A 56,692-nucleotide genomic window follows, 5' to 3' on the forward strand; every position below is an offset into this window, starting at 1 on the left:
GACAACCTCCGTCGGGTCCACCGAGACCGACGGATCGATCTCACCCGCACCCGGCGTCACCGTCAGCGGGGTCTCCGCCGACGTCCCGGTGGTGTCGTCCGTACCGACGATCGTGTACTCAGCCGGCTCGGTGTCCTCCATGATCGCGGCGGGGAGCACGAAGCTGCCCGTCTCGTCCGTGGCCACGGTCACCGGTTCACCCACGGGGTTGCCGTCGGCGTCGAGCATCTCGACGGTCACCGTGCTGTCGGGCGTGTACCCGTCACCGATGATGTCCGTGGTGTCCCCCTGCGCCACCACGGCCGGGTCGGCGACGATGGTCGGGTCGATCTCACCCGGCGTCACCGTCAGCGGGGCCTCCGCCGGGGTGTCCGTCGTGTCGTCGGTGGCGATCACCGTGTAGTCACCCGGCTCAGCATCCTCCGGAACATCCAGCGGCGTGGTGAACATGCCGTCCGCGTCCGTCGGAACGCCCTCGACCGGGTCGCCCACCGGGTTACCGTCCGAGTCCACCAGCTGCACCGTCACCGTCGAGTCAGGCGTGTAACCCTCACCGGTCACGTCCGTGGTCTCCCCCGGAGCAACCTCCGTCGGGTCCACCGAGACCGACGGATCGATCTCACCCGGCGTCACCGTCAACGGAGCCTCCGCCGGGGTGTCCGTCGCGTCGTCGGTGGCGACCACCGTGTAGTCACCCGGCTCAGCATCCTCCGGAACATCCAGCGGCGTGGTGAACATGCCGTCCGCGTCCGTCGGAACGCCCTCGACCGGGTCACCCACCGGGTTACCGTCCGAGTCCACCAGCTGCACCGTCACCGTCGAGTCAGGCGTGTAACCCTCACCGGTCACGTCCGTGGTCTCCCCCGGAGCAACCTCCGTCGGGTCCACCGAGACCGACGGATCGATCTCACCCGGCGTCACCGTCAACGGAGCCTCCGCCGGGGTGTCCGTCGCGTCATCCGTACCGATCACCGTGTAGTCACCCGGCTCAGCATCCTCCGGAACACACAGGTCCACCGTGAACGCACCCACGTCGTCGGTGTCAGCCACGACCGGGTCACCCACCGGGTTACCGTCAGCATCCGTCAGCTGCACCGTCACCGTCGAGTCAGGCGTGTAACCCTCACCCGACACCACCGTGCACTCACCCGGAGCAACCTCCGTCGGGTCGACGGAGATCGTCGGCTCGATCGGCGCCGGGAGGATGGTGACGGGAACCTCACCCGGGGTTCCCGTCTCGTCGTCGGTCCCGACGACCGTGTAGTCGCCTGGCGGCGTGTCCGGCGTCGAGCAGACGTCCGTGGTGAACGCCCCGTTCTCGTCCGTGTCGACGACGATCGGGTCGCCCACCGGGTTGCCGTCCGCGTCCGTCAGCTGGACCGTCGCCGTCGAGTCGGGCGTGTAGCCCTCACCCGTCACCACGGTGCAGTCGCCGGCCGGGAACTCCGGCGGGTCGGCCGTGAGGACCGGTTCGATGGCGGCGAGGTTGCAGGCGTCGAACCGGACACCGGAGTTACCCAGTCCGATGCTGCCCAGGTCGCCCTGCGCCAGGCCGAGCCAGAGCGCCGAGACCTCGAGGGAGTCGACGGCCTCACCGGCGTCGCCGGTGCACGTCGTCGTCTCCTGGTGGTTGATCTGGAGCGAGACGAACTGCGTGAGTACGTCGAACACCGGCGACAGCGCGGTGCCGATGGTCTCCGTGATCAGACCCGTCTTGACATCGGTGATCAGCAGCTCGAACACCTCGGCGCCCTCGTCACTGATGAGGAAGTCGTAGATGGTCGCGAAGATCGGAGTCAGCGCACCGCCCGCGGTGTTGATCGTCGTGGCCAGCGCCGTGCAGACGAGGCTCGCGGCCGCACCGGAGCAGTTCTCCTCGACCGGCGGGAAGTCCCCGCTGGCGGCGTCCGCCAGGTTGACCGTCCACGACACGTCGATGACGTTGCCGGGGAGCGGACCTTCCTGGTACCAGTTGCAGCTGATCGAGACGGCGTTCAGCGACTCGTTGATGGCGGTCGCCATGATCTGGACGGCCTCCTCCATCAGCTCGTGCACGCCCTCGGCGATCTGCGGATATGTCTGGTCGTCAATGACCTCGTAGTTCGGCGCGAGACCGTTCATGCCCGCGTCGTCGCCACCGGCCCACGGATCGTTGCCCTCGACCAGATGCTCCAGGTGGATCTCTGCCTCACCGGTGGAGAAGTCGATGGTGACGAGCTGGTTCGCCGACGTGAGCGGCTCACCCACCACGGCATTGACGATCGTGTCCTGCATGTCGGAGTCGACCGAGCAGTCCGGAGCAGGAAGCCCCGGCACCGGCAGGGCACCCACCAGGTCGGAGACGTCGAAGAGTCCGTTGACCGTGTCCTCGACCGCCGTGTCGACCTGACCGCCGAGATCATAGATCTCCGCGGCGGCGTCCTCGATCAGGGGCGAGTGCATCAGCAGCGACGCGTCACCCAGGACGTACTGCCCCGGGCCGGTCACCCCGCCGTCCGGGTCCAGGACCACGCCGTCCTCGGCGATCACCTCGGAGCCCAGCGCACCGAGCTCGAGGTCGAGCTGGTCGACGGCCAGGTCGGTGATCCCGCCCACGCCGGCAGTGTCCGCGAGTGCCAGGAGGTCGAGCGACGTCGTCCCCCAGTCACCCTCGGCGGTCCCGTCGATCGTGACCCCGCCGTCGGGACCGATCACGCCGGTGGCGGCGTGGCCGTCGAGCGGCGACGTGGTCTCGCTGGTGCTGGCGAGCGCCCCCAGCTGTCCGAGGTCCATGAGCTGGTCCACGGGGATCTCGACGTCACCGAGCTGTAGCACCTGGGCCCCGAGCAGGTCGACGTCCAGGTTCTCGGTGTTGGGGCCCGGGTCGGTGTCCCAGCCAGCCATCGACGTCGCCGCGCCGGCGAGCTCCTGCTCCATGAGCTCGGACATCAGCACGCTGGCCCCGGCCTCCGCGGGGTCGTCGGGGTAGTTGTCGAGCGCCGCCTGCGCGGGCATGCTCATCCCGGCGACGCAGAGCGCGGCACCGGCCCCGATCGCGACCGGGCGGTGCCACCCGGCACGCCTTCGCATTCGGTGTGGTTGGGAAGACGACTGTGTTCGCCTCAAAGGAACTCACTCCTCACAGGTTGCGCCGTCTGGGCGGCGTGGGGAACGGCGACGGGACACACGAAACTCACAGGCCCCACGGTCAGCGAACACAACGCGCCACTCATATGCATGCTCTGTCATCAGATATGCCCCGACGCAGGGCAGCGCAGTCCAACGCACACAGAGCACGCAATAGCAATTCAGCCGCAGCCAATCCGGAACATTCCGACCTTTCATCGGACATCCGGGAAAGGGACGCAGATCTGAACGCCGCTCATTCACCCGAATGATCACGCAACGGGTATACCCGCTCGCCGGGCCGCCGGCATCACCCTGCTGGACGCCTTGCGCCCCCGCGCGACGTGTGTCGGGCGGGGCGCAGCGGCGAGGCACCGCAACGACGCGAGTCGGCCTCTCAGCCCTCGGCCGCCGCCCACTGGGGCGGGCACTCCTCCGCGAGCCGGATGAGGTCCCGGCGGTCGCGGATGCCGAGGCGGTGGTAGACCTGCCGCAGACGGTTCACGACGGTGCGCTCGGACACGAACACCGACTCCGCGATCTTCGAGTTCGTCGCGCCCTTCAGGGCGAGCCGCACCATGGTCCGCTCGTCCCGGCGCAGCCCGTCCCACCGGTTGCTCGCCACCGCGCCGCCCGACGCCGTCTGCGCCGTGTCGATGCCCCGCGTCCAGCCGGCCAGCCCGGCGAGCTGCGCCAGCGTCCGGGCCCGGTCGAACGCGGCCACCGCGAGGCCCGCGTCGCCCCGGGCGGCGCGGAACCGGCCGTAGGCCACGAGCGTCCGCACGTGCTGGCGGATCGAGGCCGGTGGCGTGGAAGCGCGAACCGCCTCGTCGAAGGCCGCCAGCGCCCGGTCCCCGTCCGCCACCAGCGCGGAACCCCGCGCAGCCGCGGCACGCAGGTCCGCGGACACCGCACCGCACTCGCTCACCGCCGTGTCCCCGGCGGCCGCGGGCAGCACCTGCACATCACCCGCGGACACCGCGGCGTCCACCAGGTCCGCCCGGACCATGACCGGGCACTGGTACGGCCACCGGCACTGCTCCGTGGACACCGCCAGCAGCGATACCGCCTCCCGCGGACGCCCGAGCAGCAGGTGCGCGGCACCGACGTCGGCCGCGAACTCGGCCGCCGCGCGCGCCGACCAGTTCCCCAGGGCGTCAGGCACCCCCACGTCGGGGACCCGGCCGTCGATCGCGGCGTCGGCGAGCGCCGTCAGCCCGCGCAGCACCAGCCAGCCGTCGCACCCGGGGCGCAGCCGGCGGACCGCGTCGAGGTGCCGCCGCACGTCGTGGAACTGCCCCTCGACCGCTCCGACCATCGCCGCGGTGAAGCTGCGCGCCACCTGCTCGGCCGCGCCCACGACGTCGTCGTCCACGTGCGCCGCCACGAGTGCGCGGGCGCCGGGCACGTCGCCGAGCATGAGCCGCATCCGGGTCTGCACGTGCAGCCCGAGCCAGTGCTGCCCGGGCGTCTCGCCCACCGTGTCCAGGTCCGCACGGACCTGGTCCGGGTCGTGCACCACTCCCTCGGCCTCGACCGCGAGCGCCGCGGCCGCGAGCCGCCGCGCCGCCGTGCGGACCGGCCCGTCGTGCCCGCCGGGCGTACGCCACCAGACGTGCTCGGCCCACTCGCCGACGTCGGGCGTGGCACCCCCGCGCGGCACGCCCCACGTCTGCCCGGTCAGCACCGACACCGTGAACGCCAGCGCACGGTTCTTCGGGCAGGCCACGGACAGCCGGCCGACGCGCAGCACCGGGTTGAGCTCCTGCATGTGCAGACCCCGGAGCATGGCCTCGCCGAGGCGTTCGGCCGACGGCGCGGAGGGGCGGACGGCGCCGCTCCGCTCCGCGCAGTGGGCGGCGACGAGAGGATGGCGCACGAACCAGCTTCCGTCACGGTGCTCGGCGAGGCCGAGCTCGGCGAGGCGGGCGAGCGAAGGGTCCTCCCCGAGCCCGGCCGCGCCGTCCCACGGCTCCTCGCCGAGGCTCGAGCCGGGCTGGCGCAGCACGAAGGACGCGAGGAGGTCGGCGTCGGCGCTGTCGAGCTGCTCGATCAGGTGCCGGTAGGTGCGCTGGGCGGCGGGGCCGACGTCGTCGGGCCCGTGCCACAGCGCCCCGCCCCGCAGCTGTGCCACGGAGAGCTCCTGGGCCAGGTCGAGGGCGAGCCGCGGGTTCCCCTCGCTCCACCACGTGAGGCGCTCGACGACGTCGGAGGCGATGGCGAGACCGAGCGCGTCGGTGAGGAAGCGGCGCAGCGCCGGCGCGTCGAGCGGGCCGAGGCGGAGCACGTCCAGCTCGTCCGGCAGCGCGCCGGGCACGAGCTCCTCCGCGGCCACGACGACCCGGCAGTCGAGCACGAGGGCCTCGTCGGACAGCCGCTGCAGCCAGGAGAGGCGCTCCTCGGTCAGCACGCCGGCGTCGTCGACGAACACGACGTGCGGCAGCTTGCCGCCGAGGTGCTCGGTCACGCTCTCGAAGAATCCGGTCGTGGGGCCGGGGTCTGCGTCACCGGCACCGGCGGCCAGCGCCGAGAGGTCGGCGCGGTCCTTGTCGCCGAGGAAGCGCGCGTGCGCGCGCCGGGACCAGATCCGGGCCACGCGGAGCACCGGGACGTCCGGGCCGAGACCGCGGAGCGCATTCATGACGGTGGCGGTCTTCCCGGAACCGCTCAGGCCCACCACCATCAGCGTCCGAGGATCGATCTCGGCCGCCACGCCGGCGATCGTCCGCATCTCGCGGTCCCGGCCGTGAAGTGCCATCTCGCGCACATTCTCGGCAGCCATGACGAAAGACTGTCGAGGCTCAGCATCAAGCACCCGACGCGATATCGTCCGTGTCCTCACGCGCACCCACCCCCTCATTTGTGGCAACGGCTACTTTCCCGGGGGCGCGATGCGAGTGTATGACGAAAATATGATCTTGCTTGGTTTGTACAGGTGATGCGCGCGAAACTAATGGCCGCTTGCCGGAATTGTTCTTGACGTTCACCCACCCGAGACGAGCGTCAGCTGGACCGAGACGGGCACCAGGCGCGATGCCTCGGGAAGCCAACCGCACCAGTACCGGCTCAGTGCGAGCGGCGGCTGCGGCCCGGGGACGAGGCGGTGCCGGGTGACCAGCCGTTTCGCGGCGCGTTCATCGCTGAGCGTCACGTGGACCGTGAGCCCGTCGATCCGTGTCGGCTCGGCGTCGCCGTTCTCCGCGGCGATCTCCACCGCTTCCGCCTGGACCCGGAGGGCAAGGCTGTCCAGGCGGGCAAAGCTGTCGATGATCTCGTGGAACTGGAACTCCGCGTCGATGCTCATGCACACAAGACGCGCGAACCACACGGATGTCACAGCACTTCGCGAAGTTTCCTGACGCGACTTCCAGCAAGGCACTCGCGCGCGGGTCGTTCCGCGCCGTGGGCGGCGTCGCCAGGCCCGGACGGCGCGCGGGCCCGGCGACGGGTCCGAGCGGGTCAGTCCGCCAGGATCTCCGCGATCACCTGCGGCACGGCATCCGCCACGTCCGACGCCGATACCGGCCCTCCGCCGCTGGCCAGCGCCGCCGCCCGCCCGTGCAGCACGACGGCGGCCGCGGCGATCCGGCTCGTCAGCGCGGGGTCCGCGAGCACGTCGTCGGCTCGCGAGGCGAGCAGGGTCCCCAGCACCCCGGCAAGGACGTCGCCCGCGCCCGCGGTGGCGAGCCAGGCCGGCGCGTCCGCCTGCGTGTAGGTCGCCCCGGACCCCGCGACGACGGTGACGGCCCCCTTGAGCAGCACCGTCGCACCCGTCGCGCGCTGCGCCGCGCGCGCCCACCGCACCGGCTCGGCCTCGATGTCGGCCCGGTCGACCTCGTGCCCCAGCCCGCGCATCAGTTCCACCAGCTCCCCGGCGTGCGGCGTGAGGACAGCGATCTCGGGGAGCCGGTGCTCCAGCAGCGCCATGGCGCCGGCGTCGATGACGGCGGGCACGACGCCACCGGTCACCTCCACGTCCAGCACCCCGGTCACCGCCGCCAGGGCGCCGTAGACCCGCCGGTCCTGACCGGCGTCGGACCCGTCGGACGGGATGCCCGGGCCGAGGACCCAGGACTGCACGCGCCCACCGACGGTGACCACCTCGGGATGCCGCATCATGATCCGGTCGGTCACGTTCACGGGGCCGAGCGCACGCACCATGCCCGCGCCGGCCCGGACCGCGCCCGCGGTGGCGAGCACACCGGCCCCGGGGAACTTCTCCGTCCCGGCCACGACGCCTACCACGCCGCGCGTGTACTTGTGGTCGCGCGGGGTGGGGACGCGCAGCACGGCGGCGACGTCGGCGCCCTCCATGCGGAGCGTGCTCGACAGCTCCTGACCCTGCGCGGGCCCGAGCCCGACGTCGGCCACCTCGACGACCCCGGCGAGAGCGGCGGCCGGCGGCAGGAGCAGCCCCGGCTTGTACGCACCGAACGTGACCGTCCGGTCGGCGGGGAGGACCGGACCGGGCACGGACCCGTCGTCGACCCCGATACCGCTGGGGACGTCGACGGCGACCACCCACGGCCACCGGGTCCCGGCCGCCTCGGCGGCAGCCCGCGACTCCACGAGCGCGCGGACGATGCCGCCGGCCGGCGGCCGCAGGGCGCCGCGCGCGCCGACACCGACGAGCCCGTCGACGACGACGTCGGCGGCCTCCACCTGCTCGACGACGGCAGGGACCCGGAGCTCGGAGCGCGCGACCACCTCGGCGCCGGTCTCCTCGAGCGCGGCGAGCCCCTCGGCGTGCACGGTGGTGGCGACGAGCACCGCGGTGACCCGCATGCCGGACCGCGCCAGGTGGGCGCCCGCGAAGAGGGCGTCGCCGCCGTTGTTCCCGGCTCCGACGAGCAGCACCGCACGCGCACCGAGCGCCCCGCTCCGCCCGCCGGCGCGCCGGCGGGCCGGGCGGACGCGTCCAGGACCCGCGAGCCCGTCGGACCCGAGGGCGCCCCCGAGCCGGGGGCGCGGCGCGGCCTCGCCGGCGGAGCGCCGCCCGGCGACGTCCGCGAGCGCCGCTCGGGCGAGCGCGCGGGCCGCCCGTCCCATGAGCGGAGTTCCCGCGTCGAGCAGCGGCTTCTCCGCCGCACGAATCTCATCTGCCGTCCATGCCTCGATCACGGGCCCCATGATGCCTGTTGATTATCACGATTGGGTAAGGCATCCGGGTAAGGCATCGACCCGGATGCGGGAACGCCCCGCGGGCCCTGTGGACAGCGGGCGACACCTGCCCTCACGACCTCCTAGGCTCAGGGGCATGCGATTCGGACTCTTCATCCCGCAGGGCTGGCGGCTCGACCTGGTGGACATCGCCCCCGAGGACCAGTGGTCGACGATGCTGTCGCTGCTGCACCGGGCCGAGAACCAGGCGGCAGGCGAGGCCGTGCCCGGCGGCGACTTCGCGTGGACCTCGGCCTGGGTCTACGACCACTTCCACACCGTCCCGGAACCCACCGAGGAGGCCACGCACGAGGCGTGGTCGCTCATGGCGGCCTTCGCGGCGGCGTCCCAGCGGGTGCGACTGGGGCAGATGTGCACGTGCATGGCCTACCGCGAGCCCACCTACCTCGCCAAGACGGCCTCCACGGTCGACGCCGTCTCCGGCGGCCGCGTCGAGATGGGTATCGGCGCCGGCTGGTACGAGCACGAGTGGCGCGCCTACGGCTACGGCTTCCCGTCGGCGGGCGAGCGGCTGCGGGCCCTGGACGAGGGGGTCCAGATCATGGCGAACATGTGGCGTACCGGATCGTCCGGCACGTTCGAGGGCACGCGGTACCAGGTCGACGGCGCCCGCTGCTACCCGCAGCCCCTGCAGCGGCTCGCGGTGGGCGACGGCGGCGCCGAGGTGCCGAGCATCCCGCTGTGGATCGCCGGCGGCGGTGAGAAGAAGACCCTGCGCATCGCCGCGCAGCACGCGCAGTACACGAACTTCGTGGGCGCCCCGGAGGGATTCGCGCACAAGTCCTCGGTGCTGCGGGGGCACTGCGACGCCCTGGGCCGCGACTTCGGCGAGATCACGCGGTCGGCCAACTACAACACGGTGATCGGCGAGACCGAGCGGGAGGTCGAGGACAAGCTCCGCTGGATCGAGGACCATCTGCGCCGGTGGGCGCCCACGCGCGCCGACCACGAGATCGGTGTGTGGCGGGACGGCTACCTGACCGGCACCCCCGAGCAGATCGTCGAGAAGCTGCGGACGGTCGAAGGGCTCGGCATGACGTACGCGATCACGTACTTCCTCGAGGCCGCCTACGACCAGTCGGGCATCGAGCTGTTCGAGAAGCAGGTCATCCCGGAGCTGCAGTGATCGTCGGGGTGGGGATCGACGTCGTCGGCGTCGACCGGTTCATGGCAACGCTGGAGCGCACGCCACGGCTCCGGGAGAAGCTGTTCACCCCGGCCGAGCGGGACCTGCCGGCGTCGTCCCTCGCGGCACGGTTCGCCGCGAAGGAGGCGATCGCCAAGGCGCTCGGCGCCCCCGGGGGCCTGCGCTGGCACGACGCGACCGTGCACCGGGTGGTCGGCGGGCCGCCGGAGGTCGAGCTCAGCGGCACGGTCGCGGCCCGCGCGGCCGAGCTGGGCGTGCGCCACTGGCACCTCACCATCTCGCACGACGCGGGCATCAGCTCGGCGATGGTCATCGCGGAAGGCTGAGAGGGCGGAAGGCGGCCACACCGCCTTCCGCTCACTCCACCGTGACCGACTTCGCGAGGTTGCGGGGCTGGTCGACGTCCAGGCCCTTGGCAGTGGCCAGGGCCATCGCGAAGATCTGCAAGGGGACGACGGCGAGCAGCGGCTGCAGCAGGGTCGGCGCCTTCGGGATCCAGAAGATCTCGTCCGCGTACTTGCGCACCTCGTCGTCGCCGTCCTCCGCGATGACCAGCGTGCGCGCGCCGCGCGCCCGGATCTCCTGGATGTTGGAGACCACCTTCGAGTGCAGGGAGTCCCGCCCGCGCGGCGACGGGACGACGACGAACACCGGCTGTCCCTCGTCGATCAGCGCGATCGGGCCGTGCTTCAGCTCGCCCGCCGCGAAGCCCTCCGCGTGGATGTACGCCAGCTCCTTGAGCTTGAGCGCGCCCTCCAGCGCCACCGGGAAGCCGACGTGCCGGCCGAGGAACAGCACCTTGTCGCTGGCGCTCATCGAGCGGGCCGTGGCGCGTACGTACTCGCCGCGCTCGATGACGGTCTGGATCTTGCGCGGCATCGCACGCAGATCGTCCAGGAGCGAGGCGATCTCGTCGGGGAACTTGTTCCCGCGCAGCTGGGACAGGTACAGCCCGAGCAGGTAGGCGGCGGTGATCTGTGCCAGGAACGCCTTGGTGGAGGCGACGGCGATCTCCGGCCCGGCGTGCGTGTACAGCACGGCGTCCGACTCGCGCGGGATCGTCGAGCCGTGGGTGTTGACGATCGAGACGACCTTCGCACCCTGCTCGCGTGCGTGCCGCACCGCCATGAGCGTGTCCATGGTCTCGCCGGACTGCGTCACGGCGACCACGAGCGTCTTCTCGTCCACGATCGGGTCCCGGTACCGGAACTCGTGGGCGAGCTCCACCTCGACCGGGATGCGGCACCAGTGCTCGATCGCGTACTTCGCCACGTGCCCCGAGTAGGCGGCGGTCCCGCACGCGATCACGATGATCTTGTTCACCGTGCGCAGCACCGACTCCTCGATCCGCAGGTCGTCCAGGACGAGGTTCCCGGCCGCGTCGGTCCGGCCGCGCAGCGTGTCCGCCACGGCCTCCGGCTGGTCGTGGATCTCCTTGTCCATGAAGGAGTCGAAGCCGCCCTTCTCTGCGGCGGCCGCGTCCCAGTCCACCGTGTAGCGCTTGGCCTCGACCGGGTTCCCCGCGAAGTCGGTCACGGCGACCGACGTCGGCGTGATGGTCACCACCTGGTCCTGGCCGAGCTCCATCGCCTCCTTCGTCTGCGCGATGAACGCCGCCACGTCCGAGCCGAGGAAGTTCTCGCCGTCGCCGAGCCCGACCACCAGCGGCGAGTCGTGCCGCGCGCCGACCACCTGCTCCGGCTCGTCCGCGTGCACGGCGAGCAGGGTGAAGGTGCCCTTGAGGCGCCGCGCGGCGCTCGCCATGGCACGCGTGAGGTCGCCGGTCGCGTGGTACTCCCGGGCCACCAGGTGCGCGGCGACCTCGGTGTCCGTCTCGGAGCGGAACTCCGCGCCGTCGCCGGCGAGCTCGGCGCGCAGCTCGCTGAAGTTCTCGATGATGCCGTTGTGGATCACGGCCAGCCGGTCGCCGTCGGCGAGGTGCGGGTGGGCGTTCGCGTCCGTCGGTCCGCCGTGCGTCGCCCAGCGCGTGTGACCGATCGCCGACGTCGCCTCCGGGAGCGGACGCAGGTCCAGCTCCTCCACGAGATTGGCGAGCTTTCCGGCCTTCTTCGCGGCGGCCACGCCGTCGATCCCCGGACCGACCAGGGCGACACCCGCCGAGTCGTAGCCGCGGTACTCGAGCCGGCGCAGCCCTTCCAGGGCGACCGCCAGCGGCGACGTCGACCCGGCCGCGTCCCCGTCCCCGCCGCCACCGCTCCGCCGGCCCGCTCCGCCGTCCTTCAGCCCCGTGTATCCGACGATTCCACACATGGCCGCGAGTCTAGCCCGGAGCCGTGACACCCCTGCGCGGGTGCACGGGCACCCGGCTCCGTGGTGCAGAATCGTGCGGTGGCACACCAGTCTTCGACCACGATTCACGAGCACCTGCTGTCGCCGGTGCCCGCGTCACCGTACGTGGACCTCGACCGAGCAGCATGGAGCCGGCTCTCCGCCTCCACCCCGCTCCCCCTGACCGACGCCGACGTCGATCGCCTGCGCGGGCTCGGCGACCCGATCGACCTCGACGAGGTCGACGCCGTCTACCGCCCGCTGTCACGGCTGCTGAACCTCTACGTCAACGCGGTGACCGGGCTGCACGGCGCCACGGCGGCGTTCCTGCACGAGCAGCCGCCGCGCACCCCGTACGTGATCGGTGTCGCCGGCTCGGTCGCCGTGGGGAAGTCGACCACCGCGCGCATCCTGCGCGAGATGCTGGCGCGCTGGCCCTCCACGCCGCGCGTCGAGCTCATCACCACGGACGGCTTCCTGTACCCGAACGCCGAGCTGGAGCGGCGCGGCCTCATGGAGCGCAAGGGCTTCCCCGAGGCGTACGACCGGCGCGCCCTGATCCGCTTCCTGTCCCGCATCAAGGCCGGGCAGGAGGAGGTGCGCGCCCCGCTCTACTCGCACACGATCTACGACATCGTGGCCGGCGAGGAGGTGGTGATCCGGAAGCCGGACGTCCTCATCGTCGAGGGCCTCAACGTGCTCCAGCCGGCGCGCCCGTCCGCCGTCGACGAGTCGACGGTCGCCGTCAGCGACTTCTTCGACTTCTCCATCTACGTGGACGCCCGCACCCGGAACATCCGCCAGTGGTACGTAGACCGCTTCAAGCAGCTGCGGCGCACCGCGTTCCAGCGGCCGGAGTCCTACTTCCGCAAGTTCGCGGACCTGTCCGACGAGGACGCGGTCACGCGGGCCCTGACCATCTGGGAGTCCATCAACGCGCCGAACCTGGAGCAGAACATCCTGCCCACGCGCGGCCGCGCGACGCTGGTCCTCACGAAGGGTGCGGACCACAAGGTCCAGCGGGTCCGCCTCCGCAAGCTCTGACGGACGACCGCTCACACCACCTTCTGCGGAGCGGACGTCGTGGTGCCCGAGTCCTCGTGCGGATCGTCCGGGTCCAGGTGGCGCCGGTGGAACCACATCACGACCTTGTCGATGACGAAGCCCGCCGAGATCCCGAAGACGATCCCGATGCCGATCGCCAGCAGCGGCTCGTGCCCGAGCCACGTCGCCGCGAGGATCCCGATGCCCGCCGAGTACAGCGACCACATCACCGAGGCGATCCCCGCGATGGTCACGAACCGGCGCCACGGATAGCCCACGGCTCCCGCCGTCATGTTCACGGCGACGCGTCCGATCGGCACGTAGCGCGCCGCCAGGATGAACGACGCCCCGCGCCGTTCCAGCAACCGGTCCGCGCGGGCCACGGCCCGCCGCCCGCTCGCCGAGCGCAGGAACGGTATCCGTTCCGTGCCGATCACGCTGCCGATCCGGTAGGCGATCAGGTCCCCGCACCAGGCCCCCAGCGCGGCCACCACCAGCACCAGCGGCAGCCACGGGACCCCGATGCTGTGCGCCGAGATGGCCAGCGTGATGACGACGGACTCGCTGGGCAGCGGCGGGAAGAAACCGTCGATGGTCGCGAACCCGAACATGGCGGCGTACACCCAGGGCGACGCGGCCAGGTCGAGGACCCAGAGCTCCAGGGCTTCCAGGAAGGCGAAGATCGGTTCGAGCAGCACCAGCCAAGAGTACGCAGCGCGCCACCCTGACTGTCACCAGGGTCCGACCCTGATTCGGCCTCCCAGGGTGGCGGGAACCGCGTCCCGTCCGCGAGAACCGCGCCCGATCAGAGGGCGAGCGAGGCGCGGACCGTGGTGGCCAGCCGCTCCGCCTCCGAGTCCGCCTGCTCCTGGGTCCCGGCCTCCACCATGACGCGGACCACCGGTTCGGTACCGCTCGGGCGCAGGAGCACCCGGCCCGTGCCACCGAGGCGCTCCTCCGCGGCGGCGACGGCCGCCTTGACGGTGTCGTCGGTCCCGGCGCGCGTCTTGTCCACGTCCTTCACGTTCACGAGCGTCTGCGGCAGGCGGGAGATGTCCGCGCCCAGCTCGCCGAGCCGCCGGCCGACGGCCTTCACGCGCGCCGCGAGGTGCAGCGCGGCCAGCACGCCGTCGCCCGTCGTCGCATGGTCCGCGAGGATGATGTGACCGGACTGCTCGCCGCCCAGGCCGTACCCCCTGGCCCGCATCTCCTCGAGCACGTACCGGTCGCCGACGGCGGTCTGCACGGTGCTGATCCCTGCCTCCCGCATCGCGAGGATCAGGCCGAGGTTCGACATCACTGTCACGACCAGCGTGCTGCTCGGCAGCCTGCCCTCGTCCTTCAGGGCGGTCGCCAGGATGCCGAGGATCTGGTCGCCGTCGACGATCTCCCCCGTGTGGTCGACGGCGATGCAGCGGTCGGCGTCGCCGTCGAACGCCACGCCGAAGTCCGCCTCCGAGGCCACGACCACGGCCTGCAGCTGCTCCGGGTGCGTGGACCCGCACTTCTCGTTGATGTTCCGCCCGTCCGGGCTGGCGTTGATGACCACGACATCGGCCCCGGCGTCCCGCAGCGCCCGCGGCCCCACCTCGCTGGCCGCGCCGTTCGCGCAGTCCAGCGCGATCCGCAGCCCTTCGAGCGGGCGGTGCTCCAGCGTGGTCCCGATGCTCGCGGTGAGGTGCTTGACGTACTCCGCGGCGGCGAGCCCGGGGTCGAGCCGGATGCGGCCCACGCCGGCCCCGACGGGACGCTCCCACTGCTCGTCCAGCACGGCGGCGACGGCGTCCTCGACGGCGTCGTCCAGCTTGAGCCCGCCCCGCTGGAAGAACTTGATGCCGTTGTCCGGCATCGCGTTGTGCGATGCCGAGATCATGACGCCCAGATCCGCATCCAGCTCGCTGACCAGGTATGCCAGCGCCGGGGTCGGCAGCACGCCGAGGTCGATCACGTCGACCCCGGCCGAGGCCAGCCCCGCGGCGACGGCGTTCGTGAGCAGCTCACCGGACGCGCGCGGGTCGCGTCCCACCACCGCACGCGGGCGCGGGCCCAGGATCTCGCCCTGGGCAGTCAGCACCCGGGCCGCGGCACTCCCCAGCGAGAGCGCCAGCTCCGCCGTGATATCGCGGTTGGCGAGACCCCGCACGCCGTCGGTGCCGAACAGCCTGGCCATGTGTCATGTCCCCTCGTGCTGAAAGATGTGCGACCAAGGTTAGTGGTCGCAGGGGCAGGTGAGAAACGCAGCGGCCCCGCACGGCAGTGCCGTGCGGGGCCACCAGGAGCGTGACCGTGGTCAGCGCTTGCTGTACTGCGGTGCCTTGCGGGCCTTCTTGAGACCGGCCTTCTTGCGCTCGACCGCACGGTCGTCGCGCGTGAGGAAGCCGGCCTTCTTGAGGGCCGGGCGGTTCGACTCGGCGTCGATCGCGTTCAGCGCACGGGAGATGCCCAGGCGCAGCGCACCGGCCTGGCCGGAGCTGCCGCCGCCGTTGATGCGTGCGATCACGTCGAAACGGCCCTCGACCTCGACCAGCTTCAGCGGGTCGTTGACCAGCTGCTGGTGCACCTTGTTCGGGAAGTACTCCTCGAGGGTGCGGCCGTTGATCTTCCACTGGCCGGTGCCGGGCACGAGGCGCACGCGCGCCACGGCCTCCTTGCGGCGCCCGACGGCCTGGCCGGGGGCGGTGAGAGACGAGCCGCCCGTCGCCGCAGGGGCAACCGACTCGCTCGTGTAATTGCTGGGCGTCGTCTCGTCCAGCTCGGTGTCGACGGTGGTCTCAGCCACTGTGTGTTCCTCGCGTCCTTAGCGTTGCGATCCGGCAGCGGCCTCAGGCCTGCTGCGAAACCTGGGTCATCTCGAAAGGCTTCGGCTGCTGCGCCGCGTGCGGGTGCTCGGCACCCGCGTAGACCTTGAGCTTCTTGATCTGGTCGCGGCCGAGCGTCGTCTTCGGGATCATCCCGCGGACAGCCTTCTCGATCGCCTTGCGCGGGCTCTTCTCGATCAGCTCGCCGTACGGGGTGGCGGTCAGGCCGCCCGGGTAGCCGGAGTGGCGGTACGCCATCTTGTTCTCGCGCTTCTTGCCGCTGAGAGCAACCTTCTCCGCGTTGATGACGATGACGAAGTCACCGCCGTCGACGTGCGGAGCGAAGGTCGGCTTGTGCTTCCCGCGCAGCAGGGTGGCGACCTGGGAGGCCAGCCGGCCCAGGACGACGTCGGTCGCGTCGACGACGTGCCAGTCACGCTGGACGTCGCCGGGCTTGGGGGTGTACGTACGCACGGTTCGTAACCTTCTGTTCGGTGTCGTCGGGCGAGAAGCGGCGCCCGATGAGTCAGGGTCATTGTGCGCGGGAGCTCAGGTGACGTCCGGGCCAGACATCGGCACACGAGTGGGGCGCTGCCGGTGCAGGACGTCGGAGAAATAGCACAACGACGACCCAGAATACCCGGGCGTTCCGAGCAGGGTCAAAGCGAACCGGCCATCTGCCCGGAACGCGACACGTGGCGTTCGCCACCCCCTCGCCTGTGAGCGCCTGATGTGTCACCGTAGACGCATGAGTGGCGACACGACCGCCACGTCGCCGGATCCCGAGTACGGCGCCGAGGGCGACACAGATCAGTTGCAACAGGCCGACACGCTGGTCGACCGGGGGACCCCGGACGTCCTGGACGAGGGCTACTCCCCGCCGGACTTCCCCCGCAAGAACCACTGGGGCGAGACCGCGTGGGAGGAGTCCCAGGGGGAGCCCCTCGACCAGCGCCTCGCGGAGGAGGAGCCGGAGCACTGGGAGGGTGACCCGCTCACCCGCCCGGACTCGTCCCGCTCGGGCCGGCTCGTCGCCGACGACGACGCCGACCCCGGTGAGGACGGCCACCGCCAGAACGACCTCTACGGCGACGACGCCGGCATCGACGGCGCCGGCGCGAGCGCGGAGGAGGCCGCGGTCCACTGGGTCGAGGAGCCGTGAGGAGGGAGAGGAGGGGCTAGCCCAGCACCTCCTCGTCCATCCGCTTGGCGCGGACGCGCTCAGCGCGGTCGGCGAGCTCGCCGTCGCCCGGGTAGGCGACCTCTTCCAGGACGAGCCCCTGCGGCGGCACGACGGCGGCCCCCGCCTCCCGCTTCCGGCCGGCGAGCAGCGCGGCGGGCCACTCGACGGGACGCCGGCCCTCCCCCACGGCGATCGAGGCGCCGACGACGGCGCGGACCATGTTGTGGCAGAACGCGTCCGCGACGACGCGCGCCACCACGAGACCGTCGTCGCTCCCCGAGCCGGGGCGGTCCCAGCCGACGTCGAGCAGCTCGCGGATCGTCGTCGCGCCGGGGCGCGGCTTGCAGTAGGCCGCGAAGTCGTGCAGGCCGACGAGCGGGCGCACGGCCGCGTCCATGGCCTCGACGTCGAGCGGCTTGCGGCTGAACAGCACGTGGGTGCGGCGCAGGGGGTCGCGGTGGCCGGCGTCGTCGGCGATGCGGTACGTGTAGCGGCGGTGCAGGGCAGAGAACCGGGCGTCGAACCCGGCGGGCACGAGCGCTGCACCGTGCACGACGACGTCTGCGGGCAGCACGCCTGCCAGGCGCGCCACCATCGCGTCACCCGGGGAACGGTCGGAGCGTCCGGGCATCTGCTCCCACCGGCTCACCGGGACGTCCAGGTGAGCGACCTGGCCCCGCGCGTGCACGCCGGCGTCGGTACGGCCGGCGACGGTCAGGCGCGGCGCGGGGAGCCCCAGCGGCTCGGTCCGCAGGATCTGCGCGAGCCCGTCCTCAAGAACGCCCTGCACGGTGCGTTGCGTGGGCTGTCGCGCCCAGCCCGCGAACTTGGTGCCGTCGTAGGCGAGGTCGAGCCTGATCCGGATGCAGTCGTCCACGATGACATTGTCCCCTCCCGGCCAGACCGGCCCGCGGTCCCCAGCCGTGACCGTCCCGCTCGGGCGTAACGTTCGAGGCGTGAACGACGTTCTGACGCTCGCCGTGGACTGCGGCGGCAGCGGGATCAAGGCCGCCGTGCTCGACGCCGCCGGCACCGCCCACGCGCAACCGGTCCGCGTGCCGACGCCGTACCCGCTCGCCCCGGAGCTGCTGGTCGACGTGATCGCGAAGATCGCCGCCGACCTCCCCGGGGCACGGCGTACCACGGTGGGCATGCCGGGAATGGTCCGCAGCGGCGTCGTCGTCCACACGCCGCACTACGTCACGCGGTCCGGGCCGCGCTCCCGCGTCGACCCGGTGCTGGCCGCGGCCTGGGCGAACTTCGACATGCAGGCCGCCGTGGCGGACCGGCTCGGAATGCCGGCCCTCGTGCTGAACGACGCCGAGGTGCACGGTGCCGGCGTCGTCGCGGCCTCCGGGCTCGAGCTGGTGCTGACCCTCGGGACCGGCCTGGGGTCCGCGCACTTCCACGGCGGTCGGCTGGCTCCGCACCTCGAGTGGTCGCGCGCGCCGATCCGCCGCAGCCTCACGTACGACGAGTACGTCGGCGAGCCGGAACGCCGCCGGCTCGGGGACGGGCTCTGGTCGCGCCGCGTGGTGAACGTGGTCGAAGGGCTCCGGCCGGTGTTCCTCTGGGACCGGCTGTACCTTGGCGGGGGAAACTCGCGCAACATCACGCCGGCGGCACTGGCCCGGCTGGGCGACGACGTCGTCGTGGTGCCGAACTCGGCGGGCCTGGTCGGCGGCGCCCGCGCCTGGGACCTCCCGGAGACGTGACGCACGGGCCCGGCGACCGACGTCGAAGCCCCGCCACATCGGGGATGCGGCGGGGCTCCTGTGAGGGAGGAAGGGGGCTCAGGCCTCCTTCTTCTCCTCCGGCTCCTCAGCCGGGGCCTCGGTCGCCTCGGCGGTGGCCTCCGCGGCCGGAGCCTCCGGGGTCTCCTCGACCTCGGGCTCGGCCGGAGCGGCCTTCTCGGCGGCCTTCGTGGCCTCCTTGACGACGGCCTGCTTCGGGCTCACCGGCTCGGTGACGAGCTCGATGACGGCCATCGGCGCGTTGTCGCCCTTGCGGGCACCGATCTTCGTGATGCGCGTGTAGCCACCGTCACGCTCGGCCATGGTCGGCGCGATCTCGGTGAACAGCGTGTGCACCACGCCCTTGTCGCGGACGACGCGCAGGACCCGGCGACGCGCGTGCAGGTCACCCTTCTTCGCGAAGGTGATGAGACGCTCCGCCAGCGGGCGCAGGCGCTTCGCCTTGGTCTCGGTGGTCGTGATGCGGCCGTGCTCGAACAGCGCGGTGGACAGGTTCGCGAGGATCAGACGCTCGTGAGCCGGGCTACCGCCGAGACGCGCACCCTTGGTAGGGGTAGGCATTGCATGTGCTCCTTAGGGATGTACCGCCGCCGCGGCGCGTCCGGTCGCCCGGGACGCGCCTGCGGTGCGGGTGTCAGTACGACTGCTCGTCGCCGCCGCTGTAGCTGGGCGCCGCGTCGTCACCGCTGAAGTAGCTAGCCCCGGAGTCGAAGTCCAGGGGCGAGTCCTTCAGGCTCAGGTTCAGCTCCGCGAGCTTCTCCTTCACCTCGCTGATGGACTTGGCACCGAAGTTGCGGATGTCGAGCAGGTCCGCCTCGCTGCGCGCGACGAGCTCACCGACCTGGTGGATGCCCTCGCGCTTGAGGCAGTTGTACGACCGGATGGTGAGGTTGAGCTCCTCGATCGGGAGCGCCAGGTCCGCGGCGAGCGCGGTGTCCGTGGGCGACGGCCCGATCTCGATGCCCTCTGCCTCGACGTTCAGCTCACGGGCAAGGCCGAACAGCTCGACGAGTGTCTTGCCGGCCGAGGCGAGCGCGTCACGCGGCGCGATGGCCGACTTGCTCTCGACGTCGACGATGAGCTTGTCGAAGTCGGTGCGCTGCTCGACTCGGGTGGCCTCGACCTTGTACGTGACCTTGAGGACGGGCGAGTAGATCGAGTCGACCGGGATGCGGCCGATCTCCGCGTCGAACGACTTGTTCTGCGCGGCGGACACGTACCCACGGCCCCGCTCGACGGTCAGCTCGATCTCGAGCTTGCCCTTCTCGTTGAGCGTAGCGATGTGCAGGTCGGGGTTGTGGACCTCGACCCCCGCCGGCGGCACGATGTCCGCGGCGGTGACCACGCCGGTGCCCTGCTTGCGCAGGTACATCACGACGGGCTCGTCGTTCTCCGAGGAGACCACGAGGTTCTTGATGTTGAGGATGATCTCGGTGACGTCCTCCTTCACGCCCGCCACCGTGCTGAACTCGTGCAGCACGTTGTCGATGCGGATGGAGGTGACGGCCGCGCCCGGGATGGACGACAGCAGCGTACGGCGCAACGAGTTGCCGAGCGTGTAGCCGAAGCCGGGCTCGAGCGGCTCGATGGAGAACCGGGAACGGTACTCCGAGATGACCTCTTCGGTCAGCGTGGGTCGCTGTGCGATAAGCACTGTGGGTGTCCTTTCAGCGTGCGTCCGCTATATGACGCATCACGAATCGCGATCTCTCGCGGGCCCGGCAAGACTCTGTCCGCTCGCCGGGCGAAGGCGCTCACCCGTGGTGAGCGGTTGTCGCGGCTGCGGAGCACCCCGGCCCGGAGGCGGAGGCGCACCGCGCGCGACGAAGTCAGACGCGGCGACGCTTCGGGGGGCGGCAGCCGTTGTGCGCCTGCGGCGTCACGTCCTGGATCGAACCGACCTCGAGGCCGGTCGCCTGCAGGGAACGGATCGCGGTCTCCCGACCGGAGCCCGGGCCCTTGACGAAGACGTCGACCTTCTTCACGCCGTGCTCCTGGGCGCGACGGGCCGCCGACTCCGCGGCGAGCTGTGCCGCGTACGGGGTCGACTTGCGGGAGCCCTTGAAGCCGACGTGGCCGGCGGACGCCCACGAGACCACGGCACCGGACGGGTCCGTGATCGAGATGATGGTGTTGTTGAACGTGCTCTTGATGTGCGCCTGGCCGAGCGGGACGTTCTTCTTGTCCTTACGACGCGGCTTGCGAGTCTTGGGCGGCATGTGTTGCTCTCTATCTCCTGGTCTGGTCGGACCGGGGCGGGCGCTTCGCCGGACGGCGCTGCCCGCACCTCGGACTGCGTGTCAGCGGTTTCCTGGCTTCCGCGACGGCGATGCCTGCACCCTTGCGGGTGGGGGCACCACCGGTCAGCGGGCCTTCTTCTTGCCGGCGACGGTGCGCTTCGGACCCTTGCGGGTACGCGCGTTGGTCTTGGTGCGCTGACCGCGCACCGGCAGGCCGCGACGGTGACGCAGACCCTGGTAGGTACCGATCTCCACCTTGCGGCGGATGTCGGAAGCGACCTCACGGCGGAGGTCACCCTCGAGCTGGTAGCTGCCCTCGAGGTGGTCGCGGAGCGCGACGAGCTCGGCATCGCCGAGGTCCTTCACGCGGGTGTCGGGGTTGATCCCGGTCGCGGCAAGGGTCTCCTTGGCGCGGGTCCGGCCGACCCCGAAGATGTAGGTGAGCGCGATCTCGACCCGCTTTTCGCGAGGGAGGTCGACGCCGATAAGACGTGCCATGTGCCTGATGGCTCCTGTACTTCTCGTCCGGAGGTCTCCCGCACCGCCATCCCGCGAGGTCCGCGGGCCCCGGCCTCCGGGCCGAGGGTTCCCCCGCCGTGACGGCGGGTTCGAGGTGGTGCGCTGGTGGTGGCCGTGGCCACCGGTCCCGGGACAGGCCCGGGAGGTGATCAGCCCTGGCGCTGCTTGTGGCGCAGGTTGTCGCAGATCACCATGACGCGACCGTGCCGGCGAATCACCTTGCACTTGTCGCAGATCTTCTTGACGCTCGGCTTGACCTTCATGGTTTCCTCTGACTGTTTTGAAACGTGACGTCTCCCGAGTTCAGTGACCCGACTCCGCCCGTTTCGGCTGTTCTGAAACGCAGCGTTCACCCAGTTCAGCGATCGGGCTCCGCCCCGCTCCGGCTACTTGTAGCGGTAGACGATCCGGCCGCGGGACAGGTCGTACGGGCTGAGCTCAACCACGACCCGGTCCTCGGGAAGGATGCGGATGTAGTTCTGGCGCATCTTGCCCGAGATGTGGGCCAGCACCCTGTGACCGTTCTGCAACTCGACGCGGAACGTCGCGTTAGGCAGAGCCTCGATCACGCTGCCCTCGATCTCGATGACACCGTCCTTCTTACCCATATCCTCCGCTAACTCTCGTCGGCCAGTTCCTCGTGCCTGCCCTGAGGCGCGCGCAGAAGATACGCCGTCGTCAGAACGAGGATGTCGTTGGTGCAGCCGCAGATACCGGCCCGATGACGGAACCGCCACCCGGCCGAGACCGAGCCGCCAGTGTCCGACCAGCCGAAACGCAACCCGGGAGGTCGAACGTGCGGGGACTCTGCCCTTCTGCGTCGGAGCGCGGACTACACGCAACGACCCATCTTATCAGAGGTCGTACCTGGTCCCGGGAAGCCCGACCACCGTGTGCGGCAGCGCGCCCACGAAGAGGATCAGCATGGGCACCCAGCCCAGCAGGATGCCCGCGGACACGGCGAGCAGGCCCGGCCGGCCCTGGCGGCTCCAGAGCCACGCGCCCGCGATCCATCCCACGACAGCGAGCAGCAGCACCGACTCCCACATCCGCAGCGAGGTGCCGAACCCGGCCACGAGACCGGCCCAGAACCAGACGCTGAGGACCAGACGGCGGCCCCAGCGGCCGAGCCATCGCCCGAAGCGGGCGGACGCCGCCCCGGCGGCCGCTCCCGCACGCCGGCGCCAGGGCAGCCCGGTACCACGCGCTCCGGAACCCCCCGGCGCGGCGGCACCGCGGATCGAGGAGGCCGGCCGGAGGGCATGAGCGTCATCGGTCATGGCTCCGGAGCATAGCCAACTGACTCGAACTAAGTAAGGCTCGGGAGGGAACTCGTGACCCGATCGTGGCGCGTCAGCCGAGCGACAGCGCGTCGACACCGAGGTCACCCAGGCGGCCCGCTCCCCCGTCGTGCGCGGTCAGCACGCAGACCCCGTCGTCGAGGATCGCCACGCTGTGCTCCCAGTGCGCGGCATGCGACCCGTCGGTGGTCACCACCGTCCACCCGTCGTCGAGCACGTGGGTGTCCCCCGTGCCCAGCGTGACCATCGGCTCGACCGCGAGGCACATCCCGGGCCGCAGCCGCGGGCCCGGCTCCCGCACGCGATAGTTCACGACGTCCGGCGGCTGGTGCATGGCGGTCCCGATGCCGTGCCCGACGTACTCCTCGACGATCCCGTACTCGGCGCCGACGAGCTCACCCGCCAGGTCGACGCTCGCCTCGACGGCGCGCCCGACGTCGTTCAGCCTGCGCCCGCCGGCGAGCACCGCGATCCCGGCCCACATGGCCGCCTCCGTCGCCCGGACCAGCAGCGCGTCCGCCGTGGAGCCGCCCGCCGCCTCCACGGCGGCGTCGGAGGCGTCGAGTGGGAGCGCACCGCCGGACCCGAGCAGGAACGACGTCGCGGAGTCTCCGTGCCAGCCGTCCACGATCGCCCCGCAGTCCACGGAGACGACGTCGCCGACGCCGAGCACCCGCTCACCGGGGATCCCGTGGACGACCTCGTCACCCACGGAGACGCAGACCGTCGCGGGGAAGCCCTCGTATCCCAGGAACGACGGCGTCGCGCCGGCGTCACGGATGACTCTCGCCGCGACGGCGTCGAGGTCGGCGGTGCTCATCCCCGGGCGAGCGGCCTCGCGGACCGCGGCGAGCGCGTCAGCGACGACGAGGCCGGCGCGTCGCATGACGCGCATCTGCTCCGTCGTCTTGTACTCGATGCGCTCTCGTCCCAGCCCGAACACGGATCAGCGCCCCGGCGACGTTTCCGCGGGGTGGAGCGGAGGGCGAGGGCCGCACTCCGCGGCCCTCGCCCTCCGCTCACCCGCCGCCACGGTCATCCCAGCTGCGCGGCGAGCGAGGTCACGATCCGCGCGGTGACGTCCGGGATCTCTCCGACGCCGTCCACCTTGGCCAGCAGCCCTCGCTCGCCGTAGGCAGCGGTGAGCGGCGCGGTCTCGGCGTCGTAGATCGCGAGACGCTTCTCGATGGCCTCGGGAGTGTCGTCGGTGCGCCCCTCGTCCTCGGCCCGCTTCGCGAGACGGGCCAGCAGCTCGTCACGGTCCGCCGTCAGCTCGATGACGCCGTCCAGCTCCCAGCCGAGATCGGCGAGGATGTGGTCGAGCTCGGCCACCTGGGCCGCGTTGCGGGGGTAGCCGTCGAGCAGGAAGCCGTCGACGACGTCGGGCCGGCTGAGCCGGTCCCGCACCATCGCGTTCGTGACCTCGTCCGGGACGAGCTCGCCCCTCTCCGAATACGTCTTCGCGGTCCGGCCGAGCTCGGTCTCGCCCTTGATGTTCGCGCGGAAGATGTCGCCCGTGGAGATCGCCACGATGCCGAACGTCTCGGCGAGACGGGCGGCCTGCGTGCCCTTCCCAACGCCCTGGGGGCCCATGATGACGAGGCGCGTGACGCGCCCCTCGGGACCCTCGTGAACATGCACGTCGCTGCGAGAAGTGGTGGGAGTCTGACTCAACGGAGGAATCCTTCGTAGTGACGCTGCTGCAGCTGCGAGTCGATCTGCTTGACCGTCTCGAGACCGACCCCGACCACGATGAGGATCGAGCTGCCGCCGAACGGCAGGTTGGTGCTGACTCCCAGGAAGACGAGCACCAGCGTCGGGATCAGCGCGACCAGCGCGAGATACAGGGAACCCGCGGAGGTGATCCGGGTGATGACGAAGTCCAGGTACTCCGCGGTGGGCCGGCCGGCCCGGATGCCAGGGATGAAGCCGCCGTACTTCTTCATGTTGTCCGCGACCTCGTCCGGGTTGAACGTGATCGAGGTGTAGAAGAAGCAGAAGAAGATGATCATCAGCGTGTAGAGCGCGATGTACAGCGGCTCCGAGGGCTGGACCAGGTGGTTCGAGATCCAGATGACCCACTCGGCCTGCTGGTCCCCGAACTGGGCGATGAGGCCCGGCAGCGCCAGGATCGACGCCGCGAAGATCACCGGGATGACGCCGGCCATGTTGATCTTGATCGGGATGTAGGTACTCGTGCCGCCGTACATGCGGCGGCCCACCATGCGCTTCGCGTACTGCACGGGGATCCGGCGCTGCGACTGCTCGACGAACACGACCAGGCCGACCACCAGCACGATGACGACGATCATGATGATGAAGTTGAGGACGCCGTTGGCGCCGCCCGCGATCGACCAGAGGGCCGACGGGAAGCTCGCCGCGATGGAGGTGAAGATCAGCAGCGACATGCCGTTGCCGACGCCGCGCTCGGTGATGAGCTCGCCGAGCCACATGACCAGGCCGGTACCGGCCGTCATGGTGATGACCATGAGGATGGAGGTGAGCACCGTGTCGTCGGAGATCAGCGGCAGGTCGCACGGAAGCAGGAGACCCTGGCGCGCGGTCGTGATGACCGTCGTCGACTGCAGGATCGCCAGGGCGATCGTCAGGTAGCGGGTGTACTGCGTCAGCCTCGCCTGACCCTGCTGCCCCTCCTTGTGCAGCGCCTCGAACCGCGGGATGACCACGCGCAGGAGCTGGACGATGATGCTCGCCGTGATGTACGGCATGATCCCGAGAGCGAACACGGACAGCTGCAGCAGAGCTCCGCCGCTGAACACGTTGATCAGCCCGAGCAGGGAGTTGTCCTGCTGATCGCTCAGACATGCTTGGACGTTCTTATAGTCCACACCTGGCGTCGGGATGAACGACCCGACGCGGAACAGCGCCATGATCGCAATCGTGAACAGCAGCTTGCGCCGCAGGTCTGGCGTCCGGAAAGCCCGGCCGAATGCGCTGAGCACCCTGTCCTCCTGGCCCGCCTGCGCGGGGTCTCGTGTCGCCGGATCTCCCCGGCGAGATGTCATCGTCGCCCGCGGCCGACCTTCGTCGACATACGGGACCTGTCGGATTCTACGTTGCCTACGGGGTCGTCCGGACCACGCACGGGCCTAGTCTGCCCGACATCCGGCGTGACACCAGCACGGGACGCGCCCGGCCACACCGCTGTGCACCCGAATTCTCCGTGGACGACGGCGATGCTGCTGGTCCGTGCAGCTCTCGCCGTGTGCTCGACATGAATCCTTTAGGGCCGCCCGCGACCGGCGTCGCCGGCCGCGTCACCAGCCCGGGAGACAGCACAGGACCGGCGGCGCTCACGCGCTGCCGGCCCCGTACTTCCTGCTCAGTCCTCCGTGGGCTCGGCCACCGAACCGCCGGCGCCGAGGATCTTCTCCCTGGCGGAAGCCGAGACGCGGTCGACCGCGATCTCGAGCTTCACGGCGATGTCGCCGCCACCGAGAACCTTGACGGGCTGGTTCTTGCGAACCGCACCCTTCTCGACGAGGTCCTCGACGGTGACGGAGCCACCTTCGGGGTACAGTGCGGCGAGCTTGTCCAGGTTCACGACCTGGTACTCGACGCGGAACGGGTTCTTGAACCCACGCAGCTTCGGGAGGCGCATCTGCAGAGGAACCTGCCCGCCCTCGAAGCCCGCGGGAACCTGGTAGCGGGCCTTCGTGCCCTTGGTACCACGGCCCGCCGTCTTACCCTTCGACGCCTCGCCACGACCCACACGGGTCTTGGCGGTCTTGGCGCCCGGGGCCGGACGGAGGTGGTGGACCTTCAGCGGCTTGCTGTCCGCCATGATCACTCGACCTCCTCGACGGTGACGAGGTGCGACACCGTCTTGACCATGCCGCGGACCTCCGGGCGGTCCTCCTTCACGGCGCTGTCGCCGATCCGCTTGAGGCCCAGGGTCCGCAGCGTCTCACGCTGCTTGAACTTGCCCCCGATGGTGGACTTCACCTGGGTGACCTTCAGTCGAGCCATCACGCACCTGCCTTCGCCTCGGCGGCCGCGGCGACACCGCGGGCCTGTGCGCGCAGGAGCGCGGCCGGGGCCACGTCCTCCAGCGGCAGGCCACGACGTGCGGCGACGGCCTCGGGCTGCTCGAGCCCACGCAGCGCCGCAACCGTGGCGTGCACGATGTTGATCGCGTTCGACGAACCGAGCGACTTGCTCAGCACGTCGTGGATGCCGGCGCACTCCAGCACGGCGCGGACCGGGCCACCGGCGATCACACCGGTACCCGGCGAGGCCGGACGGAGGAACACGACACCGGCGGCCTCCTCACCCTGGATGGGGTGAGGGATGGTGCCCTGGATGCGCGGGACGCGGAAGAAGTTCTTCTTCGCCTCCTCGACACCCTTGGCGATCGCCGAGGGCACCTCCTTGGCCTTGCCGTAACCGACACCGACGGTGCCGTCGCCGTCGCCCACCACGACCAGCGCGGTGAAGCTGAAGCGGCGACCGCCCTTGACGACCTTGGCGACACGGTTGATGGTCACCACGCGCTCGACGAAGGCGTTCTTGTCCTCGCCCCGACCGCCACCACGGCGATCGTCACGGCGACCAGAACGACGTCCGTCGTTCTTCTTCTCGTTCCCGTTGGCGGCACCCTGGGGGGCGCCGCTGCGCTGCCCTGCAGCCATCAGAGAGTCCTCTTCTTCCGTGCGTCGGTCGTCACAGGGTCAGCCCGCCTTCACGGGCCCCGTCGGCGACTGCCGCCACCCGACCGTGGTACTTGTTGCCACCGCGGTCGAACACCACGGCCTCGACGCCGGCGGCCTTGGCACGCTCGGCAACCAGCTCGCCCACCTTGTGGGCCTTCGCTGTCTTGTCGCCGTCGAACGAACGCAGGTCCGCCTCCAGCGTGGAGGCCGACACGACGGTCTTGCCGACCGTGTCGTCCACGACCTGGGCAACCATGTGCCGCGAGGAACGGGTCACGACCAGGCGAGGCCGGACGGCGGTGCCGGCGACCTTCTTGCGGCCGCGCGCGTGACGGCGCTTGCGGGCAACAGCCTTGCCCTTGCCAAGAATCTTGATGGCCATCGTCACTTACCAGCCTTTCCGACCTTGCGGCGGACGTTCTCGCCGGCGTAGCGCACGCCCTTGCCCTTGTACGGCTCGGGCTTGCGGATCTTGCGGATGTTCGCCGCGACCTCGCCGACCTGCTGCTTGTCGATGCCGGACACGGAGAACTTGTTCGCGCCCTCGACCTTGAACGAGATGCCCTCGGGCGCCTCGACGACGACCGGGTGCGAGAAGCCGAGCGCGAACTCGAGGCTGGAGCCCTTCGCGAGCACGCGGTAACCGGTGCCGACGATCTCCAGCTTCTTCTCGTAGCCGTCCGTGACGCCGGTGATCATGTTCGACAGCAGCGTGCGGGTGAGGCCGTGCAGCGACTTCGAGAGCCGCTCGTCGTCCGGGCGGGACACCGTGATGGCGCCGTCGTCCAGAGCGATCGTGATGGGTGCGGCAACCGTGTGGTCGAGGGTCCCCTTGGGGCCCTTGACGGTCACGAGCGCACCGCTGATGGTGACGTCCACGCCGGCCGGGACCGGAACGGGGAGCTTGCCGATACGAGACATGCTTGTTTCTCCCTTCCGATTACCAGACGTAGGCGAGCACTTCGCCGCCGACGCCCTTGGACTCGGCCTGCCGGTCCGTCAGGAGACCGGAGGACGTGGACAGGATCGCCACGCCAAGGCCACCCAGCACCTGAGGCAGGCTGGTGGACTTCGCGTAGACGCGCAGGCCGGGCTTCGACACGCGGCGCACGCCGGAGATGGCGCGCTCACGGTTCTGGCCGTACTTCAGCGTGAGCGTGAGGCTCTTGCCCACCTGGGCGTCCTCGACGTTCCAGCCGGAGATGTAGCCCTCGGCCTGCAGGATCTTCGCGATGTTCGACTTCAGCTTCGACGACGGCATGGTGACCTCGTCGTGGTGAGCCGAGTTCGCGTTACGCAGACGGGTCAGCATGTCTGCGATCGGGTCGGTCATAGTCATCGGGCACTAGCCCTTCCTCGCCGCGGTATCCGGACCGTGCGTGGCACGGTTCTGCGGACCTACGGCGTAGTTGTTACCAGCTGCTCTTGGTGACGCCGGGGAGCTCGCCACGGTGGGCCATCTCCCGCAAGCAGATACGGCACAGGCCGAACTTGCGGTACACGGAGTGCGGACGACCGCACCGCTGGCACCGGGTGTAGGCACGGACGGCGAACTTGGGCTTGGCGTTCGCCTTGTTGATCAGGGCCTTCTTCGCCATGTCAGTTCTCCTTGAAGGGGAAACCGAGACGGCGGAGCAGAGAGCGGCCCTCGTCGTCCGTGGTCGCCGTGGTCACGATCGTGATGTCCATACCGCGGACACGGTCGATCTTGTCCTGGTTGATCTCGTGGAACATCGACTGCTCCGTGAGACCGAACGTGTAGTTCCCGTTGCCGTCGAACTGCTTCGGCGACAGGCCACGGAAGTCGCGGATGCGCGGCAGCGCGATCGACAGCAGGCGGTCGAGGAACTCCCACATGCGGTCGCCGCGGAGCGTGGTGTGCGCACCGATCGGCATGCCCTCGCGCAGCTTGAACTGCGCGATCGACTTCTTGGCACGAGCGACCTGCGGCTTCTGGCCGGTGATCGCGGTGAGGTCGCGGATCGCGCCCTCGATCAGCTTGGAGTCCTTCGCGGCGTCACCGACACCCATGTTGACGACGATCTTCGTGAGACCGCCGGCCTGGTGGATGTTCTTGTGGCCGAACTCCTCGACCAGCGCCGGGAGGATGTCCTCGCGGTACTTCTGCTTGAGGCGCGGCTGGGCCGGGGCCTCGATGGTGGTCTCGCTCATCAGTCGATGTCCTTCCCGGAGCGCTTGGCCACGCGGACGCGCACGGTCTTGGTGCGGCCCTCGCGGTCGACCTCCTCGAGGCGGTACCCGACCCGGGTGCCCTTCTTGGTCTCCGGGTCGACGACCATCACGTTGCTCAGGTGGATCGACGCCTCGACCGTCTCGATACCACCGGTACGAGTGCCGCGCTGCGACTGGCCCATCTTGGTGTGCTTGGTGACGCGCTGGACGCCCTCGACCACGACGCGGTCGCGGTCCTTGATGACCTCGAGCACGCGGCCGGTCTTGCCCTTGTCCTTGCCCGAGATGACGAGGACCTGGTCACCCTTCTTGATCTTCGCCATGTTCAGAGCACCTCCGGAGCCAGCGAGATGATCTTCATGAAACGCTTGTCACGCAGCTCGCGGCCCACCGGGCCGAAGATGCGGGTGCCGCGAGGCTCGCCGTCGTTCTTGAGGATGACGGCGGCGTTCTCGTCGAACTTGATGTAGGAACCGTCCGGACGACGGCGCTCCTTGGCGGTGCGGACGACGACGGCCTTGACGACCTCGCCCTTCTTGACGTTCCCACCCGGGATCGCGTCCTTGACGGTGGCGACGAACGTGTCGCCGATACCGGCGTAGCGACGGCCGGAGCCACCGAGAACGCGGATGCACAGAATCTCCTTGGCACCCGTGTTGTCGGCGACCCGAAGTCGCGACTCCTGCTGGATCATTTGAGTGATCTCCTTGCGTCGTGCTGGTTCTCACCCGCGAGGGTGAGCCTGGCCGAACGGATAAGTACTGTGTGGCTCCTTCGGTGAGCCGGTGGCGGCGGGACTCCCGCCCCGCCGCCGCGACCTCGCGAAGGTGTTACTTGGCCTTCTCCAGGACCGACACCAGCCGCCACCGCTTGGTGGCGGACAGGGGCCGCGTCTCCATGATCTCGACCAGGTCGCCGATGCCGGCAGTGTTCTCCTCGTCATGCGCCTTCACCTTGGTGGTGGTGCGCAGGACCTTGCCGTAGAGGGGGTGCTTCTTACGGTCCTCGACCTCGACGACGATGGTCTTGGCCATCTTGTCGCTGACGACGTAACCGCGGCGCACCTTGCGCGCGTTGCGCTCGGTCGTGGTTGCGACCTCTGTGTTCTCGCTCATCCTTGCCTCACTCACTCACGCTCGGAGCCGTACGGATGCCGAGCTCACGCTCGCGCAGGATCGTGTAGATCCGCGCGATGTCGCGGCGCACGGCCTTGAGACGGCCGTGGCTCTCCAGCTGACCGGTGGCCGACTGGAAACGGAGGTTGAAGAGCTCCTCCTTCGACTCCTTCAGCTTGGCGACGAGAGCCTCGTCGTCCATGCCGTCGAGGTCGACGGGCAGCATGCCCTTCGTACCGACTGTCATCAGATCGCACCCCCCTCACGGACCACGAAACGGCACTTCATCGGGAGCTTGTGGATCGCGCGACGCATGGCCTCGCGCGCGAGCTCCTCGTCGACACCGGCCAGCTCGAAGACGATGCGGCCGGGCTTGACGTTGGCGACCCACCACTCGGGCGAGCCCTTGCCGGAGCCCATGCGGACCTCGGCAGGCTTCTTGGTCAGCGGGCGGTCCGGGTAGATGTTGATCCAGACCTTGCCGCCACGCTTGATGTGGCGGGTCATCGCGATACGCGCCGCCTCGATCTGGCGGTTGGTGACGTAGGCCGGCTCGAGAGCCTGGATGCCGAAGTCACCGAACGCGATCTGCGTGCCACCCTTCGCGGCACCACTACGCTTCGGGTGGTGCTGCTTGCGGTGCTTGACCTTGCGCGGGATCAGCATGGTCAGGCCTCCGTTCCGGACTCTGCGGCCGGCGCGGCCGGGGCCTCCGCCGCAGCTGCGGCGGGAGCTGCCTCGGGCTTGCGCTCGGCCGGACGCTCATTACGACGGCCACCACCGCGGCGGTCACCGCGGTCGCCACGGTCACCGCGGCCACGACCCTGACGGGGTGCGGCGGTGGCCTGCTGTGCGGCGAACTCCTTCTCGCTGATGTCGCCCTTGTAGATCCACACCTTCACGCCGATGCGGCCGAAGGTGGTGCGAGCCTCGAAGAAGCCGTAGTCGATGTACGCGCGAAGGGTGTGCAGCGGCACGCGACCCTCGCGGTAGAACTCGGAACGGCTCATCTCCGCGCCGCCCAGACGGCCGGCGACCTGCACGCGGATACCCTTCGCGCCGGCGCGCTGGGCGGACTGCATGCCCTTGCGCATCGCACGGCGGAAGGAGACACGGCTCGCGAGCTGCTCGGCAATGCCCTGAGCAACGAGCTGAGCCTCGATCTCCGCGTTCTTGACCTCGAGGATGTTGAGCTGGACCTGCTTGCCCGTGAGCTTCTCGAGCTCGCCGCGGATGCGGTCGGCCTCGGCGCCACGCCGGCCGATCACGATGCCCGGACGCGCCGTGTGGATGTCCACGCGGACGCGGTCGCGGGTGCGCTCGATCTCGACCTTGGCGATGCCGGCCCGCTCGAGGCCGGTGCTCATGAGCTTGCGGATCGCGACGTCCTCACGGACGTAGTCGCGGTACCGCTGACCGGGCTTCGTGCTGTCGGCGAACCACCGCGACTTGTGGTCGGTGGTGATGCCCAGGCGGTACCCGTGCGGGTGAACCTTCTGACCCACTGTCAGGCCCCTTCCTTGTCGGCGAGCACCACGGTGATGTGGCTCGTGCGCTTGAGGATCCGGTTCGCGCGGCCCTGCGCCCGCGGCCGGAACCGCTTGAGCGTCGGGCCTTCGTCGACGAACGCCTCCTTGATGACCAGTTCGTCCTCGACGAACCGGACGCTGTCCCGGTCGGCCTTCACTCGCGCGTTCGCGATGGCACTCTCGACGACCTTCCGGATCGGCTCTGCAGGCGACTGCGGTGCGAACTTCAGCACCGCAACGGCCTCCTGAGCCTGCTTGCCACGGATGAGGTCGATGACGCGCCGGGCCTTCTGGGGCGTGACACGGACGAACCGCGCCTGCGCCTTGGCTTCCATTGCTGTCCTGCTTCCTTTTCTCAGACAGTCCGGGTTGTCGCTTCGCTGTGCGAGGGCATGTGCCCTGCGCTCAGCGGCGACGACCCTTCTTGTCGTCCTTCACGTGGCCGCGGAAGGTCCGCGTGGGAGCGAACTCGCCGAGCTTGTGGCCGACCATCGACTCGGTGACGAACACCGGGACGTGCTTCCGACCATCGTGCACAGCAAGTGTGTGGCCCAGGAAGTCGGGCGTGACGACCGACCGACGGGACCAGGTCTTGATGACGGTCTTGGTCCCCTTCTCGTTCTGGGCGTCCACCTTCTTCTGCAGGTGGTCGTCGACGAAGGGGCCCTTCTTCAGGCTACGAGGCATCAGTCAGGCTCCTATCAGCGCTTCTTGCCGGTACGGCGGCGGCGGACGATCAGCTTGTCGCTCGCCTTCTTCGGGCGGCGGGTACGTCCCTCGGGCTGGCCCCAGGGGCTCACCGGGTGGCGGCCACCGGACGTCTTGCCCTCACCACCACCGTGCGGGTGGTCGATCGGGTTCATGACCACACCGCGGACGGTCGGGCGCTTGCCCTTCCAGCGGTTACGGCCGGCCTTGCCCCAGTTGATGTTCGACTGCTCGGCGTTGCCGACCTCGCCGACCGTGGCGCGGCAGCGCAGGTCGACGTTGCGGATCTCGCCGGACGGCATGCGCAGCTGCGCGTACGGACCGTCCTTCGCGACCAGCTGCACCGAGGCGCCGGCCGAGCGAGCGATCTTCGCGCCGCCGCCGGGCCGCAGCTCGACAGCGTGGAGGACCGTACCGGTGGGGATGTTGCGCATCGGCAGGTTGTTGCCCGGCTTGATGTCCGCGCCGGCCCCCGCCTCGACGGCGTCACCCTGGCTCAGCTTGTTCGGCGCGATGATGTAGCGCTTCTCGCCGTCCGCGTAGTGCAGCAGCGCGATGCGAGCCGTGCGGTTCGGGTCGTACTCGATGTGAGCGACCTTGGCCGGCACACCGTCCTTGTCGTGGCGACGGAAGTCGATGACGCGGTAAGCGCGCTTGTGACCGCCGCCCTTGTGACGCGTCGTGATGCGACCGGAGTTGTTGCGGCCACCCGTCTTGGACAGCGGGCGGAGCAGCGACTTCTCCGGCTGCGAGCGCGTGATCTCGACGAAGTCGGCGACGCTGCCGCCGCGGCGGCCCGGCGTCGTCGGCTTGTACTTACGGATTCCCATGGGGATCTGTCCTCAATCTGCTCTCGTCCGGCTCAGCCGACCGGCCCGCCGAAGATGTCGATCGACCCCTCGCGGAGGGTGACGATCGCACGCTTGGTGTCCTTGCGCTTGCCAAGGCCGTAACGCGTGCGACGCGTCTTGCCCTTGCGGTTGATCGTGTTCACCGAAGCGACCTTGACGTCGAAGACCTTCTCGATGGCGATCTTGATCTCGGTCTTGTTCGCGTTCGGGTCCACGATGAAGGTGTACTTGCCCTCGTCGAGGAGGTTGTAGCTCTTCTCGGAGACGACCGGCGCGATCAGGATGTCGCGCGGGTCCTTCTGCACGGTGGTCACTTGGCGTCCTCCTCGGCGGCGGCAACGGCCTCGGACTCGGTCGCGACGGCCTTCGCACCCTTGCCCGCGGCAGGACCCGCGAGGAACGCGGACAGCGCGGACTCGGTGAAGATCACGTCGTCCGCGACGAGCACGTCGTAGGTGTTGAGCTGATCGGCGACGAGCACGTGCACCTCGGCCACGTTGCGCAGGGACCGGCGCGAGACCTCGTCCGAGCGATCCATCACGACGAGCACGTGCTCGCGCGAGGTCAGGGACTTGATCGAGGCGAGCGCCGTCTTCGTGGAGGGCGTGCCGTCGATGCCGAAACCGGACACGACGTGCACGCGGCCCGCACGGGCGCGGTCCGAGAGGGCACCGCGGAGCGCGGCGGCCTTCATCTTCTTCGGGGTGCGCTGCTCGTACGAGCGCGGCTGCGGGCCGTGGACGACGCCACCGCCGGCGAACTGCGGGGCGCGCGTCGAACCCTGGCGGGCGCGACCGGTGCCCTTCTGCTTGTACGGCTTCCTGCCACCACCGCGGACCTCGCCGCGGGTCTTGGTGGAGTGCGTACCCTGGCGGGCCGCCGCGCGCTGCGCGACAACCACCTGGTGAATCAGCGGGACGTTCACGGCGACGTCGAAGACCTCGGCGGGGAGCTCCGCCTTGCCCGACTTCTTCCCGGACGCGTCAAGCACGTCGACGGTCAGTGCGGCCATTGGTGTCACGCTCCCTTCGCGGCGGTACGGACGAGGACGACGCCACCCTTGGTGCCGGGAACCGCGCCCTTGACGAGCAGCAGACCCTTCTCGGCGTCGACCGCGTGGACGGTCAGGTTCTGGACGGTCTTGCGGGCGTTGCCCATACGACCGGCCATCCGCAGGCCCTTGAACACGCGCGAGGGCGTCGAAGCGCCACCGATCGAGCCGGGCTTGCGGTGGTTGCGGTGCGAACCGTGCGAGGCGCCCACGCCGTGGAAGCCGTGGCGCTTCATGACACCGGCGGTGCCCTTGCCCTTGGTCGTGCCGGTCACGTCGACCACGGTGCCGGCCTCGAAGGCCTCGGCGGTGATCTCCTGACCCAGCGCGAACTCGCCGGAGTCCCCGGTGCGCACCTCGGCCACGTGACGGCGCGGCGTCACGCCGGCCTTGTCGAAGTGGCCCTTCATAGGCTTGGTGACCTTGCGGGGGTCGATCTGCCCGTACGCGAGCTGGACGGCGGCATAGCCGTCCGCCTCCTCGGTACGGACCTGGGTCACGACGTTCGTGCCCACGGACACGACCGTGACCGGCACGAGGCGCCCCGCCTCGTCCCAGGTCTGGGTCATGCCGAGCTTCGTCCCGAGCACCGCGGTCACATTCTTCTGCTGGTTGGTCATGGTGATGTCCTCCAGCCTCAGAGCTTGATCTCGATGTTCACGTCCGCCGGCAGGTCGAGACGCATGAGCGAATCGACAGCCTTCGGCGTCGGGTCGACGATGTCGATGAGCCGCTTGTGCGTACGCATCTCGAAGTGCTCGCGGCTGTCCTTGTACTTGTGAGGCGACCGGATGACGGTGAAGACATTCTTCTCCGTCGGCAGCGGCACCGGGCCCACGACCGTCGCACCAGCGCGAGTGACCGTGTCGACGATCTTGCGCGCCGAGCTGTCGATCACCTCGTGGTCGTAGGACTTGAGCCGGATGCGGATCTTCTGTCCCGCCATGGCGTCGTCTGACTCTCTCTCTCGAACCGCTACTGTCCGACCCCCGCGCTCGGGCGTGTCGCGCAATGCGACGTAACCGTGCACATGCGCTAACCCGGGGTGGGGCCGTTGGGAAGTGATCTCACACGAGTGAACTCGTACGGACCACGACGTTTGCCGAGCCTGCTCGGAACAGTGCCGCCGGCGATACCGATGGCGTGTGCTCCGCGGGGCGCATTCCTGGCGTCGAAAATCAGACGCAAAACCCGCGGACTCCCCCTGGGGGAGAGGACCGCCCGGCCAACTCGGTGACCGTGGCTTCGCACACTGTTCGATACAAGAAAGAGCGCGCCCGTGACAGGCAACTACTCAAGTCTGCCACACGATTCCGCGGAACTCCAAGCGGAGGTGGTGTGACGTGCGCCCGGCATGCTCGCCGGGCGCGGATCGGGCCCGCCGACCACAGCCGAGGGCCCGGACGCCGAAGCATCCGGGCCCTCGGTGAGCCGTCAGGCAGAGATCACTTGAGGATCTTGGTGACGCGGCCGGAACCGACCGTGCGGCCACCCTCACGGATGGCGAAGCCGAGGCCGTCCTCCATGGCGATCGGCTGGATCAGCTCGACCGTCATCTCGGTGTTGTCGCCCGGCATGACCATCTCGGTGCCCTCGGGCAGCTGGATGACGCCGGTGACGTCCGTGGTGCGGAAGTAGAACTGCGGGCGGTAGTTCGAGAAGAACGGGTTGTGACGGCCGCCCTCGTCCTTGCCCAGGATGTAGACCTGCGCCTCGAAGTTGGTGTGCGGCGTGATCGAACCCGGCTTCACGACGACCTGGCCGCGCTCGACGTCCTCGCGCTTGGTGCCGCGCAGCAGCAGACCGGTGTTGTCGCCGGCCTGCGCCTGGTCCATCTGCTTGTGGAACGTCTCGATACCGGTGACCGTGGTCTTCTGCGGCTCGCGGATACCCACGATCTCGACCTCGGAGTTGATGTCGAGCTTGCCGCGCTCCACCTTGCCGGTGACGACGGTGCCGCGACCGGTGATCGTGAAGACGTCCTCGATCGGCATCAGGAACGGCTTGTCGAGGTCGCGCTGCGGCTCCGGGACGTTCTCGTCGACGGCGTCCATCAGCTCGACGACCTTCGCGGTCCACTCGTCGTCGCCCTCGAGCGCCTTGAGGCCCGAGACGCGGACCACCGGGACGTCGTCGCCGGGGAAGTCCTGCGACGACAGCAGCTCGCGGACCTCCATCTCGACGAGCTCGAGGAGCTCCTCGTCCTCGACCATGTCGGCCTTGTTCAGCGCCACGAGCAGGTAGGGCACGCCCACCTGGCGGGCGAGCAGAACGTGCTCACGCGTCTGGGCCATCGGACCGTCGGTCGCGGCGACCACCAGGATCGCGCCGTCCATCTGGGCGGCACCGGTGATCATGTTCTTGATGTAGTCGGCGTGACCGGGAGCGTCGACGTGCGCGTAGTGCCGCTTCGGCGTCTCGTACTCGATGTGCGCGATGTTGATCGTGATACCGCGCTGCTTCTCCTCCGGCGCGGCGTCGATCGTGTCGAACGCCTGCGCGGTGTTCGCCGGAAGGTCCGGGTACTTGTCCGCAAGCGTCTTCGAGATCGCGGCGGTCAGCGTCGTCTTACCGTGGTCGACGTGACCGATCGTGCCGATGTTGACGTGCGGCTTGGTCCGCTCGAACTTGGCCTTAGCCACTTGGGTCCTCCTGGGACTTGGGTAGATGTTCCGAACGTTGCGGATGTCGGCGAGACAGCCTACAACCGCGGGGCGTCGGGCTTCCTACAGGTTGGTAGTACGGTTCGACCTGTGGGGACTCACTCGCCCCGGGTCTTCTTGATGATCTCCTCGGCGACTGCCTTGGGGACCTCGGCGTAGCTGTCGAACTGCATCGAGTACACGGCGCGCCCCTGGGTCTTGGACCGCAGGTCACCGATGTACCCGAACATCTCGCTCAACGGTACGTTGGCGCGGACCACCTTGACACCGGTGGCGTCCTCCATGGACTGGATCATCCCACGGCGTGAGTTCAGGTCACCGATCACGTCGCCCATGTACTCCTCGGGCGTGCGGACCTCGACGGCCATCACGGGCTCGAGCAGGACCGGGTCGGCCCGCCTGACGCCCTCCTTGAAGACCATCGAACCGGCGATCTTGAACGCCATCTCCGAGGAGTCGACGTCGTGGTACGCGCCGTCGAGCAGCGTCGCCTTCACACCGACCACCGGGAACCCGGCCAGCACGCCCTGCTCCATGGCCGACTGGATGCCCGCGTCCACCGACGGGATGTACTCGCGCGGGATGCGACCACCGGTGACCTCGTTGGAGAACTCGTAGAGCTCGCCGTCCGTGGTCTCCAGCGGCTCGAAGGTCACGAGGACCTTCGCGAACTGGCCCGAGCCACCCGTCTGCTTCTTGTGCGTGTAGTCGATCTTCTCCGCCTTGCGACGGATCGTCTCGCGGTACGCCACCTGTGGCTTACCGACGTTCGCCTCGACCTTGAACTCGCGGCGCATGCGGTCCACGAGGATGTCGAGGTGGAGCTCGCCCATACCGCCGACGACGGTCTGGCCGGTCTCCTCGTCCAACGAGATGCGATACGTCGGGTCCTCGTCGAGGAGCTTCTGGATCGCCGTGGACATCTTTTCCTGGTCGGCCTTCGTCTTCGGCTCGATCGCCACGTCGATGACGGGCTCCGGGAAGGACATCGACTCCAGGATCACCTGGCTGCCCGGGTCGCTCAGGGTGTCACCCGTGGTGACGTCCTTGAGGCCGATGAACGCGTAGATGTGGCCCGCCTGGGCCTCCTCGACCGGGTTCTCCTTGTTGGAGTGCATCTGGAACATCTTCCCGATGCGCTCCTTCTTGCCCTTGGTGGTGTTGAACACCTGGGCACCCTGGGAGACCTTGCCGGAGTACACGCGCACATAGGTGAGCTTGCCGAAGAACGGGTGGGTCGCGACCTTGAAGGCCAGGCCCGAGAAAGGCTCCGTCGCGTCGGCGTGACGCTCGACGACCTTCTCCGCGTCCTTGACGTCGTGGCCCTGGATGGAGGGCACGTCGAGCGGGGTCGGCAGGTAGTCGATCACCGCGTCGAGCATGGGCTGCACGCCCTTGTTCTTGTACGCGGAACCGCAGAGCACCGGGAAGGCCGCGGACGAGATGACCAGCTTGCGGATGCCCGCCTTGATCTCTTCCTTGGTCAGCGCCTCGCCGACGAGGTACTTCTCCATCAGCTCGTCGTCCGCCTCCGCGACGGCCTCGACGAGCTCCTCACGGTACTGCTCGGCCTTCTCCTGGAGATCGGCCGGGATGTCCTCGACCTCGTACGACTCACCCAGCTTCGTGTCACCGCGCCAGGTGAGCGCCTTCATCTCGACGAGGTCGACGATGCCCTCGAAGTCGTTCTCCGCGCCGATCGGCAGCTGGATCACGAGGGGCTTCGCCTTGAGGCGGTTCACGATGGTGTCGACGGTGAAGTAGAAGTCCGCGCCGAGCTTGTCCATCTTGTTGACGAAGCAGATGCGCGGGACGTCGTACTTGTCGGCCTGGCGCCACACCGTCTCGGACTGCGGCTCCACGCCTTCCTTGCCGTCGAACACCGCGACGGCACCGTCGAGCACGCGCAGCGAGCGCTCCACCTCGACGGTGAAGTCGACGTGACCCGGCGTGTCGATGATGTTGATCTGGTTGTCGTTCCAGTAGCACGTCGTCGCGGCGGACGTGATCGTGATGCCGCGCTCCTGCTCCTGGGCCATCCAGTCCATCGTCGACGCGCCGTCGTGCGTCTCACCGATCTTGTAGTTCACACCCGTGTAGAACAGGATGCGCTCGGTCGTAGTGGTCTTGCCGGCATCGATGTGGGCCATGATGCCGATGTTGCGGACCTTGTTCAGGTCGGTCAGCACGTCGAGTGCCACGGTCTCTTACCCCTCTGTGGGTCGGGTCCGGATTCCGGATCCACCGAAGGCCCCGGTGGTGACCGGGGCCGTTCGGAGCAATTGTTACCAGCGGTAGTGCGCGAAGGCCTTGTTGGACTCGGCCATCTTGTGCATGTCCTCGCGACGCTTGACCGCCGCACCGAGACCGTTCGACGCGTCGAGGATCTCGTTCATCAGACGCTCGGTCATCGTCTTCTCACGGCGGGCCCGCGAGAAGTCGGTGAGCCAGCGCAGCGCGAGCGTCGTGGAGCGCGAGGGGCGCACCTCGACCGGCACCTGGTAGGTGGCGCCACCGACACGGCGGGAGCGCACCTCGAGCGCCGGACGGACGTTGTCGAGCGCGCGCTTCAGCACGACGACCGGGTCCTGGTCCGTCTTGCTCCGAACACCCTCGAGGGCGCCGTACACGATCGCCTCGGCGGTGGACTTCTTGCCGTCCAGCAGCACCTTGTTGATCAGCTGGGTGACGACCGGGGATCCGTAGACCGGGTCGACGATGAGCGGCCGCTTCGGGGCCGGTCCCTTGCGGGGCATCAGCTCTTCTCCTTCTTGGCGCCGTACTTGGAGCGAGCCTGCTGACGGCCCTTCACGCCCTGCGTGTCGAGGGCACCGCGGATGATCTTGTAGCGCACACCCGGAAGGTCCTTCACACGGCCGCCGCGCACGAGCACGATCGAGTGCTCCTGCAGGTTGTGGCCGACACCGGGGATGTACGCCGTGACCTCGATGCCGGTGGAGAGCTTGACGCGCGCCACCTTGCGGAGGGCAGAGTTCGGCTTCTTGGGGGTGGTGGTGTACACGCGCGTGCACACGCCGCGCCGCTGGGGGGAACCCGTGAGGGCCGGGGTCTTGGACTTCCCGGCCTTCGAGTTCCGGCCCTTGCGGACGAGCTGTTGGATCGTAGGCACTACGTCTCCGTCGTCTCTCGAGCTGGTGGTGCCGGCGGGTGCCGCCGACGCCGTCATTGGTCTGTGGCTGGTGCGTGCCGATCGCACGCGGCACCCGCGGCCCTCACGGGTCCGCAACGCCACCTACCACCGGCTCGATGGCCCGGTCCGTCTCACCGGCAGCGCACGAAGGTGCTGCGGGAGGCTTCTCCGGGATGCCTGCGCACTCACGTCGACCGCTCCAGTCGGCTCGCGACGAGGCGATCCGCAGGATTGTGCGGCCAGACGGCGCTGGCACGTTGAACAAGGCTACCCGCGGCCCCGCAGGGGGTCAAAACGAATTGCTTGTGAGGTTGATGACCCCCGGCGCCCGACGGCGGTCGTGGTCGCGTTCCGTGCGGAACGCGACCACGACCGCCGTCGGGCCGGACGCCAGGATCAGCGGAAGTCGCCGAAGTCCAGGTCCTCCAGCGGGATCGCCTCGCCCGAGCCCATACCGAGGGTCGGGAAGTCGATGTCGTCGTACCCGAAGCTCGGGTACAGCTCCGCCTTGGCCTGCTCGGTCGGCTCGACCTCCACGTTCCGGTAGCGGGACAGGCCCGTGCCGGAGGGGATGAGCTTACCGATGATGACGTTCTCCTTGAGGCCGAGCAGCGGGTCCCGCCGGCCACTCATCGACGCCTCGGTGAGCACGCGGGTGGTCTCCTGGAAGGAGGCCGCCGAGAGCCACGAGTCCGTCGCGAGCGACGCCTTGGTGATACCCATCAGCTCGGGACGGCCGGCGGCCGGCTGGCCACCCTCCGCCACGGCCTTGCGGTTCGCGTCCTCGAAGCGGATGCGCTCGGCGAGCTCACCCGGCAGGAGGGCGGAGTCGCCCGAGTCCAGCACGGTCACGCGACGCAGCATCTGCCGCACGATGACCTCGATGTGCTTGTCGTGGATGTCCACGCCCTGCGAACGGTAGGTCTCCTGGACCTGCTCCACCAGGTGGCTCTGCGTGGCACGCGGGCCGAGGATGCGCAGCACCTTCTTCGGGTCGACGGCACCCTTGACGAACTGGGTACCGACCGACACGTGGTCGCCGTCGTGCACGAGCAGCGTCGCGCGCTTGGTGACCGGGTACCTGATCTCCTCGGCACCGTCGTCCGGCTTGAGGACGATGTGCCGCGTGCGCTCCGTGTCCTCGATCGCGATCGTGCCGGTGAACTCCGCGATCGGCGCCTCACCCTTCGGGGTACGGGCCTCGAAGAGCTCGGTGACGCGCGGCAGACCCTGCGTGATGTCCTCTGCGGCGGCCACACCACCGGTGTGGAACGTACGCATCGTCAGCTGGGTGCCGGGCTCACCGATGGACTGCGCCGCGATGATGCCCACGGCCTCGCCGATGTCCACGAGCTTGCCCGTGGCCAGGGAGCGGCCGTAGCACTTGGCGCAGGCACCGACGCGGGACTCGCAGGTGAGCACCGAGCGCACCTTGGCGTCGACCACGCCTGCCGCGACGACGGCCGCGATGGCCACGTCGCCGCAGTCCTCGCCGGCGCCCGCCACGACGTTCCCGTCCGCGTCCGTGACGTCGGTCGCGAAGGTACGACCGTAGACGCTCGTCTCCACCAGCGGGTGCGGGACCAGCGAACCGTCGTCGAGCTTCTCGGCGACCGGGTGGGTCAGACCACGCTGCGTGCCGCAGTCCTCCTCGCGGATGATCACGTCCTGCGACACGTCCACCAGACGACGGGTCAGGTAACCCGAGTCCGCCGTACGGAGGGCCGTGTCGGCGAGGCCCTTACGGGCACCGTGCGTCGCGATGAAGTACTCGAGGACTGACAGGCCCTCGCGGTAGTTGGACTTGATCGGGCGCGGGATGATCTCGCCCTTCGGGTTCGCCACGAGACCGCGCATACCGGCGATCTGACGGACCTGCATCCAGTTACCACGGGCGCCCGAGCCCACCATGCGGAGCACGGTGTTGCGCGGGTTCGACTCGAGGTTCTCGCGCATGACGTGCGCGACCTTGTCGGTCGCCTGGGTCCACAGCTCGATGAGCTCCTGACGGCGCTCGTCGTCCGTGATCAGACCACGCTCGAACTGCTGCTGCACCTTGAGGGCACGCGCCTCGTGGCTCTCGAGGATCTCGCCCTTCTCCACGGGAGCGGCCACGTCGCTGATCGCGATGGTGACGCCCGAGCGCGTCGCCCAGTGGTAGCCGGCGTCCTTCAGCGCGTCCAGCGCCGCCGCGACCTCGACCTTCGGGTAGCGCTCGGCGAGGTCGTTCACGATCGCCGAGAGGCGCTTCTTGTCGGCCACACCGTTCTCATACGGGTAGTCGACCGGCAGCGTCTCGTTGAAGAGGTAGCGGCCGAGCGTCGTCTCGTACAGGATCGCCTGGCCCTCCTCCCACCCCTCGGGGGTCTCGAAGCCCTTCGGCGGCACCAGGTCGTCGATCCGCAGCTTGATGACCGCGTTGACGTCCAGCTCGTGACGGTCGAACGCCATGAGCGCCTCGGCCACCGACGCGAACGCACGGCCCTCGCCGATCGCGCCCGGACGGTCGCTCGTCAGGTGGTGCAGACCGATGATCATGTCCTGCGAGGGCATGGTCACCGGACGGCCGTCCGACGGCTTGAGGATGTTGTTGCTGGAGAGCATGAGGATGCGGGCCTCGGCCTGCGCCTCCGCGCTCAGCGGCAGGTGGACCGCCATCTGGTCACCGTCGAAGTCCGCGTTGAACGCGGCGCACACGAGCGGGTGCAGGTGGATGGCCTTGCCCTCGACGAGCTGCGGCTCGAACGCCTGGATACCCAGGCGGTGCAGCGTCGGCGCGCGGTTCAGCAGGACGGGGTGCTCGGTGATGACCTCTTCGAGCACGTCCCACACGACCGGGCGGGTGCGCTCGACCATGCGCTTCGCCGACTTGATGTTCTGCGCGTGGTTCAGCTCGACCAGGCGCTTCATGACGAACGGCTTGAACAGCTCGAGGGCCATCTGCTTGGGCAGACCGCACTGGTGCAGCTTGAGCTGCGGGCCGACGACGATGACCGAACGGCCCGAGTAGTCGACGCGCTTGCCGAGCAGGTTCTGACGGAACCGGCCCTGCTTGCCCTTGAGCATGTCGGAGATCGACTTCAGCGGGCGGTTGCCCGGGCCCGTGACCGGCCGGCCACGGCGGCCGTTGTCGAACAGCGAGTCCACGGCCTCCTGGAGCATCCGCTTCTCGTTGTTGACGATGATCTCGGGCGCGCCGAGGTCCAGGAGCCGCTTGAGGCGGTTGTTCCGGTTGATCACGCGGCGGTACAGGTCGTTGAGGTCCGACGTCGCGAAGCGGCCACCGTCGAGCTGCACCATCGGGCGCAGGTCCGGCGGGATGACCGGGACGGCGTCGAGCACCATCGCCGTCGGCGAGTTCGTCGTGGTGAGGAACGCGTTGACGACCTTCAGGCGCTTGAGCGCGCGCGTCTTGCGCTGTCCCTTGCCCGTGCGGATGGTCTCCTTCAGCGACTCGGACTCGGCGTCCAGGTCGAAGGTCTCCAGGCGCTTCTGGATCGCCGCGGCGCCCATCGAGCCCTCGAAGTACGTGCCGTAGCGGTCCTGCAGGGCGCGGTACAGCAGCTCGTCGCCCTCGAGGTCGGCGACCTTGAGGTTCTTGAAGCGGTCCCAGACCTGCTCCAGACGGTCGAGCTCCTGGTCCGCGCGCTTGCGAAGCTGGGCCATCTCGCGCTCGGCGGAGTCGCGCACCTTGCGGCGCGCGTCGGCCTTGGCACCCTCGGCCTCCAGCTCGGCGAGATCCTGCTCGAGCTTGGTGGCCCGGGAGTTGATCTCGTTGTCCCGGCGGTCCGTGATCTCCTTCTTCTCGAGGTCGATCTCGTTCTGCAGGTTGGGCAGGTCCTCCTGGCGTGCCTCGTCGTCCACCGACACGATCATGTAGGCAGCGAAGTAGATGACCTTCTCCAGGTCCTTCGGTGCCAGGTCCAGCAGGTAGCCGAGCCGCGAGGGCACGCCCTTGAAGAACCAGATGTGCGTGACCGGGGCGGCCAGCTCGATGTGCGCCATGCGCTCACGGCGCACCTTGGAGCGCGTGACCTCCACGCCGCAGCGCTCGCAGATGATGCCCTTGAAGCGCACACGCTTGTACTTGCCGCAGTAGCACTCCCAGTCCCGGGTGGGGCCGAAGATCTTCTCGCAGAAGAGTCCGTCCTTCTCCGGCTTCAGGGTGCGGTAGTTGATGGTCTCGGGCTTCTTGACCTCGCCGTGCGACCAGGCGCGAATGTTGTCGGCCGTGGCGAGGCCGATGCGCAGCTCGTCGAAGATGTTGACGTCGAGCAAGGTGTCCTACTTCCTGAAGAGTTCTCGAAAAATCCTGTTGTTCCGGGACGGGCCCGGTTTCAGATCTCGTCGACGGTGGACGCCGAGTTGGGGCGCCGGGACAGGTCGATCCCGAGCTCCTCCGCGGCGCGGTACACCTCGTCGTCGGACTCCTTCATCTCGATGGCGGAGCCGTCGCTGGACAGCACCTCCACGTTCAGGCAGAGCGACTGCATCTCCTTCAGGAGCACCTTGAAGGACTCCGGGATACCCGAGTCGGGGATGTTCTCGCCCTTGACGATGGCCTCGTAGACCTTGACGCGGCCTGGCACGTCGTCGGACTTGATGGTGAGGAGCTCCTGCAGCGTGTAGGCGGCGCCGTACGCCTCCAGGGCCCACACCTCCATCTCGCCGAAGCGCTGACCACCGAACTGCGCCTTACCACCCAGCGGCTGCTGCGTGATCATCGAGTACGGACCGGTCGAGCGGGCGTGGATCTTGTCGTCCACCAGGTGGTGGAGCTTCAGGATGTACATGTAGCCCGTAGCGATCGCCTCCGGGAACGGCTCGCCGGAGCGGCCGTCGAACAGCCGCGCCTTGCCGTCCAGGCCGACCATGCGCGCGCCGTCCCGGTTCGGGCGCGTCGTGGCGATGAGCCCGCGCAGCGCGTCCTCCTGCAGGCCGTCGAACACCGGCGTGGCGACCGGGGTGCCCGGCGCGCTCGCACGTGCGACCTCCGGCAGGCTGTCGACCCACCCGGCCTTCGGGTCCTCGGCCTCGGCGACGTCCCAGCCCTGCTTGGCGACCCACCCGAGGTGCGTCTCCAGGACCTGGCCGACGTTCATCCGGCCGGGCACGCCCAGCGGGTTCAGGATGACGTCCACCGGGGTGCCGTCCTCGAGGAACGGCATGTCCTCGACGGGCAGGATCTTCGAGATGACACCCTTGTTGCCGTGACGACCGGCCAGCTTGTCACCGACCGTGATCTTGCGGCGGTTCGCGATGTACACGCGCACCAACTGGTTCACGCCGGCGGGCAGCTCGTCGCCGTCCTCCCGGTTGAACTCGCGCACCGCGATGACCGTGCCGGACTCGCCGTGGGGCACCTTGAGGGAGGTGTCGCGCACCTCGCGGGCCTTCTCGCCGAAGATGGCGCGCAGCAGGCGCTCCTCCGGGGTCAGCTCGGTCTCGCCCTTCGGGGTGACCTTGCCGACCAGGATGTCGCCGGCGCCGACCTCGGCACCGATCCGGACGATGCCGCGCTCGTCGAGGTCGCCCAGGACCTCCTCGGAGACGTTCGGGATGTCCCGCGTGATCTCCTCCGGGCCGAGCTTCGTGTCGCGCGCGTCGACCTCGTGCTCCTCGATGTGGATCGAGGAGAGGACGTCGTCCTCCACGAGGCGCTGCGACAGGATGATCGCGTCCTCGTAGTTGTGCCCCTCCCAGGACATGAACGCCACGAGCAGGTTCCGGCCCAGGGCGAGCTCGCCCTCGTCGGTGGCCGGGCCGTCCGCCAGGACCGAGCCGACCTCGACGCGCTGCCCCTCGTCCACGAGCACCCGCTGGTTGTAGCTGGTGCCCTGGTTCGAGCGGATGAACTTGTGCACGCGGTAGGAACCGGTGGTGCCGTCGTCGTTCGCGACCAGGATCAGGTCGGCGGACACCTCGGTGACCACGCCCGGCTTGTTCGCGACGATGACGTCGCCGGCGTCGATCGCCGCGCGGCGCTCCATGCCCGTGCCGACCACCGGCATCTCCGAGCGCACCAGCGGCACCGCCTGGCGCTGCATGTTCGCGCCCATGAGCGCGCGGTTCGCGTCGTCGTGCTCGAGGAACGGGATGAGGGCCGTCGCGACCGACACCATCTGACGCGGCGAGACATCCATGTAGTCGACCTCGATGGCCGGGATGTCGTTCGTCTCGCCGCCCTTGGTGCGGACCAGGACGCGGTCGAGGACGAAGGCCCCGTCCGCGGTCAGCGGCGTGTTCGCCTGCGCGATGACGTGGCGGTCCTCGTCGTCGGACGTCAGGTACACGACGTCGTCCGTGACGCGGCCGTCGATGACCTTGCGGTACGGCGTCTCGATGAAGCCGAACGGGTTGATCCGGCCGAACGAGGCGAGCGAGCCGATCAGGCCGATGTTCGGGCCTTCCGGCGTCTCGATCGGGCACATACGGCCGTAGTGCGACGGGTGGACGTCACGGACCTCCATGCCGGCGCGGTCGCGCGAGAGACCGCCCGGACCGAGCGCGGACAGGCGGCGCTTGTGCGTCAGACCGGCCAGCGGGTTGTTCTGGTCCATGAACTGCGAGAGCTGCGACGTGCCGAAGAACTCGCGGATCGACGCCACCACCGGGCGGATGTTGATCAGCGTCTGCGGCGTGATGGCCTCGACGTCCTGCGTGGTCATGCGCTCGCGCACGACGCGCTCCATGCGGGACAGGCCCGTGCGCACCTGGTTCTGGATGAGCTCGCCCACGGCGCGGATGCGGCGGTTGCCGAAGTGGTCGATGTCGTCGGTCTCGACGCGGACGTCGACCGGCTGGCCGTTGCGGGTGCCACCGATGGTGTCGACGTCGGCGTGCAGCGCGGCGAGGTACTTGATCGTCGCGACGATGTCGGAGACCGAGAGCGTCGAGTCCGCGAGCGGCGAGTCCGTGCCGACCTTCTTGCCGAGCTTGTAGCGGCCGACCTTCGCCAGGTCGTATCGCTTCGGGTTGAAGTAGAAGTTCTCCAGCAGCGTGCGGCCGGCCTCGACCGTGGGCGGCTCACCCGGGCGGATCTTGCGGTACAGGTCGACGAGCGCCTCGTCCTCGGTGTGGACGTGGTCCTTCTCGAGGGTGTCGAGCACCGACGGGAAGTTCGCGAACTCCTCGCGGATCTGCGCCTCGGTCAGGCCCAGCGCCTTCAGCAGCACCGTCACCGGCTGCTTGCGCTTGCGGTCGACGCGCACACCGACGGCGTCGCGCTTGTCGATCTCGAACTCCAGCCACGCACCGCGCGACGGGATCATCTTGGCGGAGAAGATGTCCTTGTCGCTGGTCTTGTCCGGGGTGCGCTCGAAGTACACGCCAGGGCTGCGCACGAGTTGCGAGACGACGACGCGCTCGGTGCCGTTGATGATGAACGTGCCGCGCGCGGTCATGAGCGGGAAGTCACCCATGAACACGGTCTGGCTCTTGATCTCACCGGTCGTGTAGTTCACGAACTCCGCGGTCACGAACAGCGGGGCGGCAAACGTGAAGTCCTTCTCCTTGCACTCGTCCGCCGTGTACTTCGGCGGCTCGAAGCGGTGGTTGGAGAACGACAGCGACATGGACTGACCGAAGTCCTCGATCGGCGAGATCTCCTCGAAGATCTCCTCCAGACCGGAAGCCTCGGGCACATCGGTCCGGCCGGCAGCCTTGGCCGCATCGACTCGGGCCTGCCAGTCGGAGTTGCCCAGCAGCCAGTCGAAGCTCTCGGTCTGCAGACCGAGCAGGTCGGGAACTTCGAGTGGCTCGTAGATCTTGGCGAAAGAGACGCGCCGGGAAGCGGTACGGTTCGCGATGGCGTCGGCGGACGGTGCTGAAGGGGTGCGCGAGGCAGCCAAGAGGGGTCCTTCCCTGCAGTACGGGGTGAACGCTGTACGCTCGGGTGCTGCAGGAAGCTCTGCCGGCTTCACCGGTGGTCCATGGGCATCCCGCCGAGGGATGTGACCAGGTCATTCGGGAAGCGAAGTGGCGGCGTCGAGGGCACACGCGGGCGCAAAGCGCTAGCATACCTATTCACTTCAAGTATGTCTACTCGCCGCCCGTCGTGCACGCCGAATCGACCTGGATCCGGAATTTGGTGCGTATCCGCACCGGTGCGACGAGACGGCACGAGGCCCGCACCCCGGCATTCCGGGCGTGCGGGCCTCGTAGCTGGTGACGATGCCCGACGACGGCGAGTGGCCGCGTCAGGCGATCATCTGCCCGAGGTGGGCGGAGGCCGGGCGGGCGGGCGGCGTGCACGACGGCGCACGCCCGCGCGGCCTCATCGGCTCACTTGAGCTCGACGGAGGCGCCGGCACCCTCGAGGGCAGCCTTGGCCTTCTCCGCGTCGTCCTTGCTGGCAGCCTCGAGGACCGCCTTGGGGGCGCCGTCCACCAGGTCCTTGGCCTCCTTCAGACCGAGGGACGTGAGGGCGCGCACCTCCTTGATGACGCCGATCTTCTTGTCGCCCGCGGCCGTGAGGATGACGTCGAACTCCGTCTGCTCCTCCTCGGCGGCGGCGCCACCGTCACCCTGAGCCGGGCCGGCCACGGCCACGGCGGCCGGAGCGGCGGCGGTGACGTCGAACTTGTCCTCGAAGGCCTTCACGAACTCGGAGAGCTCGATGAGCGTGAGCTCCTCGAAGGCAGACAGGAGCTCGTCGGTGCTGAGCTTCGCCATGGTGGCGTTCCTTTCACTTCAGCGCTTCGCGGGCAGCGCCCGCCAGAAGCAGGGGTTGTGTTCTCGGTACCACCGCGTCACGCGGCGGCACCCTCCGATTCCTGCTTCTGACGCAGGGCATCGATGATGCGGGCAGCCTGGGTGGGCTTGGCGTTGAAGGCGTACGCCGCACGGGTCAGCGTGGCCTTCAGGCCGCCGGCCACCCTGGCCAGCAGAACCTCGCGGGACTCGAGGTCCGCGAGCTTCGTGATCTCCGCACCGGTCAGCGGGTTCCCGTCAAGGACACCGCCCTTGATGACCAGTGCAGGGTTCGCCTTGGCGAAGTCACGCAGACCCTTCGCAGCCTCGACCGGGTCCCCGGTCACGAATGCGATGGCGGACGGGCCCTTCAGGTCGGCGTCGAGACCCTCGACACCGGCCTCCTTGGCCGCGATCCCCGTCAGCGTGTTCTTCACCACGGCGTAGGTTGCGTTGCCGCTGAGCGACCGGCGCAGATCCTTGAGCTGCGCAACGGTGAGCCCGCGGTACTCGGTCAGCACGGCCGCCCTGGAGTCACGGAGCTTGTCCGCGATCTCCGCGACGGCGGCTGCCTTGTCCGGCCTCGCCATGGCAATCCTTCCGGTGGTGGTACCACCGTTCCCTCGGGCACGAGCCCTGGGCGATTCCCCGCGGAACGAGAAGAGCCCCGGCGCAGGCGCACGGGGCTCGGAACACGTTCGGCCACGAGGGCCGGACGGATCGTCGTCGTTCACCTGCGCAGGCCTCCGCGTGCTCGCGGAACTTCGGTCCTGTTCTCCCCGTTCCCGGGCAGCGTCGGACGACCGGCGGTCTGTGGTTAAGACACCAGAGTACACGAGCGGCACGACCGACGCCGCGCGCACGGGCGTGCGCCGCGCCACACCCTCGCCCGGCCCGACCGCGGACCGCGGCGCAGGTGGGCGGGGCTCCGTCGCGGGTCAGAGGGACTCCAGCGCCGCGAAGCAGACCAGCGGGACCGGCTCTTCCGTCTCCGCGCACGCCGCCGCGAGCGCCGCCTCCGGGTCGTCCGTGGCGCGGAGGTGAGCGTGGAAACGGGGCATGACCTGCGCGGCGAGGGCGTCCGGCAGGGGTGCGACGGCTCCGATGACGGCGCGTGCGCCGAGGCGGAGCAGGACCGAGGTGAGGCCCAGCACCTCACCCCCGACCACTTCGGAGGAGCCACCGACCTCGCAGGCGGCGAGCACCACGACGGAGCCCGGCAGCCGCATGCCGTCGAGCTCGTGGGCGAACAGTGGGCCGTCGGCGAGCTCGATCGAGGCGAAGAGGGGGTTGTCGGCGTCGTGCCGGCCGTGCGCGGCGAGATGGACGACGTCGTGCGTGGCGAGCGCCTCGCGGACGGCCGCCGTGGTCGCGGCGTCACCGGCGAGCACGGTCGCACCGGGCCACTCGTGACCGACGGCGTTCACCTCGGCGGGGCCATGGACCACGCCGGGGCCGCTGGCCGCGAGCAGGCGCCTGCCGTCACCCGGGCGCGCCTCCGACCGGCCACGGGCGACGTGCGAGTTCACGGACGTGCGACGTCCCTGCCGCGAGGGGAGTGCCGCCCACGGGATGCCGAGCAGCGGGTCACGGGCCACCACGTGCAGGTCGCCGTCGACTCGCAGGGGGGCGAGGACCGCGTCGTCGAGCCTCTTGAGGGTGCGGCCGAGCGAGGCGCGGGCGGCCGCGCGGAGCGGCGGAGGAATGTTCTCGTTGGCCGCGACGGCGACGTCGGCCCGGACTCGCCGGATGCGCTCGGTGGCTTCGTCGGGCACGCCGAGGTCGACGAGCTCCGCTCTCCTGGCGTCGACGCGGATCGCGCGCAGACGTCCGCGAAAGACGGTGAAGTTGACGACGACGGCGTCGCCGTCGAGCGCTCGTACCGTCTCGCGGGTGGTCACCGGCCGCTGGACCTCGGCGTCACCGGCGTGCAGCCAGGAACGCTCGCGGACCTGCGCCTGGATGCGGCGTGCGCGACGGTTGAGCTCGTCGCGCCGGGTGGAGTGCGCGGCGTCGGCAGGGAGCTCGCGGGCCGCCGTGAGGAGACCGCGGGCCTCGGTGAGGAGCTCGGCGGCCTGCGGGTCGTCCGGCGGCGTGACCCTGCCGGCGCCGGCGAACGTCGACCGGCCGCGTTCCAGGGCGTCGAACAGCGCGGCGGCGCGCCCGGTCTCCAGCGCGGCCCCGACGTCGACCAGCTGCAGGTCGACGCCGTGCACCGCGGCCGCCGTCACCGACTCGACCGCGCCGAGCCGCGAGCGATGCTCGCCCAGGAGACGAAATCCCTGCCGCACCGCCCGCAGGCCTCGGTCCCGGTTCCCCTCGGCGAACGCGAGCTGCGCCGCGAGGACGAATCTCTGCACCCGGAACGTCAACGGGCTGGCGGGGTCGTCACGACCGACGGCGTCGAACGTCGCGCGGGCCCGCTGGAGGTCCCCGGCGAGCACGAGCCAACGGGCGGCGACCAGCCGCGCCGCGTCACCCGGGTCGTGGCCCAGGAAGGAGCCGGAGACATCGCCCTCGGCGGCGGCGTCCAGCGCTGCGGACGCCCGCCGGCGGGCGGTGGCCCGGGCGGGTGTGCTGTGCCGCGTGGCAGCGAGCTCGGCCTCGAGCTCCAGCACCCGCGCGAGGGACGCCATCGCGTGGGTCCCGACCTCGGCGTACCGGCGGCGTGCCCGCCGCGCGGTCCGCCGCGCGGCGTCGTACTGGTGGAGACCGAGCAGGCAGCGGGCGTGGTACCACTCGGCCTCGGCCTGTTCGGCCCGGTGCTGGGCGCGCGCCAGCTGGCGGACGGCCTTCTCGAGGAGACGCTCGGCATCCTCGAGGAGGCCGCTGTCGAAGAGCACCTCGGCGCGGCCGAGGAGCGGGATCCCGTCTTCACGGTCGGGCGCGGCGTCGTGGGATCGCTGCATCGAGACGAGCGCGCCGGGCAGGTCGCCCAGCGCGTACTGCGCGTAGCCGACGTTGCCCAGCGCGATCGAGACGAACAGCGGGTCGCCCAGCGCCGTCGCGTGGTCGTACATCGCCTGGTAGTCGCGCTGCGCGGCCCCGAACATGCCGACCTCGCTGTGCGCGTTCCCGAGGTTTCCGTAGGTGACGAGCATGTCCCGGTGGTTGCGCACGTCAGAGAGTTCCAGGGCCTCGGTGAAGTATCCGAGCGCTCCGCGGGGGTTGCCCGACCGCAGGTGGAGCATGCCTCGCTGCCCGATCGCGAGACTCTTCAGGGACCGGCCGGCGGAGCCGGTGGCGATCGCTTCGGCGTCGTCGCAGAGGCTCAGCGGCTCGTCCAGCGAGTTGGTGATCGTCTGCACCGACCATGCCAGGCCCAGCCGTGCACGCACGGCCAGGTCCTCCCACTGCTGCCGCCGCTCGCGACCGAGGCCGGCCGGGCCGATCGCCGCCAGGTCACGGAGCAGGCCACGGTAGACCGACTCGGCGGGCATCCAGCGCGCTCTGCTGTTGTGCTCGCGCGCGACGTCGAGCTCGGCCGCGAGCGCTTCCCATGGCCCGGTGTCGTCGTCCACTGTCGTCATCCCGGAACTATCGGGTAGCCACGGGCTCCGGCAGACCTGTCGTCGCCTGGACGGCGGACCAGGCGTCCGCCACCCGGTCACGACCCAGGCCGTGGCGCCGCCGGTCCAGGAGCTCCTGTGCCAGCTCCCCGGCGAGCACCGGTGCGGCGAAGGAGGTGCCGCTCCACGACGCGAACCCACCCGTGTAGTCGTCCGGGTCCGCCGTCTCGCGCACCGGGTCCTCACCGACGAGGGTCGACTCCAGGGGGCCGTTGGCGGTGATCGGCATCGTGCTCAGCACATCCCTGCCGTGCCGCACGCACGTCACCCACGGGCCGTCGTTGCTGAAGTCCGCGAGCGTGCCGTTGGGGTTCGCCGCGGCGACCGAGAGGATCGGCGGGTACTCCGCGCGCAGGTCGTTCGGGTCGAGCGGCTCGGCGCGGTCCCCGAGCCGCCGGACCCGCGGCGCCCAGGCCGACGGGAAGACCTCCCGCTCGTTCCCGTCGTTGCCGGCCGAGACGACCACCAGCACGCCCTCCCGGCGCAGGTCGCGCAGGACGCCCCGGAGCACGCCCTCGTAGTCGTCGTCGGCGACCGCCTCGGGCTGGAACCCCATCGCGAGCACGACGACGTCGACCGCCGCGTACCCGTCGAGCCCGGCGACGCCCCGGAGGTGGTATTCGAGCAGGCGCTCCAGCGTCCGGGTCAGGTCCCACTCCCGGACGAAGCCGTCCGTGGACATGGCACGCACCGGCAGGAGCGCGGCGTCCGGGCACGTCTGGTGCACCACTCCCGCGATGAAGGTGCCGTGCCCGAGGAACGGGTTGAGACCGTCCGGGGACGAGTGCGGCTCGTCCTCGGTGAAGGTGCCGATCGGCCTGTCTTCGACCTGGGCGTCGCGGATCACGACGGTGTCCCCGTCGAGCCAGGGGTGCTCCCCCAGCCCCGTGTCGACGATGGCCACGACCGGGCGAGGTGTGCCGTCGCCGGCCAGCCAGGGGGACGGACCGTCCCGGTACGCGCGGCGCGGGGCCGGGCCGGGGCGGTGCGCGGGCTCACGCTCACCGGGGACGGGGTGGCCCACCGGCCCTCGGTGCCCTGCGAGCACGTGGTCGAGCCCGACGCGCTTGCGTTCGCCCTCGTCGACGCCGGCCGCCACGTCGTCCAGCAGGTCCCACACGTCACCGTCGTCGCCGTCTCCCGCGAGGTGCAGGGCGAGACCGGGGCGGGGCACCTCCTGGCGGGACCTGGCGGACTCCAGCCACTCCTCCTGGAGGGCGAGATTCCGCTCGGCGGCGCGCTCCCGCAGCAGGTCGAGCAAGGGGTCCGGGTCGTCGCCCGGCATGGTCCGGATGATCAGGCGGTCGGCGACGTATCGCGTCGACGCCAGGGAGATCTCCCGACGGCAGTGCGCCGTGTCCGGGTTCAGGTCCCGAACCGGGCGCCAGCCACCGGTGTGGTCACGAACGTGTGGGGTCTCGGGGAAAGAGCTCACTGGTCACCTCTCGCTTCTCGATGGTCTGCGCGTCGTGGACGTGGCCTCCCCCTGGGGACCACTGTGCGGTACCGCTCCCCCCTTGGCCACGAAAATGCGCGGCTGACTGACTACAGTTCGATCACGGGCGTGCTCACCGCGCCGCCGTGCGCTTCCGGGCGGCGCACGATCAGGCTCGCCGCGCCGCGCTTCACCCTCGGGAACGAGAACCGTCCGTCCTCGTCGGCCTCCGTCGTCTCGAGCTCCGCCCCCGGCCGGCGCAGCTCGACCGTGTACGACGGCGTGGGCACCGCGATCCACCCGTCCACCCGCACCAGGCCTGCCCGCTCGCGCGAGAGCTGGATCATCAGCGTGAGATCGCCGTGCGTGAAGGAGATGGTCCGCGCCTCCGTCGGCGCGTCCTCCGTCGGCGCGGCGGCCGAGCGGACGCCGGCCAGCGGCTCGGACAGCTGGACCGCTTCCATCATCTCGGCCTCGAGACCCGCGAGGGTCGTCGCGAACAGCGCTCGCTCGACCAGGTCGGCGGGCATCGGGTCGACCCGGCCAGCGACGTCGGCAAGCTGCGCGAGGACCGCGAGATCGGCATCGTCCAGCGGCTCGTCCGGCGAGAGCGAGAGCTCCTCGTCCCGGATGTGCGGGAGGTTCCGCCCGTTCAGATCCATGCGCCGCCTCCCTGCAGGTCCAGCTCGGAGCGCAGCTTGGCCAGGCAGCGGCCCCGCGTGGCACCGATGCTGCCGACCGGCATGCCGACCGCTTCCGAGATCATCCGGTAGTTCGGACGATCCGCCTGGGCGACCAGGTGCAGCAGCTCGCGGCAGCGGTCGGACAGGTTGCCGAACGCCTGCCACAGGAGGCGGTCACGTTCCTTCGTCAGCACCTGCGTGTCCGGCTGCGGCGCGGGATCAGGCACCGCCGTGTTGCGGGCGGGGTCGTCGTCGGGCAGTTCAGCGAGCTGTGTGGCGTCCGCGCGGCCACGTTTGACGGCATCCCAGGCAGCCCTCCGGGCCGTGGTGATCAGCCACTTGAGGACCGCTCGCGGCTCCTCGATGCGGTGCGCGTGCTTGACGAGCTGCACCCAGGTGTTCTGCACGATGTCGGACGCCTCGTCCCTGCCCACGCCCTGGGCACGGACCGTCGTCCACAGCAGCGGGCTGACCTCGCGGACCACGACGTCCAGACAGGCCGTGCGGCCTTCCCGGTACTCGAGCAGCGCGTGCGCCGCCCGCTCCCCGAGCGTGGTGGCGGGAGCGTCGGAGGATTCTGGTGCGGACGGAGCGTCGCAGGGCCTTGTCATCGCCTCGGTGCGGGGTCTCGTCGTCCACTGATGCGGACGAACCTGTACTGGACCCTGCAAATATACGGGGGCACTCCGACACGTACTACGTGCCTGAGCCCACGTGACCGGTGCGCGCACCCGGAACTCACCTTCTCTGGGACGAAGCGACTAGCGCCTTCCACCGATATGGAGGGCGTGCGACGCACTCTGATACATCCCCGTGCACGACGAACGACGCCGGCCCGCACCTCCTCGCGGAGACACGGGCCGACGTCGTCAGCAGGAGGGCTCGGCTCAGACGGCCGGGGTCTCCTCCAGGAGGCGCGTGACACGGGACTGGTCGAGCGGGATGCCCGGGCCCATCGTCGTGGTCATGGTCGCCTTCGTGATGTAGCGGCCCTTCGAGGAGGACGGCTTGAGACGCAGCACCTCGTCGAGCGCCGCACCGTAGTTCTCCACCAGCGCCTCGTCCGAGAAGGACACCTTGCCGATGATGAAGTGCAGGTTCGCGTGCTTGTCGACGCGGAACTCGATCTTGCCGCCCTTGATCTCGGACACGGCCTTGGTCACGTCCATCGTCACGGTGCCGGTCTTCGGGTTCGGCATGAGACCGCGGGGGCCCAGCACCTTGCCGAGGCGGCCGACCTTGCCCATGAGGTCCGGCGTCGCGACCGCGGCGTCGAAGTCGGTGTAACCGCCGGCGACCTTCTCGATCAGCTCGTCGCCGCCGACCTCGTCGGCCCCGGCGGCGCGCGCCTCGTCCGCCTTGGCGGCGTTGGCGAACACGATGACCTTGGCGGTCTTGCCCGTGCCGTGCGGCAGGTTCACCGTGCCACGGACCATCTGGTCCGCCTGACGCGGGTCGACACCGAGACGGAACACGACCTCGACGGTCGCGTCGTACTTGGTGGTCGTCGTCTCCTTCGCGAGACGGACCGCCTCGAGCGGTGCGTAGAGCGCGTCGCGGTCGATCTTCGCGAGCGCGTTGCGGTAGTTCTTGCCCTGAGCCATGTTTCTAGCCTTTCCTTCGTGGTCGTAGCGGGCCTGCCGGCCCTGCCACAGTGATGCCCGGCGACGATCGCCGGGCACCCGGTTCCGCTCGGATCACTGGGAGACGGTGATCCCCATCGAACGGGCGGTGCCCGCGATGATCTTGGCGGCAGCGTCGATGTCGTTCGCGTTGAGGTCCGGCATCTTCGTCTCCGCGATCTCCTTGACCTGGTCCA

Annotated in this window: 60 protein-coding genes (1 of these 60 cut by a window edge); 5 read left to right on the top strand and 55 right to left on the bottom strand. The window is 69.7% G+C overall.

Annotated elements, in window-relative coordinates:
* From ACYU96_RS04860 to ACYU96_RS04875, 4 genes are all read right to left on the bottom strand, one after another.
* A partial coding sequence (locus ACYU96_RS04860; RefSeq protein WP_460749684.1) for a choice-of-anchor G family protein occupies window positions 1-3,069 on the bottom strand: 3,069 nt, incomplete at its 3' end.
* A gap of 433 nt (window positions 3,070-3,502) precedes the next feature.
* Entirely contained in the window at window positions 3,503-5,887 is a 2,385-nt protein-coding gene (locus tag ACYU96_RS04865) for a helix-turn-helix transcriptional regulator (protein WP_460749687.1), read from the bottom strand.
* 201 nt (window positions 5,888-6,088) lie between these two features.
* Window positions 6,089-6,409, bottom strand: a complete 321-nt coding sequence (locus tag ACYU96_RS04870) for a hypothetical protein (protein WP_460749690.1) — start codon at window positions 6,407-6,409, stop codon at window positions 6,089-6,091.
* Between the two features lie 155 nt (window positions 6,410-6,564).
* Window positions 6,565-8,235: a bifunctional ADP-dependent NAD(P)H-hydrate dehydratase/NAD(P)H-hydrate epimerase gene (locus tag ACYU96_RS04875; RefSeq protein WP_460749693.1), complete on the bottom strand. Its 1,671-nt coding sequence runs from the start codon at window positions 8,233-8,235 to the stop codon at window positions 6,565-6,567.
* Window positions 8,236-8,362: 127 nt separating this feature from the next.
* Between ACYU96_RS04875 and ACYU96_RS04880 the strand changes: the two genes are divergently transcribed.
* On the top strand, window positions 8,363-9,412 hold the full coding sequence (locus ACYU96_RS04880; protein WP_460749696.1) for an LLM class F420-dependent oxidoreductase: 1,050 nt from the start codon (window positions 8,363-8,365) through the stop codon (window positions 9,410-9,412).
* Window positions 9,409-9,759, top strand: coding sequence for a holo-ACP synthase (locus ACYU96_RS04885; RefSeq protein ID WP_460749699.1), 351 nt, complete (start codon window positions 9,409-9,411; stop codon window positions 9,757-9,759). Before ACYU96_RS04880 ends, ACYU96_RS04885 begins: the two co-directional genes overlap by 4 nt.
* Window positions 9,760-9,790: 31 nt before the next feature.
* On the opposite strand, the gene glmS is transcribed toward ACYU96_RS04885, so the two are convergent.
* Entirely contained in the window at window positions 9,791-11,704 is a 1,914-nt protein-coding gene (gene glmS / locus ACYU96_RS04890; protein WP_460749701.1) for a glutamine--fructose-6-phosphate transaminase (isomerizing), read from the bottom strand.
* Between the two features lie 78 nt (window positions 11,705-11,782).
* Here glmS and coaA point away from each other — a divergent pair, with 78 nt between their 5' ends.
* The gene (coaA, locus tag ACYU96_RS04895; RefSeq protein ID WP_460749704.1) at window positions 11,783-12,766 is read left to right on the top strand and encodes a type I pantothenate kinase; all 984 of its coding nucleotides are present in this window, start codon (window positions 11,783-11,785) and stop codon (window positions 12,764-12,766) included.
* An 11-nt stretch (window positions 12,767-12,777) separates the two neighbouring features.
* On the opposite strand, the gene ACYU96_RS04900 is transcribed toward coaA, so the two are convergent.
* The 4 genes from ACYU96_RS04900 to rplM all read right to left on the bottom strand — a co-directional run bounded on the left by ACYU96_RS04900 (window position 12,778) and on the right by rplM (window position 16,038).
* Window positions 12,778-13,464 carry a DedA family protein gene (locus tag ACYU96_RS04900; protein ID WP_460749707.1) on the bottom strand — a complete coding sequence of 229 codons (687 nt, stop codon included), beginning with the start codon at window positions 13,462-13,464 and terminating at the stop codon, window positions 12,778-12,780.
* A gap of 107 nt (window positions 13,465-13,571) precedes the next feature.
* Window positions 13,572-14,936 carry a phosphoglucosamine mutase gene (gene glmM, locus ACYU96_RS04905; RefSeq protein WP_460749710.1) on the bottom strand — a complete coding sequence of 455 codons (1,365 nt, stop codon included), beginning with the start codon at window positions 14,934-14,936 and terminating at the stop codon, window positions 13,572-13,574.
* Window positions 14,937-15,056: 120 nt separating this feature from the next.
* Complete coding sequence (rpsI, locus tag ACYU96_RS04910; RefSeq protein ID WP_460749713.1) at window positions 15,057-15,545, bottom strand: 30S ribosomal protein S9; 489 nt, start codon at window positions 15,543-15,545, stop codon at window positions 15,057-15,059.
* A gap of 43 nt (window positions 15,546-15,588) precedes the next feature.
* On the bottom strand, window positions 15,589-16,038 hold the full coding sequence (gene rplM / locus ACYU96_RS04915; protein WP_460749715.1) for a 50S ribosomal protein L13: 450 nt from the start codon (window positions 16,036-16,038) through the stop codon (window positions 15,589-15,591).
* A 274-nt stretch (window positions 16,039-16,312) separates the two neighbouring features.
* Here rplM and ACYU96_RS04920 point away from each other — a divergent pair, with 274 nt between their 5' ends.
* Window positions 16,313-16,726, top strand: a complete 414-nt coding sequence (locus ACYU96_RS04920; protein WP_460749718.1) for a DUF5709 domain-containing protein — start codon at window positions 16,313-16,315, stop codon at window positions 16,724-16,726.
* A gap of 16 nt (window positions 16,727-16,742) precedes the next feature.
* On the opposite strand, the gene truA is transcribed toward ACYU96_RS04920, so the two are convergent.
* Window positions 16,743-17,624, bottom strand: a complete 882-nt coding sequence (truA, locus tag ACYU96_RS04925; protein WP_460749720.1) for a tRNA pseudouridine(38-40) synthase TruA — start codon at window positions 17,622-17,624, stop codon at window positions 16,743-16,745.
* Window positions 17,625-17,703: 79 nt separating this feature from the next.
* Here truA and ACYU96_RS04930 point away from each other — a divergent pair, with 79 nt between their 5' ends.
* Window positions 17,704-18,462 carry an ROK family protein gene (locus tag ACYU96_RS04930; RefSeq protein WP_460749723.1) on the top strand — a complete coding sequence of 253 codons (759 nt, stop codon included), beginning with the start codon at window positions 17,704-17,706 and terminating at the stop codon, window positions 18,460-18,462.
* Between the two features lie 78 nt (window positions 18,463-18,540).
* Here the strand turns inward: ACYU96_RS04930 and rplQ are convergent, their stop codons facing one another.
* The 45 genes from rplQ to rplK all read right to left on the bottom strand — a co-directional run.
* A complete protein-coding gene (gene rplQ / locus ACYU96_RS04935) occupies window positions 18,541-19,062 on the bottom strand; it encodes a 50S ribosomal protein L17 (RefSeq protein WP_460749725.1) in 522 nt (173 codons plus the stop codon).
* A 73-nt stretch (window positions 19,063-19,135) separates the two neighbouring features.
* A complete protein-coding gene (locus ACYU96_RS04940) occupies window positions 19,136-20,155 on the bottom strand; it encodes a DNA-directed RNA polymerase subunit alpha (protein ID WP_460749728.1) in 1,020 nt (339 codons plus the stop codon).
* 175 nt (window positions 20,156-20,330) lie between these two features.
* Window positions 20,331-20,720 (bottom strand): 30S ribosomal protein S11, encoded by a 390-nt coding sequence (gene rpsK / locus ACYU96_RS04945; protein ID WP_123815716.1) that lies wholly within the window; start codon window positions 20,718-20,720, stop codon window positions 20,331-20,333.
* 144 nt (window positions 20,721-20,864) lie between these two features.
* Entirely contained in the window at window positions 20,865-21,239 is a 375-nt protein-coding gene (rpsM, locus tag ACYU96_RS04950; RefSeq protein WP_460749731.1) for a 30S ribosomal protein S13, read from the bottom strand.
* Window positions 21,240-21,409: 170 nt separating this feature from the next.
* Entirely contained in the window at window positions 21,410-21,523 is a 114-nt protein-coding gene (gene rpmJ, locus ACYU96_RS04955; RefSeq protein ID WP_003956441.1) for a 50S ribosomal protein L36, read from the bottom strand.
* 123 nt (window positions 21,524-21,646) lie between these two features.
* Window positions 21,647-21,868, bottom strand: coding sequence for a translation initiation factor IF-1 (infA, locus tag ACYU96_RS04960; protein WP_460749733.1), 222 nt, complete (start codon window positions 21,866-21,868; stop codon window positions 21,647-21,649).
* 246 nt (window positions 21,869-22,114) lie between these two features.
* Window positions 22,115-22,540, bottom strand: a complete 426-nt coding sequence (locus ACYU96_RS04965; protein ID WP_460749736.1) for a hypothetical protein — start codon at window positions 22,538-22,540, stop codon at window positions 22,115-22,117.
* 73 nt (window positions 22,541-22,613) lie between these two features.
* Entirely contained in the window at window positions 22,614-23,504 is an 891-nt protein-coding gene (gene map, locus ACYU96_RS04970) for a type I methionyl aminopeptidase (protein WP_460749738.1), read from the bottom strand.
* Window positions 23,505-23,596: 92 nt separating this feature from the next.
* Complete coding sequence (locus tag ACYU96_RS04975) at window positions 23,597-24,154, bottom strand: adenylate kinase (RefSeq protein ID WP_460750576.1); 558 nt, start codon at window positions 24,152-24,154, stop codon at window positions 23,597-23,599.
* A 77-nt stretch (window positions 24,155-24,231) separates the two neighbouring features.
* Complete coding sequence (gene secY / locus ACYU96_RS04980; RefSeq protein ID WP_460749740.1) at window positions 24,232-25,524, bottom strand: preprotein translocase subunit SecY; 1,293 nt, start codon at window positions 25,522-25,524, stop codon at window positions 24,232-24,234.
* 380 nt (window positions 25,525-25,904) lie between these two features.
* Window positions 25,905-26,366 (bottom strand): 50S ribosomal protein L15, encoded by a 462-nt coding sequence (gene rplO, locus ACYU96_RS04985; RefSeq protein WP_460749742.1) that lies wholly within the window; start codon window positions 26,364-26,366, stop codon window positions 25,905-25,907.
* Window positions 26,367-26,368: 2 nt separating this feature from the next.
* On the bottom strand, window positions 26,369-26,551 hold the full coding sequence (gene rpmD, locus ACYU96_RS04990; RefSeq protein ID WP_460749744.1) for a 50S ribosomal protein L30: 183 nt from the start codon (window positions 26,549-26,551) through the stop codon (window positions 26,369-26,371).
* Window positions 26,551-27,213 (bottom strand): 30S ribosomal protein S5, encoded by a 663-nt coding sequence (rpsE, locus tag ACYU96_RS04995; protein ID WP_460749747.1) that lies wholly within the window; start codon window positions 27,211-27,213, stop codon window positions 26,551-26,553. The genes rpmD and rpsE overlap by 1 nt, the downstream gene beginning before the upstream one ends.
* 31 nt (window positions 27,214-27,244) lie before the next feature.
* Entirely contained in the window at window positions 27,245-27,616 is a 372-nt protein-coding gene (gene rplR / locus ACYU96_RS05000) for a 50S ribosomal protein L18 (protein WP_460750579.1), read from the bottom strand.
* Between the two features lie 2 nt (window positions 27,617-27,618).
* Entirely contained in the window at window positions 27,619-28,155 is a 537-nt protein-coding gene (gene rplF, locus ACYU96_RS05005; RefSeq protein WP_460749750.1) for a 50S ribosomal protein L6, read from the bottom strand.
* A gap of 19 nt (window positions 28,156-28,174) precedes the next feature.
* The gene (gene rpsH, locus ACYU96_RS05010; protein ID WP_460749753.1) at window positions 28,175-28,573 is read right to left on the bottom strand and encodes a 30S ribosomal protein S8; all 399 of its coding nucleotides are present in this window, start codon (window positions 28,571-28,573) and stop codon (window positions 28,175-28,177) included.
* Between the two features lie 73 nt (window positions 28,574-28,646).
* Window positions 28,647-28,832, bottom strand: a complete 186-nt coding sequence (locus ACYU96_RS05015) for a type Z 30S ribosomal protein S14 (RefSeq protein ID WP_013837851.1) — start codon at window positions 28,830-28,832, stop codon at window positions 28,647-28,649.
* A gap of 1 nt (window position 28,833) precedes the next feature.
* Window positions 28,834-29,406: a 50S ribosomal protein L5 gene (gene rplE / locus ACYU96_RS05020; protein WP_460749755.1), complete on the bottom strand. Its 573-nt coding sequence runs from the start codon at window positions 29,404-29,406 to the stop codon at window positions 28,834-28,836.
* Window positions 29,406-29,750: a 50S ribosomal protein L24 gene (rplX, locus tag ACYU96_RS05025; RefSeq protein WP_460749758.1), complete on the bottom strand. Its 345-nt coding sequence runs from the start codon at window positions 29,748-29,750 to the stop codon at window positions 29,406-29,408. Before rplX ends, rplE begins: the two co-directional genes overlap by 1 nt.
* 2 nt (window positions 29,751-29,752) lie before the next feature.
* Window positions 29,753-30,121 (bottom strand): 50S ribosomal protein L14, encoded by a 369-nt coding sequence (rplN, locus tag ACYU96_RS05030; protein ID WP_123815727.1) that lies wholly within the window; start codon window positions 30,119-30,121, stop codon window positions 29,753-29,755.
* 136 nt (window positions 30,122-30,257) lie between these two features.
* On the bottom strand, window positions 30,258-30,542 hold the full coding sequence (gene rpsQ, locus ACYU96_RS05035; RefSeq protein ID WP_460749760.1) for a 30S ribosomal protein S17: 285 nt from the start codon (window positions 30,540-30,542) through the stop codon (window positions 30,258-30,260).
* 7 nt (window positions 30,543-30,549) lie between these two features.
* Complete coding sequence (rpmC, locus tag ACYU96_RS05040; RefSeq protein WP_460749763.1) at window positions 30,550-30,789, bottom strand: 50S ribosomal protein L29; 240 nt, start codon at window positions 30,787-30,789, stop codon at window positions 30,550-30,552.
* Window positions 30,789-31,208: a 50S ribosomal protein L16 gene (gene rplP, locus ACYU96_RS05045; protein ID WP_460749766.1), complete on the bottom strand. Its 420-nt coding sequence runs from the start codon at window positions 31,206-31,208 to the stop codon at window positions 30,789-30,791. The genes rpmC and rplP overlap by 1 nt, the downstream gene beginning before the upstream one ends.
* A 2-nt stretch (window positions 31,209-31,210) precedes the next feature.
* Window positions 31,211-32,047, bottom strand: a complete 837-nt coding sequence (gene rpsC / locus ACYU96_RS05050) for a 30S ribosomal protein S3 (protein ID WP_460749769.1) — start codon at window positions 32,045-32,047, stop codon at window positions 31,211-31,213.
* A gap of 2 nt (window positions 32,048-32,049) precedes the next feature.
* A complete protein-coding gene (rplV, locus tag ACYU96_RS05055; RefSeq protein WP_201845204.1) occupies window positions 32,050-32,406 on the bottom strand; it encodes a 50S ribosomal protein L22 in 357 nt (118 codons plus the stop codon).
* 70 nt (window positions 32,407-32,476) lie between these two features.
* A complete protein-coding gene (gene rpsS, locus ACYU96_RS05060) occupies window positions 32,477-32,758 on the bottom strand; it encodes a 30S ribosomal protein S19 (protein ID WP_460749772.1) in 282 nt (93 codons plus the stop codon).
* Between the two features lie 14 nt (window positions 32,759-32,772).
* Window positions 32,773-33,609, bottom strand: a complete 837-nt coding sequence (rplB, locus tag ACYU96_RS05065) for a 50S ribosomal protein L2 (RefSeq protein ID WP_460749775.1) — start codon at window positions 33,607-33,609, stop codon at window positions 32,773-32,775.
* Between the two features lie 32 nt (window positions 33,610-33,641).
* Window positions 33,642-33,944, bottom strand: coding sequence for a 50S ribosomal protein L23 (rplW, locus tag ACYU96_RS05070; protein WP_201845207.1), 303 nt, complete (start codon window positions 33,942-33,944; stop codon window positions 33,642-33,644).
* Window positions 33,941-34,642 (bottom strand): 50S ribosomal protein L4, encoded by a 702-nt coding sequence (gene rplD / locus ACYU96_RS05075; RefSeq protein ID WP_460749778.1) that lies wholly within the window; start codon window positions 34,640-34,642, stop codon window positions 33,941-33,943. Before rplD ends, rplW begins: the two co-directional genes overlap by 4 nt.
* Before the next feature lie 5 nt (window positions 34,643-34,647).
* A complete protein-coding gene (rplC, locus tag ACYU96_RS05080) occupies window positions 34,648-35,301 on the bottom strand; it encodes a 50S ribosomal protein L3 (RefSeq protein WP_460749780.1) in 654 nt (217 codons plus the stop codon).
* Between the two features lie 17 nt (window positions 35,302-35,318).
* On the bottom strand, window positions 35,319-35,627 hold the full coding sequence (gene rpsJ, locus ACYU96_RS05085) for a 30S ribosomal protein S10 (protein ID WP_043498203.1): 309 nt from the start codon (window positions 35,625-35,627) through the stop codon (window positions 35,319-35,321).
* A gap of 499 nt (window positions 35,628-36,126) precedes the next feature.
* Window positions 36,127-37,323 carry an elongation factor Tu gene (gene tuf / locus ACYU96_RS05090; protein WP_460749783.1) on the bottom strand — a complete coding sequence of 399 codons (1,197 nt, stop codon included), beginning with the start codon at window positions 37,321-37,323 and terminating at the stop codon, window positions 36,127-36,129.
* Between the two features lie 119 nt (window positions 37,324-37,442).
* Window positions 37,443-39,545 carry an elongation factor G gene (fusA, locus tag ACYU96_RS05095; RefSeq protein WP_460749786.1) on the bottom strand — a complete coding sequence of 701 codons (2,103 nt, stop codon included), beginning with the start codon at window positions 39,543-39,545 and terminating at the stop codon, window positions 37,443-37,445.
* Window positions 39,546-39,629: 84 nt separating this feature from the next.
* Window positions 39,630-40,100, bottom strand: a complete 471-nt coding sequence (gene rpsG / locus ACYU96_RS05100) for a 30S ribosomal protein S7 (RefSeq protein ID WP_460749788.1) — start codon at window positions 40,098-40,100, stop codon at window positions 39,630-39,632.
* Window positions 40,100-40,474 carry a 30S ribosomal protein S12 gene (gene rpsL / locus ACYU96_RS05105; protein WP_460749791.1) on the bottom strand — a complete coding sequence of 125 codons (375 nt, stop codon included), beginning with the start codon at window positions 40,472-40,474 and terminating at the stop codon, window positions 40,100-40,102. The genes rpsG and rpsL overlap by 1 nt, the downstream gene beginning before the upstream one ends.
* A gap of 417 nt (window positions 40,475-40,891) precedes the next feature.
* Entirely contained in the window at window positions 40,892-44,773 is a 3,882-nt protein-coding gene (locus tag ACYU96_RS05110) for a DNA-directed RNA polymerase subunit beta' (RefSeq protein WP_460749794.1), read from the bottom strand.
* A 59-nt stretch (window positions 44,774-44,832) separates the two neighbouring features.
* Window positions 44,833-48,345 (bottom strand): DNA-directed RNA polymerase subunit beta, encoded by a 3,513-nt coding sequence (gene rpoB, locus ACYU96_RS05115; protein ID WP_460749798.1) that lies wholly within the window; start codon window positions 48,343-48,345, stop codon window positions 44,833-44,835.
* A 433-nt stretch (window positions 48,346-48,778) separates the two neighbouring features.
* Window positions 48,779-49,168: a 50S ribosomal protein L7/L12 gene (gene rplL, locus ACYU96_RS05120; protein WP_460749801.1), complete on the bottom strand. Its 390-nt coding sequence runs from the start codon at window positions 49,166-49,168 to the stop codon at window positions 48,779-48,781.
* Between the two features lie 77 nt (window positions 49,169-49,245).
* Window positions 49,246-49,776 (bottom strand): 50S ribosomal protein L10, encoded by a 531-nt coding sequence (rplJ, locus tag ACYU96_RS05125; protein ID WP_460749803.1) that lies wholly within the window; start codon window positions 49,774-49,776, stop codon window positions 49,246-49,248.
* 348 nt (window positions 49,777-50,124) lie between these two features.
* Entirely contained in the window at window positions 50,125-52,716 is a 2,592-nt protein-coding gene (locus ACYU96_RS05130) for a CHAT domain-containing protein (RefSeq protein ID WP_460749805.1), read from the bottom strand.
* 7 nt (window positions 52,717-52,723) lie between these two features.
* Window positions 52,724-54,190 carry a S8 family peptidase gene (locus ACYU96_RS05135; protein WP_460749807.1) on the bottom strand — a complete coding sequence of 489 codons (1,467 nt, stop codon included), beginning with the start codon at window positions 54,188-54,190 and terminating at the stop codon, window positions 52,724-52,726.
* A gap of 110 nt (window positions 54,191-54,300) precedes the next feature.
* On the bottom strand, window positions 54,301-54,852 hold the full coding sequence (locus ACYU96_RS05140; RefSeq protein WP_460749809.1) for a hypothetical protein: 552 nt from the start codon (window positions 54,850-54,852) through the stop codon (window positions 54,301-54,303).
* Window positions 54,843-55,484, bottom strand: coding sequence for an RNA polymerase sigma factor (locus ACYU96_RS05145; protein ID WP_460749812.1), 642 nt, complete (start codon window positions 55,482-55,484; stop codon window positions 54,843-54,845). Before ACYU96_RS05145 ends, ACYU96_RS05140 begins: the two co-directional genes overlap by 10 nt.
* A 276-nt stretch (window positions 55,485-55,760) precedes the next feature.
* Window positions 55,761-56,477 carry a 50S ribosomal protein L1 gene (gene rplA, locus ACYU96_RS05150; protein ID WP_460749815.1) on the bottom strand — a complete coding sequence of 239 codons (717 nt, stop codon included), beginning with the start codon at window positions 56,475-56,477 and terminating at the stop codon, window positions 55,761-55,763.
* A 93-nt stretch (window positions 56,478-56,570) separates the two neighbouring features.
* Window positions 56,571-56,692, bottom strand: the 3' portion of a protein-coding gene (rplK, locus tag ACYU96_RS05155) for a 50S ribosomal protein L11 (protein ID WP_460749818.1). The gene runs 310 nt beyond the window's last position; only the last 122 of its 432 coding nucleotides appear in the window; the start codon falls outside the window, past its right edge; it ends in the stop codon at window positions 56,571-56,573.

The organism is Myceligenerans cantabricum (genome assembly GCF_054777735.1).

Coding starts and splice junctions, on each gene's coding strand:
- ACYU96_RS04865 (WP_460749687.1), bottom strand. CDS start 5,887: ATGGCTGCCGAGAATGTGCGCGAGATGGCACTTCACGGCCGGGACCGC.
- ACYU96_RS04870 (WP_460749690.1), bottom strand. CDS start 6,409: ATGAGCATCGACGCGGAGTTCCAGTTCCACGAGATCATCGACAGCTTT.
- ACYU96_RS04875 (WP_460749693.1), bottom strand. CDS start 8,235: ATGGGGCCCGTGATCGAGGCATGGACGGCAGATGAGATTCGTGCGGCG.
- ACYU96_RS04880 (WP_460749696.1), top strand. CDS start 8,363: ATGCGATTCGGACTCTTCATCCCGCAGGGCTGGCGGCTCGACCTGGTG.
- glmS (WP_460749701.1), bottom strand. CDS start 11,704: ATGTGTGGAATCGTCGGATACACGGGGCTGAAGGACGGCGGAGCGGGC.
- glmM (WP_460749710.1), bottom strand. CDS start 14,936: ATGGCCAGGCTGTTCGGCACCGACGGCGTGCGGGGTCTCGCCAACCGC.
- ACYU96_RS04920 (WP_460749718.1), top strand. CDS start 16,313: ATGAGTGGCGACACGACCGCCACGTCGCCGGATCCCGAGTACGGCGCC.
- rplQ (WP_460749725.1), bottom strand. CDS start 19,062: ATGCCTACCCCTACCAAGGGTGCGCGTCTCGGCGGTAGCCCGGCTCAC.
- rpsK (WP_123815716.1), bottom strand. CDS start 20,720: ATGCCGCCCAAGACTCGCAAGCCGCGTCGTAAGGACAAGAAGAACGTC.
- rpsM (WP_460749731.1), bottom strand. CDS start 21,239: ATGGCACGTCTTATCGGCGTCGACCTCCCTCGCGAAAAGCGGGTCGAG.
- rpmJ (WP_003956441.1), bottom strand. CDS start 21,523: ATGAAGGTCAAGCCGAGCGTCAAGAAGATCTGCGACAAGTGCAAGGTG.
- infA (WP_460749733.1), bottom strand. CDS start 21,868: ATGGGTAAGAAGGACGGTGTCATCGAGATCGAGGGCAGCGTGATCGAG.
- ACYU96_RS04965 (WP_460749736.1), bottom strand. CDS start 22,540: ATGACCGATGACGCTCATGCCCTCCGGCCGGCCTCCTCGATCCGCGGT.
- ACYU96_RS04975 (WP_460750576.1), bottom strand. CDS start 24,154: ATGGGCCCCCAGGGCGTTGGGAAGGGCACGCAGGCCGCCCGTCTCGCC.
- rplO (WP_460749742.1), bottom strand. CDS start 26,366: ATGGCGGACAGCAAGCCGCTGAAGGTCCACCACCTCCGTCCGGCCCCG.
- rpmD (WP_460749744.1), bottom strand. CDS start 26,551: ATGGCTCGACTGAAGGTCACCCAGGTGAAGTCCACCATCGGGGGCAAG.
- rpsE (WP_460749747.1), bottom strand. CDS start 27,213: ATGGCTGCAGGGCAGCGCAGCGGCGCCCCCCAGGGTGCCGCCAACGGG.
- rplR (WP_460750579.1), bottom strand. CDS start 27,616: ATGGCCATCAAGATTCTTGGCAAGGGCAAGGCTGTTGCCCGCAAGCGC.
- rplF (WP_460749750.1), bottom strand. CDS start 28,155: ATGTCTCGTATCGGCAAGCTCCCCGTTCCGGTCCCGGCCGGCGTGGAC.
- rpsH (WP_460749753.1), bottom strand. CDS start 28,573: ATGACTATGACCGACCCGATCGCAGACATGCTGACCCGTCTGCGTAAC.
- ACYU96_RS05015 (WP_013837851.1), bottom strand. CDS start 28,832: ATGGCGAAGAAGGCCCTGATCAACAAGGCGAACGCCAAGCCCAAGTTC.
- rplE (WP_460749755.1), bottom strand. CDS start 29,406: ATGAGCGAGACCACCATCGAGGCCCCGGCCCAGCCGCGCCTCAAGCAG.
- rplX (WP_460749758.1), bottom strand. CDS start 29,750: ATGGCGAAGATCAAGAAGGGTGACCAGGTCCTCGTCATCTCGGGCAAG.
- rplN (WP_123815727.1), bottom strand. CDS start 30,121: ATGATCCAGCAGGAGTCGCGACTTCGGGTCGCCGACAACACGGGTGCC.
- rpsQ (WP_460749760.1), bottom strand. CDS start 30,542: ATGAGCGAGAACACAGAGGTCGCAACCACGACCGAGCGCAACGCGCGC.
- rpmC (WP_460749763.1), bottom strand. CDS start 30,789: ATGACAGTCGGTACGAAGGGCATGCTGCCCGTCGACCTCGACGGCATG.
- rplP (WP_460749766.1), bottom strand. CDS start 31,208: ATGCTGATCCCGCGCAAGGTCAAGCACCGCAAGCAGCACCACCCGAAG.
- rplV (WP_201845204.1), bottom strand. CDS start 32,406: ATGGAAGCCAAGGCGCAGGCGCGGTTCGTCCGTGTCACGCCCCAGAAG.
- rpsS (WP_460749772.1), bottom strand. CDS start 32,758: ATGCCTCGTAGCCTGAAGAAGGGCCCCTTCGTCGACGACCACCTGCAG.
- rplB (WP_460749775.1), bottom strand. CDS start 33,609: ATGGGAATCCGTAAGTACAAGCCGACGACGCCGGGCCGCCGCGGCGGC.
- rplD (WP_460749778.1), bottom strand. CDS start 34,642: ATGGCCGCACTGACCGTCGACGTGCTTGACGCGTCCGGGAAGAAGTCG.
- rplC (WP_460749780.1), bottom strand. CDS start 35,301: ATGACCAACCAGCAGAAGAATGTGACCGCGGTGCTCGGGACGAAGCTC.
- rpsJ (WP_043498203.1), bottom strand. CDS start 35,627: ATGGCGGGACAGAAGATCCGCATCCGGCTCAAGTCCTACGACCACGAG.
- rpsG (WP_460749788.1), bottom strand. CDS start 40,100: ATGCCCCGCAAGGGACCGGCCCCGAAGCGGCCGCTCATCGTCGACCCG.
- rplL (WP_460749801.1), bottom strand. CDS start 49,168: ATGGCGAAGCTCAGCACCGACGAGCTCCTGTCTGCCTTCGAGGAGCTC.
- rplJ (WP_460749803.1), bottom strand. CDS start 49,776: ATGGCGAGGCCGGACAAGGCAGCCGCCGTCGCGGAGATCGCGGACAAG.
- ACYU96_RS05130 (WP_460749805.1), bottom strand. CDS start 52,716: ATGACGACAGTGGACGACGACACCGGGCCATGGGAAGCGCTCGCGGCC.
- ACYU96_RS05140 (WP_460749809.1), bottom strand. CDS start 54,852: ATGGATCTGAACGGGCGGAACCTCCCGCACATCCGGGACGAGGAGCTC.
- ACYU96_RS05145 (WP_460749812.1), bottom strand. CDS start 55,484: ATGACAAGGCCCTGCGACGCTCCGTCCGCACCAGAATCCTCCGACGCT.
- rplA (WP_460749815.1), bottom strand. CDS start 56,477: ATGGCTCAGGGCAAGAACTACCGCAACGCGCTCGCGAAGATCGACCGC.